The following is a 57,671-nucleotide window of genomic DNA, read 5'->3' as shown; positions in this document are numbered from 1 at the left end:
ATGTTTTCTATCGGAAAGTATTTACCAATGTCCCGATGCCTTCGATGGTGGATTCGATGACATCGCCTGGTTTCAGCCAGACTTGTTCGTCTTCGGGATAACCGAGGATGACCCCATCCGGTGTGCCGGTGAAGATGATGTCGCCGGGTTCCAACGCAAAGTGTTGGGAAATGTAGGAAACGATCGTCGCGATGTCGAAAATAAGGTGCTTTGTGTTGCTGTCCTGGCGAACCTCGCCGTTCAATTTAAGGGAAATGGTCAGATTTGTCGGATCCACTTCATCGGCAGTCACGTAGACCGGTCCGAGCGGGGCAAATTTATCCGGGGACTTTCCTAATAACCATTGCGGAGAGCCTTTTTGCCAGTCGCGTGCGGTTACGTCGTTGCCGATTGTGTAGCCTGCGACATGATCAAGAGCTTCTTCCGGGGAGACGCAATACGCTTTTTTGCCGATGACTGCCACCAGTTCGACTTCGTAATCGACCTTACTGGTGTTCACTGGAATCGGAATGCCTTCTTTGTGGGCAGCCAAAGCGCTCGTGAATTTGCTGAAAACAAGCGGTTTTTTCGGGGCTTCACTTTTTGTTTCTGCAACATGGGCGGCATAGTTCTTGCCAATGCAGAGGATCTTGCCGGGACGGGAGAGGACGGGCAGGAATGTGACCTCATCCATGGAAACGTAGCAGGCGAGATTCTCCAGCGTTTCCGCGTGGGCCAGAATGGCGTCCAGTTGGGCAGCCTGTTCTGGATCCTTCAAAACATCGTCTATATAGGAAGGAAAAGGCAGCGATAAAGCCGCAGCCGCTTTGGCGACATTCAGGAAACCGTGCTCCGTCTTGATGCCGATGCGGCTTTGGTCGTCTTCTGAAAAATGAATCAATTGCATTAAGAAAACCTCCTTGATATTGGATTAGAACTTGCTTATATCCAGTGTAGCAATTATTCTTAAAAAACGATAGATTTAATGCAATACCTGCAACAATTTTCGTGTTTCGGGAAAGTACACTGAAAAATATGATTAGAGAGCGGTTACTGTTTTCCGTTTCACCAAAAAAACAGTAGGTATTCCCTTTATGTGTGATAGAATAGGAACAGAAATTTTTTAATTGGATTTTCATATTGGTGTAAAATGGTATAATGGACTCAACAAAAAATTAGAGAAGCAGGGGCGAAAAAAGATGAGAGCAATCATGACCGTAACAGGTAAAGACCATACCGGAATCGTAGCGAGCGTATCGGTGGAATTGGCGCGTTTGGGCGTGAATATCTTGGATATCTCACAGACCATCATGGAGGAATACTTCACCATGATTTTGATGGTCGAATTGAATGAAGCAAATAATTCAGTCAAAGAAGTAAAAGAAGCGATGAAAAAAGTTGAAGAAGAACAAGGCTTGGTCATCCGTTTACAGGCAGAAGACACATTCCATGCAATGCATCGGATCTAGGGGGACATTTGAATGTTAAGAACTGACAATATCTTGGACACCATTCGCATGTTCGAAGAGGACAATCTGGATATCCGTACCATCACCATGGGGATTTCTTTATTGGACTGCATCGACAGCGATGGCGAAAAAGCTCGAGAAAGAATATACAAAAAAATCACCACCAAAGCGAAGAACCTGGTCAGCGTAGCGCAGGAAATCGAAGATACGTACGGCGTTCCGATCACGAACAAACGGATTTCGGTGACACCGATCGCCTTGATTGCCGGTGCAAGCGATGATACGGACTATGTGGCATACGCAAAAACGTTGGATGCTGCGGCGAAGGAAGTCGGTGTCGACTTCATCGGCGGATTCTCGGCTTTGGTCGAAAAAGGCTACAACAAGGGTGATAAAATCCTGATCGAATCCATTCCAGAAGCCTTGGCAGTTACGGACAAGGTCTGCAGTTCCGTCAACATCGGCTCCACAAAAGCCGGAATCAATATGGACGCTGTGAAATTGATGGGTGAAATCGTGCTTGCAACGGCTGAAAAAACAGCTGAACAACACGGATTCGGTTGTGCGAAATTAGTAGTATTCGCAAACTCAGTAGGCGACAATCCCTTTATGGCAGGCGCTTATCACGGAGTGGAAGAAGCTGATTGTGAAATCCACGTCGGAATCTCCGGTCCTGGTGTCGTCAAACGTGCTTTGGAAAAAGTAAAAGGCGAACCGATGGACATCGTTGCCGATACAATCAAGAAAGCAGCCTTCCAGATTACCCGCATGGGTCAATTGGTCGGGAACATCGCTTCCCAAAAATTGGGCGTGCCCTTCGGCATCGTCGACTTGGCTTTGGCTCCGACACCTGCAGTCGGCGATTCGGTCGGTGAAATCCTTGAAGAATTTGGTTTGGGTGTAGTTGGTACGCACGGAACAGTAGCTGCTCTAGCTGTACTGAATGATGCAGTCAAAAAGGGTGGCGTAATGGCATGCAGCCATGTCGGCGGACTTTCGGGTTCGTTCATTCCTGTATCGGAAGACCACCGCATGATAGATGCTGCGGCAGCAAACCAAATCAGTTTGGACATGTTGCTGGCGATGACTGCCATCTGTTCTGTTGGTTTGGACATGATCGCCATCCCTGGTGACACTCCTGCGACGACAATCGCGGCCATGATCGCTGATGAAGCCGCAATTGGTGTTCAAAACCACAAAACAACTGCTGTGCGCGTGATTCCGGCAATCGGCTGTGAAGTAGGCGACTTCGTTGAATTTGGGGGATTACTGGGACGCGCTCCTGTAATGCCGGTCCACAAAGAAAGCTCTGCTGACTTCATCAATCGTGGCGGACGCAGCCCGGCACCGATCCACTCATTCAAAAATTAATTATAATGCGAAGAGAGGCTGGGACAAAAGTCCCAGCCTCTCTTTGTTCTCGAAATGATTACCAACAGAATCTTTAGTCGGTCAATAAAACTCCGCGGGTCAATCCTGTCATTGCCAACCGGAACGCTTTTTGGTAGTTTTTCCGTCCTTCAAGAACCTGAAGGAGTGGCAAATAGGTCAGGTATATGCAATTTGCCGCTTGTGTGCGTTCTTCATCTGATCGGCTACTGCATTCCGGAATGCGTTCCATCAATTTTTTGAACATAAAAATGAAGCTATCCTTGATTACGGAGAGATTTGGGTAGTCTTCCGGACTCACTTGATAGAGTACCATGGCGTGATAATCCTCTTGTTCCCACAGTTCTAGGCAATAGTCCCATATGTGATCGAGAGTGAGCGCTTGTTCCTGATCAAAGCGGTTAAGATAGTCCCTTGCATGGGTGCAGAGTGGTGTGAACAATTCGTTGATGAGCGCTTCTTTATTTTCAAAATGATTGTATATCGTTTTTCGAGCAACATCTGCCTGCGATGAGATTTCCTCCAGACTGACACTAAGCGATCCTTTTGCGCTGATGAGTTCAGCCGCAACGGTGAGGATATCCTGGTGGGTCTTATCGCGCTTCTTCATTGTCCGTGATTTCGTAGGATTTTCCATCACAATCACCTTTCGTTATACTTGATTTTATTTCATTTTAGTTTACAATAAAAAATAGCAAAAAGAAAGTATACACAACTGTGTAATGATACACAAATTCGTGTTAGGAGCTGTTTTTATGAAAAATGATAAAGTGAATCCCATACTGCCCATATTTTTTACTGTTTTTATTGATCTTTTAGGTCTGGGCATCATCATCCCGATTTTGCCGGCGGTCATTCTCAACCCTATGGCGGGCTTACTGCCGATGGACTACGACTTTTCGCTGCGCACCATCATCTATGGCTTTTTGATTGCTTCTTATCCGCTCATGCAGTTTTTTGGCGCGCCGATGCTGGGTGCTTTCGCTGACCGGATGGGACGCAGAAAAATTCTCCTCGCTTCCTTGTTAGGGACGTTAGTGGGTTATCTATTGTTTGCAATCGGGATTCTGACTCAAAACATCTGGCTACTGTTCATCGGCCGTGCAATCGATGGCTTCACGGGCGGAAATATTTCCATTGCTCAGTCTGCTATTGCCGACATCAGCGATGCATCCAACAGAGCCAAAAATTTTGGCCTGGTCGGTATGGCGTTTGGCTTGGGATTTGTTATCGGACCCTATCTAGGCGGGAAATTATCTGACCCATCCATTTTGAGTTGGTTCGATTTTGCAACGCCGTTTTGGTTTGCCGCAGTGTTGACCGCAATCAATATCCTGATGGTCCTTAAACGGTTCCCTGAAACGTTGAAAAATAAAAAAACCGGCCGCATTGATCCGCTGGCAGGAATCAAGAACATCCGCAAAGCTTTTGAAATCAAAGAAATGCGAACCATATTCGCAGTCATCTTTTTGCTGACTGTTGGCTTCAATTTTTTCACGCAGTTTTTCCAGGTCTTTCTGGTAGGGAAATTCCAGTTCAATCAATCTCAAATCGGCGATTTATTCGCCTACATGGGTATTTGGATTGCAGTGGCACAGGGCGCCTTTTTACGGCCGCTTTCAAAAAGATTTTCACCGATGAAAATCCTGTCGGTTTCAAGTATCCTGTTGGCGGCTACCTTTCCCTTCCTGCTGCTTCCTGATCAAGCCGGCTGGATTTACGTGATCATCCCCTTCATTGCGATTTTCCAGGGATTGACGCAACCGAACAGTACGGCGATTGTATCCAGTATGTCCGACCGTTCATCGCAAGGCGAAATTCTCGGCATCAATCAGTCCATCGTCAGTATGGCGCAGGCGCTGCCTCCCATTTTGGCGGCCTTTTTAACCACCATCAACATCAATCTTCCGACCTTGTTTGCAGCCGGCTCGACGTTGGCTGCATGGATCGTTTTTGTGTTCGTATTTAAACGTTCGACGGTTGTTTCGGAGACGGCACAGCAGAGCGAATAGAGATTTGCATAGATAGGAAAAAATACCCCGGTTTATCAGAACTTCCTTCTGATAAACCGGGGTATTTTGATTAAGCTGTTATTTTTTTCTCGTAATATTTATAGCCGATGAAGCAAACCACGAAGCAGAACAGGATGAAAATCGGTACATAAGTCGGATTGGACACGATGCCGCCGATCAGAATGATGGCAGAGCCCATAATCGCGAATACCGGGGTGATCGAACCGAAGAAAGAACTGGTGATGATACCTTCTTTTTTCATGCTGATGACTTTCAGATAAAGGATGACATAAGTCATATAACTGAAGACAATCGCGATTTCGCTGACATCTCCGCCACCCAGAATCCCGGATTTTTGGCTCAAATAGTGCAATAACATCCACACAAGGGATACCGCAAAGGCAATTTGTGCGGCTGCCGGGGACAGTTGGCTCTTTGGATCAATCCGTTTTACCTTAGAGCTGTTCGGCAACATGTTTTTTTCTGCCAATGCTTGCGGCAAACGCAGGATACCCATGATTACACCATTAGTTACGCCCAAGATAGCGATCAATACAAAGGAAAGAATGATGCTGCCGCCACGTTCGCCCAGCAAGGAAATGCCGATTGTTGTGGTGGCCTCATCGCCCACCGCCAAGATGTACTCTGAGCCGGCGATGGAGACCAAGCCGCTGAAATAGGTCAAATAGATGGCCAACACTACCAAGGGTCCGATTGTCAAAGCTAAAGGCATAGTCCGTTTGGGGTTCTTTACTTCATGCGTGATGTTTGTTGCGATTGTCCAACCATCGTAGGAGAAGGCCATTGGCGCCAGTGCAGCCAGCCAGCCCCAGCCGACATTTGTGACCGGAACCGCCAATTCAGGAGGAACGATTGGAGCCGGTTCTTTCCAGAAAATGCCGACAATAGCGACAGCAATCAGCGGAATCAGTTTCATGATGGTGGCGAGATTCTGAAAATAGCCGCCCAATCTGAGCGAAAAATAATTCAACAAGAAGAAGAATGCCATGTAGCCCGTCCCGATAAGTGTTTGTGTTTCCAAGGTGTTCGGCAAGCCTAACAACATGCACGTGTAAATGCCGGATACCCAGCTCACGACGACTATGATTGTCGGTAAGTAAACGAATAACTGGAACCAGCCGAACGCGCTCGCTGCTTTATCGGAGATGAACTCCTCGAAATAAGCGACGACGCCGCCGGTTCTTTCGGTCCGGTTAGCTAATTGCGTCAATGTGATGCTTCCGAAAATGATACTGAATGCGCCGATGCAGAAAACCAAAATCCCTAATGCTACGTTTCCTCCGGTCGCTCCCAAAATGTCATCGGCTTTGAAAAAAATCCCTGATCCGACGCAGATGCCGACGATCATGGATACTGCGGTGAATAAGCCGTAATGTTTCTCTTCTTTCATAAATCCTCCCAATAAATGTATTTTTTTCCAAAAAAAAAGACGGACAGATCTTAATGACAGCTGCGTCCGCCAAAATAATCTGTATAAATCCGTCTGTTATTATACCATCAAAATGACGTCCGGCCTATAAAACTTGTAACATCAGTGCGTTAGAGGTTCTACGTGGACATCTGTTTCGAAAACATTGAATGCCGTGCGCATGCGCTCTTCTACCTCTTCAGTGATTTCGTGGCTCCGCAGCACTGTCAGCTCCGCATCCAGCAGAATAGTCACATCAACATAGACATTTGCCCCATAGCTGCGTGCGGCGATGGTCGTCACTTGTTCGACGTCAGGAATGTCGAGGATGGCCTGTCGGTATTCCGCCAAATGGTTCGTTTCGAAACCGTCGGATAGGGAGAAGGCACTCTCGCGGAAAATATCGATCGCGGTCTTGATGATGACGATGCCTACGACGACAGCCATGACACCGTCCAACCAGTACAGTCCGAAAATGGAGCCAAAAATGGCGATTGCTGCCGCAAAGCTGGTCAGGGCATCGCTCAGGTTGTCTTTGGCGGAAGCGGCCAAGCCAATACTGTTGATGCGGTTTGCGAGGCGGTTGTTGTATATGTAGACTCCTATCATGATGAACCCTGCAATCAGGGCGGTAATACCGGATAGCACATCAGGAGTGGTGAACTCTCCACCTGTCAGTTTCGAAAAACTTGAGAACAGTACCTGCAGACCGACCAGAAGCATGATGAAGGAAGTGGAGAGGCTCGCTATCGTTTCCGCTTTCCAGTGGCCATAAGGATGATCTTCGTCAGCTGGACGACGAGCAATCCGTAAGCCGATCATGACTGCAACGGTGGAAATGACGTCCGTGAAATTGTTCAATCCATCGGCACTCAAAGAAGCTGAACCGAAGGCATTTCCGATGAAGAGTTTTGCAAAAGAAAGTGTGACATAGGCAACCATGCTGAGTCGTGCACCCTGTTCCGCCAATTTTAAGTCCATATATCTTTCGTTCATCGTGTCCTGCTCCATTTCCTATGAATTCTCATCTAATCTGTCTGTTTTTGTACACTTTCCAAAATTGGTACAATAGAAGGATTCTACTATATTTCAGTTTGGTTGTCATTAAAAACGATTTAAAAGTAATGACGCCAGCCTGATGAATACTGACGGGATAAGGAATGGGAAGGCAAAGCCACCGGCCAGCCGTTGCCTTTTTGGGGCGGGGAACCTACAATGGAAGAAAATATGAAAATGAGAAGGAGGCTTTTTATGGATCGCCAGAAAGATGCCCTGTATTACACCGGACTTTTAAAAATGAAAAAGGTATCCTCTGAAGAATTGATTGAGGATGCTTTCAAAAAGATAGAGAAAGAAAATCCCCGCTACAATGCCGTCGTGCATACGCGGATGGAAAGAGCGCTGCATGAAGCCAGGACACGAGATTTCGGGAATACCTTATTTGGAGGCGTGCCAATCCTGATCAAAGATCTGGGCCAGGATCTTGCAGGGGAGCCATCGACATCAGGCTCGCGGTTGCTGAGGGATTATGTCGCTCCCCGAACTAGCCATTTTATCGAAGCGGTTGAGAGGGCCGGCTTCATCGTCATCGGCCAGACGAGTACACCCGAATTCGGGTTCAAGAACATCACGGATGCCGTCATCCATGGCCCGGCCAGAAACCCCTTCAATCGGGATCATTCTCCGGGAGGTTCCAGCGGAGGTGCGGCAGCGGCTGTCGCGGCGGATATGGTGGCCATCGCCACCGCCAGTGATGGGGGCGGCTCGATCCGGATCCCGGCCTCTTTCACAGGCTTGGTGGGACTGAAACCGACAAGAGGAAGAACGCCGGTGGGGCCGGGATCTTACCGCGGCTGGCAAGGCGCATCGATCAGCTTTGCCTTGACGAAGACGGTAAGGGATACGGCGATGATGCTGGATGCCTTGCAGACTGTCCAAGCGGCAGCTCCGTTCCAGACGCCTTTGTTTCCCGGGAGCCATTTTCAGGAACAGCAATCCGGTAAGCAGCGCAAATTCCGGATTGCCTATTCATTGGAATCGCCGGTGAAATCCATCGTCAGCGCGGACGCAAAGCGGGCAGTACTCCAAACGGTGGCAGCGCTGGAAAAGTTGGGCTACGAGGTGGAAGAAAAAACGCCCGACATCGATGGCATCCGTTTGATGGAGGCCTACTATGCGATGAATGGAGCCGAAACGGAGGCCATGCTGAGAGGCTTTTCCGCGAAACTGATGCGCCCATTGACAGCCGATGACATGGAATTGGTTTCGTGGTCCCTCTATCAGTACGGCCGGACGATCTCCGGAGGCGACTACTCCTTGGCGTTGGGCCTTTGGGATCAAGCTGCGGCCACAATGGATCAGTTCCATGGAAACTATGATCTACTGCTGCAGCCGACTACGGCAGCGAGCGCTCCTCGGATCGATTATTCTTTCCAAAGCGCAGAACTGAAGGAACGGATGCGCAGCGCGGATCGGCTGTCAGCAGCGGACCGGAAAGAGATTGTCTGGACCATGTTTGAAGAGAGCTTGGGTGTTACCCCATTCACGCAGCAAGCGAATTTAACCGGGCAGCCTGCCATCAGCCTGCCGGTGTACTGCACCGCTGACGGATTGCCTTTGGGTGTGCAGTTTACCGCCCCCAAAGGGAAAGAAGAGTGGTTGTTGGACATCGCGTCGGTACTTGAGATGGCAGGTATTTTCATGTGATTGGAGGCACTCATAAGCACTCCAATCCAATCCTTCAAAAGGTGCTTGACGGACTCTAAAAAAGGACTATAATTAGGTAGTTTTTAAAATAAAAAAGATATATAGGACATTGGAGGAAAAATAGATTGGAAATGCACAAAGAAAAGCATCCGCAGATTCCCCTGAGCATGGCAGCGGTTGTGGTGGCGCTGGGAGTCGTTTATGGGGATATCGGCACCTCGCCGCTCTATGTCATGAAAGCTGTTGTGGCCGGTAACGGTGGACTCGCATCATTGTCAGATTCATTTATTATCGGTGCGTTATCCTTGGTGATCTGGACGGTCACATTGCTGACATCAATCAAATATGTGCTTGTCGCGATGCAGGCCGACAACCATGGCGAAGGCGGTATTTTCTCACTTTATACACTTGTTCACAAACGTGCGAAATGGCTGATCATTCCGGCTATGGTAGGCGGGGCGGCCTTGTTGGCTGATGGTATTTTGACCCCGGCGGTTACGGTCACAACGGCCGTCGAAGGCTTGCGCAGCATCCCATTCTTCGAGGGCTTCCTAGGTGAGGGCCAAGGGAAAATACTGGCGATAACGATGACGATCATATCGGCATTATTCATGATCCAACGCCTCGGCACGAAAACGATAGGGAAAGCTTTTGGGCCCATTATGGCCTTTTGGTTTGCGTTTATCGGCGGATTGGGGCTATGGCAAGTACTCAGTAATCCAAGCGTGTTACTTGCATTCAATCCTATGCGCGGTATCGAACTGCTCCTGAGCGAGCAGAACAATGCCGGCTTTATGATTTTGGGCAGCATTTTCTTGGCTACGACCGGTGCGGAAGCATTGTACTCGGATATGGGGCATGTCGGCAAGAAGAATATCTATGGCAGTTGGCCTTTTGTCAAAGCGTCACTGTTGCTGAATTACTTCGGACAAGGGGCCTGGTTGATGCAGGAAAAATCAAATACAGCCCTTCAGCATATCGAAGACTTCAATCCATTTTTTGAAATGATACCGAGCGGATGGCGGCTTTTTGCGGTTTTATTGAGTACCCTCGCCGCAATCATCGCCTCGCAAGCGCTCATTACCGGGTCCTATACGCTTGTTTCAGAGGCAATCAGTCTGGGTCTGTTGCCGCATCTGAAGATCCAATACCCTTCCCAGACAAAAGGCCAAATGTACGTTCCTTTGGTGAACAATATCCTTTGGTTATCTTGTCTGGGGGTTGTCTTTTACTTCAAGACGTCGATCCGGATGGAAGCAGCTTATGGTTTGGCGATCACCATCACGATGCTGATGACTACGATACTGATGTTTGAGTTTTTGCGCATGAAGAATCTCAATGTCATCGTTTCTCTGCTCATGTTCGTGTTCTTCGGCACATTGGAGACGACCTTCTTTATCTCCAGCGCGACAAAATTCTTCCATGGCGGATATATCGCAATCCTTATGGGATTAATCCTTTTCGCCATCATGTTTGTCTGGCATAAAGGGAATAAAATCGAATCATTACAGCGATTGGAATACCCGATGACGGATTTCATCGGCCAGTTCAAAAAACTGAAGGAAGATAATTCCTTGCCGGTATATGCGAATAACCTTGTCTTCCTGACGAGCAATCAAAATACAGGCTCGGTTGATCGCGATATTCTTTATTCCATTTTGGACAAGCGGCCGAAGCGAGCCGATGTGTATTGGTTCATTAACGTGGCCGTCACCGACGAGCCGTATACCCAGGAATACAAGGTGGAGAATTACGGCACAGACTTCTGCTTCAAAGTACAGCTTCGTTTGGGTTTCAAGATTGAGCAACGGATCAATGTATACTTGCGTCAGATTATCCAGGAAATGATGGAGGAGGGACGAATCAAACCCCAAAAGCAGACGTACACAATCTATCACGAAAAAGAGATCGGCGACTTCTGTTTTGTTCTGGTCCGCAAGGCCATTTCCCCCGAAAGCGATCTTTCCATCTTCAGTCGCTTCATCTTGAGTTTGAAATATAATATCAAGGCATGGACAGGCTCACCCGCGAGGTGGTTTGGGTTGGAAAATACAAATCTGGTCATTGAACAGGTTCCACTGTTTTTGAAGACAAGGGAAGCAAGCCAGCTTACCCGAGTGGATTAGGTATTAGGGCAAGTGTTGCTTTTTGATAGGTATAACAGATATGCAGGCCGGGACTTATGTTCCGGCCTTTTTTCGTGGTCGTGGCTGTTCTTTCCTGTCCCCAGCGCTGCCGATCTATAGGCAGCGATTCAGCCGCATCATTCACATTTTTTTTTAATATTTTTTTCATTAAAGGTCTCTTTTTTAATTCCCATGCGAGGAAATTGGCCTATCAAGGGGAGATGAAATGCCTTTCAAATGTTATTCTGACAAGGGTTTATGTATATGTAAGAAAATGTTACATGCTATGTTAAGGTAGCGTTGACTTGTATGAGAATTTGGAGTATTCTTGTTGTATTAAATCACTCAATTAATTGTTAGGAAATACAATTAATTGCTGAAAAGAATTACCTTTTTCTCAACAGGCGTTAACTCCTGAAGAAGAAGGATACATCTGTGGTTCACTCAACTCAGAAGCTTCGATGGAGGGGTTGGTATGAAAGAAAAAGAGCTACGACGTTCGATGGCTGTTTTTACCATCGGAACAGTCATGCAGCTGACGGATCTGACAGCAAGACAGATTCGCTATTACGAAGAGCAAGACCTCGTTCATCCTAAGCGGACAGACACCAATCGCCGGATGTTTTCATTGAACGACGTCGATCGGTTGCTGGAAGTCAAAGACTATTTGGCTGAAGGGTTGAACATCACTGCAATCAAGCGGATGTACAGTACCGAAAGGCTGAAGAAGCAGCAAGAAGAGGAGCTTGAAAACAAGCACAAAAACTTGACAGACGAAGATGTCCGTCGCATCCTCTACAAAGAAATTCTTAACGCAAGTGGATTTAACCCTGGGGATTCAAGTAAACCTTGGGGAAGATTATAAAAAAACAAAAAAATACACAAAGCACAGTCAAGGAGAGGGAATACAAATGCCAAAATTTACTAGAGAAGAAATCATCGCATCAGCAAAGAATGATAACGTCCGTTACCTACGCTTAATGTTCACTGACATCTTAGGAACAATCAAAAACGTGGAAGTTCCTATCAGCCAGTTAGAAAAAGTATTAGACAACAAAATGATGTTCGACGGTTCTTCCATCGAAGGTTTCGTGCGTATCGAAGAAAGCGATATGTACTTGTACCCAGATTTTAATACATGGTTAGTATTCCCATGGGGCACTGAACAAGGCAAAGTAGCTCGTTTGATTTGTGATATCTACATGCCTGATGGCACACCATTTGCAGGAGATCCACGTAACAACTTGAAGCGTTCTCTTAAAGAAATGAAAGAATTAGGTTTCACTGAATTCAACTTAGGACCTGAACCTGAATTCTTCCTGTTCAAATTGGATGAAAAAGGTCAACCTACATTGAAATTGAACGATCAAGGTGGATACTTCGACTTGGCTCCTACTGACTTGGGCGAAAACTGCCGTCGTGATATCGTATTGGAATTGGAAGCTTTGGGCTTTGAAATTGAAGCAAGCCACCACGAAGTTGCACCAGGACAACACGAAATCGACTGGAAATACGCAAATGCTGTTGAAGCCTGCGACAACATCCAAACGTTCAAACTGATCGTTAAGACTGTAGCCCGCAAACATGGCTTGCATGCAACATTCATGCCTAAACCAGTGTTCGGAATCAACGGATCCGGAATGCACTTCAACATGTCTTTATTCAACGAAAACGGCAATGCCTTCTTTGACAAAAACGATGAACGTCAATTAAGCGAAACAGCTTACCAATTCATCGCTGGTCTGATCAAACATGCGCGCGGATACACAGCTGTCTGTAACCCGATCGTTAACTCATACAAACGTTTGGTACCTGGCTACGAAGCGCCAGTATACATCGCATGGAGCGGAAAAAACCGTTCACCGCTGATCCGTATCCCAGAATCACGCGGCATGTCCACTCGTGTTGAATTGCGTAGCGTTGACCCAGCTGCTAACCCATACTTGGCTTTAGCTACTTTATTGGCTGCCGGTCTTGATGGCGTGAAGAACAAATTGGAAGCTCCAGCTCCAATCAACCGCAACATCTACCAAATGTCAGCTGAAGACCGTTACGAAAACGGAATTTTGGATTTGCCTACATCGTTGCATGAAGCTCTTGGAGAGTTCTCTAAAGACCAATTGTTGGTTGACGCATTAGGCGACCATATCAGCAACAACTTCATCGAATCAAAAGAAATCGAAGTAATGTCTTACATCCAACAAGTAACAGAGTGGGAAAGAGAACAATACTTGAATATGTACTAAGAGCGAGATGAATCCCGCTCTAGAAATCGAGCACTAAGAGGACTAACACAAAGAGGACGCTTTTTGTCCTTGTGTGGTAGTCAGCTTAGGCACAGATTTCTGGGATTCAGAACGCGTTTACGAAGAGTGTGATGATTCACGCACTTCCCTAAAAGACCGAGACAAATTTGTCTCGGTCTTTTGTTTCGTTCGGGGAAGAAAAACGTGCTGTTGCTGTAAACTTCCGATGAGAAAACGTATAATGGATATATGTAAAGTTCTTAGAGGAGGGATTACGGTGGAAGCAATCGAAATGGAAGGTTTGACCAAACGATACCGCAAGAGCGTGGCATTAGACAATATCCACCTCACAGTGGAGCAAGGCGAACGGTTCGGGTTCATCGGGCCGAATGGGGCCGGGAAGTCGACAACCATCAAGTTGTTGCTTGATTTTATAAAGCCGAGCAAAGGAAATGCCAGAATTTTCGGATTGGATGCTCAGAAAGACTCTGAAAGTCTGAAACGCATCATCGGGTATGTCCCGAGTGATGTACACTACTACAGCAACCTGACTGTGGAAGAGATTTTGCTGATGACGGGAAAATTCCACCATATCCAGAACATAAAGGAAATGATGGCTTATTACGTGGAACGCTTTGCGTTGGAGCCAAAAAAGAAAATGAAGGACCTGTCGCTGGGGAATCGGAAAAAAGTCGCGATCGTGAACAGTCTGATTTTTAATCCGGAACTTTTGATACTTGACGAGCCTACGAATGGGCTGGATCCTTTGATGCAGCACCGTTTGTTTGAGGAGCTGAACTACCACAACAAGGAAGGGGCGACCATCTTCATTTCTACGCATAACCTTCCGGAAGTGGAAGCATTTTGTACGCGTACTGCCTTCATCCGTGAGGGGAAAATCATTTCCGTGGAGGATATGGCATCCGGTTATCAGCCAGGGAAAGTGGTGACGCTGACCGGTTCAGCTATCGGAGCGGAGGATTTCGAATCCAAAGGGTACCGTGTCCTTTCCAGGACAGACCGTGTCGTTTCGTTGTTGTACAAGGACAACGTGAAACAGATTTTGGCAGATATGGCACCTCTGGAATTAGAAGATATCGAAATCCGTAATCAGAATCTGGAGGAAAAATTCATGACCCTATACGGTGGAGGTGAATCCCATGAATAGCATCCGATTGGAGTGGAAACAAGAACGCGGCGGGTTATTCGTATGGCTTTTCTTTATGGTCCTGATTATGGGGATGATGATGGCTATGTTTCCCGTCATGGCGAATCAAGGGATGGAGGATATCTTGACGACTAAGCTCGATGCGATGCCGCCGGAGCTGCTGGAGGCCTTTTCACTCACGAATGGAGCGAGCTTATTGCAGGCTACTGGATTTTTTGCCTATATTTTTCAGTATCTCTTTTTAGCCGCCTGTATTTTTGCAACGATGAAAGGGGCGCAGGCGCTGATCAAGGAAGAGACGAACGGCACAATCGAGTATCTGTATGCCCAACCGATCAGCAGAAAAGCTATTGTCACAAGCAAGTACATCGCTAACTTGGTGTTGCTGATGATCTTTTGGATCGTCCTGTACGGTGCGGCTTTGTTGTTCATCTATCTGTTCAAGGAGGATGGAGCCGATTTTGTGGAAATCATAAAAGATATCACGCTGATTTTCGGCGCGGAGTCGTTGGTATTGTTGTTCTTTTATTCAATCGGCTTCCTTTTCTCGACGTTCATCGCGAGCAGCCGTTCAACAAGTGGAGTCGCGTTATTGCTAGTGTTCGGCACGTATATGATCGGCCTTGTCTCGATGATGGTTGAGGACTATGAATTCCTGCGTGTTTTGTCGCCTATCGAATACGCCCATCCAGCAGCTTTGCTGGAAGAAGGCATTTCCTGGGAGTACATGGTCATCTGCATCATCGGAAGCTTGTTAACATTAGGCTTGAGCTATCTGATCTACAACAAGAAAGATCTGCGGATCCAGGTGTAACATAAGATAATCGTTAAGGAAAAATAATAACTCTGACAAATAAAAAAGCCCGCGATGGGCTTTTTTATTTTGGGTTAACCGAACGTCATGAACATTACTGCGGCGACGATCAGGGCGTAGGATAATTTTTCCAAATTTTTCTTTGTGATCGGATTCAGACCTTTGTCATAGCGTGTCTGATACATGATCCAAACGTTGATTCCGATGCTGATGATACCTAGTATGCTTGCGGTAAGATATTTATTCACGTTTTTCCTCCTGTTGGTTTATGTTTTCTGTTTGGCTATTCTGCGTAGGGCTGATCATGTCGATGTGCGGTATATCATCCTCCAGGTAGATATCCGATACGGGCCGGAATCCGAAAGTCCAATAAAAATCCTGCAGATAGGCTTGCGCCTGTGCATGCACAGGAAGTCCCGGGAAATGCGTCTTTGCATACTCCAGCACGACCTGCATCAATTCTTGGCCGTAGCCATGGGTGCGTTCGCCTTGTGGAACCAGAACGCGTCCGATACGCACGCCCTCCGCTTCCGGGATCAGCCGGGCATAGGCTAATAGTCTATCTTCCGCCTGCTTCCAGAAGTGGATGCTGACCAGGTCGGTGTCATCCACCTCTTGATAGGGGCAATTCTGCTCCACAACGAAAACAGAGACCCGCTCTTTGTAGATAAGGTGCAGTTCCCTCGCCGTCAGTTCTTCAAAAGGTTTGATGACCCACATATACGTTTTCCTCCTCATCAATTGGTGGAGAGCCACCATCATAGTCCTTATTATAGCAAAGCACAGGCAAACAAAAAACCGGGAATACTCCAGTATCAAAACCATCGGACGAATGATACGGTTAGCGTTTTACAACAATCAGTTCACAAGAAAAACTGAACTGATTCGTTCAATCACGTTCTTCTGACTCATGCGTTAAGCTATGAATAGCTTCCTTTGATTTCTCCAAATTTTCAATCGTTGTATCGTAATACTTGGTTGCAAAATCGTAAAATAATAAATCAACAGCATACATTTGTGCTAATAACGAGACAGTGGCGCCACTTCGCAAAGGGGCTTCAGGGCTGTTGGCTGTTTTTAACGAAAGATCTGACAGTTGGCTTAATGGATTGGTCGTGTCTTTGGTTAGTGAAATAGTTTTTATCCCGAGTTTTTTAGCAGTTTTCATTAAGGCGATAACTTCTTGTTTTTCACCGCTATTGGAAACGCCAAAAAAAACTGCATTTTCTTCCATTACCGACATTGATGTCACAAGTAGATGTTGGTCTTGCGAGCAGATAATCGATTTTCCGATCCGGCTGAATTTTTGCTGCAAATCCAAGGCTACTAAATGGGAAGCTCCGACCCCGTAAGCAAAGATTACTTTGCTTTCATGAAACCATTGAGTGACTCGTGCGACACAATCGTTTGTCAAGGTTTGGTTAGTTTCTTCAAAAACATGATAGGTTTGCATTAAAAACTTCTTTTTGATTTGCTCGAGTTTTTCATCCGGTTGAATTTCACTGTACAGTTTTTCTTGGATTCCTTGAGTATCCGCTGATAAGTTTAACTTTAATTGGGTAAATCCTTTTAGACCAATTGAATGACAAAAACGTATGACTGCGGCAGGACTGGAACCGGCTTGCAAAGCTAAACTTGTCGCATTCATTTGGATTACGGCTGTTGGATCAGCTAAGATCGTAGCCGCAATTTTTTTTTCTGATTGGGGTAAATCCACCATTTTTTCTTTGATCCTAAATAAAAGATTGCTCTGCATAAGACCTCTCCTCCCATTTCAGTAAAAAGAAGGACCTCTAAATCAACAGACTTAGAGGTCCTTTTTATTCTTCGACTATTTTATCTTACAACACTTGATTCTTCCAGGTCAACCATCTCAGGATTTGCTGGTTCACTTGAAGGCAATTCTGAAGGTTCCATTGCTTCTTCAGGAACCCCGAATAAAAAGGTTGCTACAAATCCTCCCGCATAAGCTGCTACTAAGCCTAATGCATATCCCCACCACAGGTTGTTCGAAATCAACGGCAATAAAGCTACACCTGACGGACCGATCGCTGTTGCTCCAACTCCGCCAATTGCACCAATCACTGCGCCGCCAATACCGCCACCAATGCAAGCGGTGATGAACGGACGGCCTAAAGGCAACGTTACTGCGTAAATTAGTGGTTCTCCAATTCCTAAAATTCCAACAGGTAATGCCCCTTTGATCATATTCGTCAGCTGTTTATTTTTACGGCACTTTACCCAAAGGGCCAATGCCGCTCCAACCTGACCGGCACCTGCCATTGCCAGGATTGGCAAGAGTAAGGTCATACCTTGCGTCGAAATCATTTCGATATGAATCGGCGTTAATATTTGATGGAGTCCGAACATCACCATTGGCAAGAACGTAGCGCCCAGAACGAATCCTGCAAAAGCGCCGCCCACATTTAAGACCCAAGTGATTGCTCCGACCAAGCTAGAAGAAATAACACCTGCAATCGGCATAATCAAGAAAATCGTCAATATTCCGATTAGCAGCAAAGAGATTGTTGGTGTCACAATGACGTCGATGGAATCAGGAATGAATTTGCGCAACCATTTTTCAACAATGGATAAAAGAAAGACCGCAAAGATAACGCCAATAATTCCGCCTTGTCCTGCAACTAAATTGCCGCCTGTAAATACATTTGGCAAAGGCAGTTCCGGATTCATCCCGGTTAGATAGATGATTCCGGCTACAACCCCGCCGAGTCCTTCTGTCGCGCCAAATACTTTTGCAGCATTGATCCCAACGTAGATGTTTAAATAGGCAAAGAGGCCGCTTTTAATAATATTCAACACAACGACAAGGGTTACCCATGATTCGCCGCTCAAAGAGCCAGCGGTCAGCATATTCTGCATGACAGACGCTATTCCGCCAATAATACCGGCTCCAACGAATGCTGGGATTAATGGAACAAAAATATTAGCGATGGACTTTAATGCTCGTTTAAAAGGAGTGTTGTTCTTGTTTTTCTGATTGGCTTTCGTGATCGCAGCTTTCCTTTCAGCTTCTTCGCGGCCAGACAAAGCCGCGTTGGTTGATGGTTGCATCGGGATGATTTCTCCTAACCGCACACCCGCCATGCCGACCATTTCATTTGCTACTTTATTTACAATTCCAGGGCCTAAGACAACTTGCAAGGTGTCATCTTCAACGATCCCCAGCACACCATCGATTTTTTTTAATCCGTCTAAATTAACGCTTGCGTTGTCTTTGATGTCCATCCGTACCCGTGTCATGCAGTGAATCACTTTATTGACATTTCCCATACCGCCAACTTGCGCATAGATTTCTCTAGCTAAACGTTGTTCTTTTGTTTCAGCCATTTTTGTACCCTCCTAGGTTAATGTTCTTTTACACGATTGTATTACGAATGAACCCTTTTGCAGCAGTTAATTTTTCGCGGGCTTCTGCTTGCGAAGAGTCGGTTAAAATCATGACGATTGCAAGTTTTACTTGATGATCTGCAGCTTCAAACATTCCACTTGCGACTTCATATGAACATTCCGTTGCATCCATGATAATTCGCTTAGCGCGTTCTTCTAGTTTTTTGTTAGACGGCTTTACATCTACCATTAAATTCTGGTAAACTTTTCCGATTCCGACCATGGCGGCTGTCGATAGCATATTTAATACTAATTTCTGGGCTGTTCCTGATTTCAAGCGTGTTGAACCGGTCAAAATCTCTGGTCCGACCTCAACTTCAATAGGAAGTTGAGCAAACGCACTAATTTCAGCCGCCTTATTGCATGAAATCGTAGCCGTCATTGCTCCAACTTTTCCGGCGTATTCCAGTCCGCCAATGACATAAGGTGTCCTTCCGCTAGCCGCAATTCCGATAACAATATCTTTTTTGGTCAGTTCGATCGCTGCCAAATCTTGTGCGCCCAATTCTTTTGAATCTTCAGCGCCTTCTACAGCCAAGGTCATTGCTTTCATTCCGCCAGCAATCAATCCTTGTACCATACTTGGATCGACACTGAAAGTAGGTACACATTCAGCTGCATCCAATACTCCCAATCGTCCGCTCGTTCCAGCGCCCATATAAATTAAACGTCCTTCTTGATTAAAAGATTGTATGATTGCATCGGCTACTTTAGTGATTTGTGGAATCTCAAGTGATACGGCGTTTGCAACAGTTTGATCCTCTTGGTTCATAAGCCGTAATAATTCTTCCGTGGATAATGTATCCAATACCATTGTTTGTTCGTTTCTTGTTTCTGTTGCTAATTTACCTAAATCCATTCTCATAAACCCCTCTTTTTAAGCCTTTATTCAATTGAATCTCGAATTGTTGACCAGCGGCAAACCAATCCAATAATGGAATGTCCTCTGGAATAATCTGAGCAACGACGTTTACTTTCTTATCGGCTGGCAAATGATGAAGCGTTATTTGAATTTCTCCCGCATAGCGTCCATAAAGCTGATTGTCCAAAGTAACGCTTCCCTTTGGACGGGGCTTCTGGCCTTCAGGTTGAACTATTCCAATCTGATTAAAGCGAGCAGCGGCACTGCGCAGCACATCGCGCGCTGGATCCCAACGGTTCTGATGGTTTCCCAAAACGATCTGTGTATAAGCAGATCGTTTTTCGGGTGTCGCGAACAACAGTAGGCGATCTTCATTGAAATAAGCCTCAAATTGAAGTTGGGTTTTATAGTCTATTTCCGGATCACCAATATAAACATCATCCACCAAGCAGTCTTCAAGCAATTCAATCGTTGCTGCCAATGGATGCATATGGCGATGTTTTTCGAGAGTCGGCAAACTTTCAAATAAAGGGCCTCTCAGTGATGCGTTCCCGGGAACAAAAGCCATTACACGAAACTCTAATTGTTTCAACCACCTATTTTTAGCAATCAGAACCGTTTTAGACATCCCTGTTTCTGGTCTAGGATAATAATTATGCCACGCTTCCAAGTTTTGGAAATCAGCCCCAGCAATCCTTAATTCTGAAACATCTGTATTGGTGATCGTGCTGGCATTCAGAGAAATCTTCATTGAATGCGACAAATCAGCGATAACTTGATTTGAAATGCCGTAATCTATTCGTAAACCAGTTATGCCGGTTGAAATTATTGCTGAAGGATCATCAAAAGACAACCCAATTTTGTTTAAAGCTGAGCCTGAAATATCGACCATCAACTCCATCCCTAAATTCTTTGACCAACTCCCCAATGTGGTCAAGCGTTCAAGATACTTTGTGCTGTTGTCTTCCGGAATGTGTAGCGAAGAAAAAATACCCTTAAAACCACTATCTTTCATTGAACGTAGGTAGCTTGTTGTCTCCTTTGCTAAATCCTCTCCAAGAAATACCGAAACGCCTAACATAGAACCACCCCTTTGAAAACGCTTTTCCAACAAATTTATTGTAGCATAATGAAATAATATTTCAAGTCTTGGCTAACAAATGAATGTTACTAAATTTTTATGCGAACGTTTATTAAGGCTCGTAAAGGTTGTTTTTACAAGATTTTTGAGTACTTTTTCTTGGGAAAAATTTTTAAAAAATGTTCCTTATTTTTTTGTTTTTCATAAATATATGATTTTACATAATTTTAATATGTTTTAGTGAAATTAAATTTCAATTCGTTGGGTGAGCGTGTGGACGGTTACTAGTGGTTTGAAAAAAAAGTAGCCACAAACCTCAGCCGTGGTTTGTGGCTACTTTTTATATTTATTATTTATTTTGTCTTTGTTATTCGGTTTAATAATATTTCAGGGCTGCAGGACCTGAATCGCTGTTGCTGATACGGAAGGCATCGGCAACCGGGGAAACGAAGACTTTACCGTCACCGACATGACCCGTGTATAAAGCGCGACGGGCAGCACGGATGACTTCTTCGACAGGCACTTCGCTGATGATCGTTTCGATGCGGACTTTCGGTAAAAGATTGCCCTCAGCCTTCGCACCACGATAGAAGGTTTGTTGGCCTTTTTGGAGCCCGTAACCATGCACGGATGTGACCGTCATGCCGGTTACGCCGATAGCGTTCAATTCCGCTTTCAGACGCTCCAGTTTATCCGGATTGGCAATGATTTCCACTTTGTTCATCGTGAAGCCTGAATCAGCCAATTTGAAGGATCCAATTTTGCTGAGATCTACTTCTTGGACAGCAGGAACTGCAGCAGGTTTGCTGTTGTCCGTCACGTAATCTTCGAATGCGGTCGTTGCGACAAAGTCATGGTAGCTTGAAGTCAAGCCATGCTCAGCGACGTCCATACCGACGATTTCTTCTTCAGCAGTAACGCGGAGACCCATTGTCTTTTGGATGACCTTGAAGACTACGTACATGGAACCGGCTGTGTAGGCTGCTACAGAAGCGACACCCAAAGCTTGGACCCCTAGCATGTTGAACCCGCCGCCGTACAATAATCCGCCATCAGTTGCGAAGACACCGACTAAGAGTGTTCCTAGGGCACCATTCACGCCATGTACACTGAAAGCACCGACAGGATCATCGAACTTTAACTTTTGATCGACGAATTCAACAGCAAGCACAATGGCAAATCCGGCGATGAATCCGATGGCGATAGCGCCGAAAGGAGATACGACGGCACAGCCTGCAGTAATCGCTACGAGACCTGCCAATGAACCGTTCAGCGTCATCGACACATCGGGCTTACCATATTTTTTCCAAGTGAACAAGAGAGTGACCAGAGTAGCTGTGACTGCGGATAAGTTTGTATTCAAGAAGATAGTACCGATCAAGGCAAGGGTTTCGTCACCGGTTGCTGCAACGGTTGAAGCCCCGTTGAATCCGAACCATGCGAACCATAGGATGAATACGCCAAGGGCACCGATCGTTAAATTGTGACCAGGAATGACTTGTGCTTTACCATCTTTATATTTTCCGATACGCGGTCCGACGATAGCAGCACCGACGATAGCAGCGATGCCTCCGACCATATGCACGGCTGTGGATCCAGCGAAGTCTATGAAGCCCATTTGAGCTAACCATCCGCCGCCCCAGATCCAGTGACCTGAGATCGGATAGATAATTAAGGAGATGATGAAAGAGTACACGAGATAAGAGCTGAATTTTGTTCGTTCCGCAACAGCTCCGGATACGATTGTCGCTGCAGTTGCCGCGAATACGTTTTGGAACATGAAGTGTACGGTTCCGGGAATGGTGGAATCAAGTCCATCCATAAATAGGGCAGGCGTTCCGATGATGCCGGCAATATCGTCCCCGAACATGATACTGTATCCGATGAGGAAGAATCCCAACGATCCGAGCACAAAGTCCATAAGATTTTTCATAATGATGTTCGCTGCGTTCTTGGCGCGAGTGAATCCCGTCTCAACCATAGCGAAACCGGCTTGCATAAAGAATACCAATACCGTTCCCACTAAGGTCCATAATGTGTCTACTGATGAAAACATAATAATTCCTCCTCCTGTCGTAGTATAGTCTTAGTGTATAGAAATAATTTTATTGATGCTATATCCTGCTTACGTTCCGTGTTAGAACATATAACAAAGCTATTAAACCAGCGTTCGAAAGCGTTTAAATGTAAATTTGATGAGATTGTTAATCTGTATTCTCATCAAATTGCAGTAATGTTGGATGGTTTTGTATTTCTTTGGTCAATATGATTAAAATAAATCTAACATGGGAGAGTAGGGAATATGACGGATGTCAGAATCACTGACAAGAGCGGAGTCACATCAGCAGGGATATCTGGCGCAAAGTAAAATTCTACAGCAAAAAGCCGTAAGGAAACATGATCCACATGCGTCCCTTACGGCTTTTGGTATTTTTGGTATCTTCTAAAAGTTGATGATCCAGTCCATTTCCGATAATTCAATCAATGGCAGCTCAATCGCTTCCTCTTTTAATGCCTTCTCGAACCCTTCTATGGAAAAAGGGCCTTTTACAGATTCAATTCTTCTATCAATAATAAAATATTCGAATGCTTCATTATGTTCTTTTTCAAGAATGATAAATTCATCGGTCCAATTCAATCGTGTAATATAGCCCTGGATGCTTCCAGTCGGGTAGCGATAAGATGAAGGCAGATGGAAAAGGTTTTGCCAAGAAGCGCACTGTCTCAAAAATAGGCCTTCTCCGACCGGTATTCTAAATTTAGCAATTTTGGATATTTCAGGCAACATTCTATTTTTCCACACTAGCATTTCCCCTCCTTTTATCTGCTCATTCTTTTGACATCCCTACGGCATAAGAACCGAAAAATGGATCCGAAAAAAAGAATGAATCGCTTACATTTGTGACAAGTCATAGTATAACTGCTTTTTTTTACAAAGTACAGTAAATTCTATTGATTTTATGTACTTTATATGTTTTTTAACATTTTTTTTAATATTTAATATCAGGAGCATTGTTCGGGAATCGAAACAGATAATTTGGGTTTATTGGGCTATTGTTTCCGTTCAGCCTATGTATGTGGGAGTCTGCGAAGGAAATAGCAAACAATTCATTTTAGGGGCATTTTCTTATTGACCAAAAGGGAAAAATGTGTCTGCTGGTTCTAGGTGTATTTCAGTTTGAAACACTATATATTGTGGTGGAATTTTTTGTGTGGATGATATATAGTATATAAAGAGAATCGAAGCAGAGTCTACTTTAAGTGGAGGTAACCAACTTGAGAAGCGCGTCCCGCAAGGAAAGCTTGCTCATTTTGTAACGACCTCTTACTTTTTATTAGCTTTTTTTGCGTGTTCGGTTAATTTTTAACTAAGGAGTGGGAAAAAATATGGCTTCATTACCAACGGATTTCTTGAATGAAAGCACGAATCTTCAAGTCGATGACGCAGAGGTGAATATCCAAGTGTTGAAGGCGGATGGACGGGTTGTTCCTTTTCATGCCAAGAAAATATACAAAGCGATCAAGAAAGCGGAGCGTTTCTTGTCTGAACAGAACGAAGCGGCTGCAGATTACGATGTGGATGCTGTCGTGGCATTGGTCGTAGACAAACTGATCGCGTCAGAAACGGAAAGTGTTTCGACCGATGATATCCATGATCAAGTTGAAGCGACGCTTGCCGAAATGGGAAATCTGCCGTTAGCGGAAGCCTACAATACCTACAAATTGACGAAAAAAGTTAAAAAGCTGCAACAACAGGACATCGAATTGCGCATCCAAAGCCTGATGAATGCCGATCAGAGCATCGTCAACGAGAATGCCAACAAGGATAGCCGTGTCTTCAATACGATCCGTGACTTGACGGCAGGGGTTGCCGCGAAAGCGATCGGCTTGAGAATGTTGCCGAAACACGTTTCCAACGCCCACATGAAAGGCGATATCCATTACCACGACTTGGATTACCAGCCGTATTCGCCGATGACGAACTGTGTCCTGATCGATTTCCAGAATATGCTCCGTGAAGGTTTCAAAATCGGCAACGCTGAAGTGGACAGCCCGCGTTCAGTCAACACGGCGACTGCTCAAATGGCGCAGATTTTTGCGAATGTCGCCTCCAGTCAATACGGCGGTTGCAGCGCGGATCGGGTCGACGAAGTGCTGGCACCTTATGCCCGCCTGAACTATGAGAAGCATCTGGCGACGGCTAAGGATTGGGTAGAAGGCGAAGCGAAACAAATCGCTTATGCCGAAGAAAAAACCCGCAAAGACATCTATGATGCTATGCAAAGCCTAGAGTACGAAATCAATACACTCTACACTTCAAACGGACAAACACCATTCACCACACTCGGATTCGGGTTGGGGACGGATTGGTTTGCGCGTGAGATCCAAAAAGCCGTCCTGCAAGTGCGCATCAAAGGCTTGGGCAAAGAAAGACGGACAGCAATCTTCCCGAAACTGATCTTCGCTTTGAAAAAAGGCACGAACTTGGAGTCGCAGGATCCCAACTATGACATCAAGCAACTGGCCATCACTTGCGCCACGAAACGGATGTATCCGGATGTGCTGATGTACGATAAAATCGTTGAATTGACAGGCAGTTTCAAGACACCGATGGGCTGCCGTTCCTTCCTACAAGGATGGAAAGACGAAAACGGAAACGAAGTCAATTCCGGCCGGATGAATCTTGGGGTCGTGACGTTGAACATCCCGAGAATCGCCTTGGAATCGGAGGGGAATCCGGAAGCTTTCTGGAATATCTTCGAAGAACGCTTGGCCATCTGTAAGGATGCACTTGTCTATCGTGTCGAGCGCACCAAAGAAGCGACGCCTACGAACGCACCGATCCTGTATCAGCATGGAGCCTTCGGGAAACGTCTGGGCGAAACAGATAAGGTCGATGAATTATTCAAAAACAAACGTGCGACCGTCTCCTTGGGCTACATCGGATTGTATGAAACGGCGACCGTCTTTTACGGACCGGATTGGGAAACGAATCCGGAAGCAAAAGCCTTCACTTTGGACATCGTCAAGAAGATGAAGGAAAAAACGGATGCTTGGGGCAACCAATACGGTTATCATTTCAGCGTCTACTCGACTCCGAGCGAGAGTTTGACCGATCGCTTCTGCAGCATGGACACAGAGAAATTTGGCATCATCGCTGATATCACGGATAAAGAATATTATACAAACAGTTTCCACTATGATGTCCGCAAGAACCCGAATCCTTTCGAAAAGATTGCCTTTGAAATGGAATATCCGCAATATTGCTCAGGCGGCTTTATCCATTATTGCGAATACCCGAACCTGCAGCAAAATCCGAAAGCACTGGAAACAGTCTGGGATTTCGCCTACGAAAAGGTCGGCTATTTGGGAACGAACACACCGATCGACCATTGTTTGGAGTGCGGTTTTGAAGGGGACTTCAATCCGACCGATCGCGGTTTCCAATGCCCGGAATGCGGCAATACCGATCCGCAGACATGCGATGTCGTAAAACGTACATGCGGGTATCTCGGCAACCCGCAGATCCGTCCGATGGTGCGCGGTCGCCACAAAGAAATTTCGGCACGCGTCAAACATCTGCATGCGGATTGCAAGTCAGAACAGTAATTAAAACAGTTAGGTGATGTGAAGTGAAAAATCCGCAACCGCAAGAATGGTTGGCAGAAACATACAGCAAGGACAAGGTGGCGGACTACAAACCGTTCAACTTTGTCGACGGCGAAGGCGTGCGCTGCAGCATCTATCTGAGCGGCTGCCTGTTCGCCTGCGAAGGCTGCTACAACAAAATTGTCCAAAACTTCGACTATGGGATTGCCTATACTGACGAGTTAGAGGAACAGATCATGGCCGATCTGCGTCAGCCTTATGTGCAAGGCTTGACGCTTTTGGGCGGCGAACCTTTCCTCAACACGAAGGTCGCGCTGCGGCTTGCGCAGCGGATACGGGCAGAGTTCGGCCGAACCAAGGACATCTGGGGCTGGACCGGCTACTACTGGGACGAACTGGCTTCAGAATCCGAGGATAAGCAGGAATTGCTGCGCTTGATGGATGTGCTCGTCGATGGACGCTTCGATCTGTCAAAACGGGATCTGACATTGAAATTTCGCGGCAGCTCCAACCAGACCATCATTGATGTGCAAAAATCGCTTGAAGCCGGAGAAAAGATTCTCTGGGCCAACGGCTACTCATAAATATAAAACAGATAGGGCTGCCTCGAGGCAGCCTTATCTGTTTTTGGTGCGTGCGGGGCTTGAAAAGATGGATATGATTGCGTTATTCATGTTTTTGGTGCGTGCGGGGCTTGAAAAGATGGATATGATCGCGTTATTCATGTTTTTGGTGCGCATGGTGCCTGAAAAGATGGATAACATTCATTTATTCATCTTTTCAGGCCGGTGCGCTTCAGTTCACGTAAAGCTATCAAAAATGCTATACTGATTTTATTGAAACGTTTTCAAAAAAATCGAAATGAAAGCTGGTATGACAATTGAAAAAAATAAACATCGGCAATGCAGGCCTTTTTGCATCAGAAATTTCGCTCGGCATCATGCGCATGAACGCTTTGACGCATGAAGAGGCTACTGCGGTCATCCGCACGGCAGTGGAAAACGGCATCGATTACTTCGATCATGCGGATATTTACGGGAGAGGGACTTCGGAGGAGATTTTCGGAAAAGCCTTCAAGGAACTCGGCATCGCGAGGGACAGCGTGATGCTGCAGACGAAATGCGGGATTGTTCCAGGAGTCATGTTCGATTTCTCCAAAGAACACATCATTTCGTCAGTGGAAGACAGCCTGAAACGCCTGCAGACTGATTATGTGGATGCATTACTGTTGCACCGTCCGGATACGTTGATGGAACCTGAGGAAGTCGCGGAAGCCTTTGATGCGCTGCACAAATCAGGGAAAGTGCGCCACTTCGGCGTCAGTAACCAAAATCCGATGCAAGTGGAATTATTGAAGAAAGTTGTCGTACAACCATTACTGATCAACCAATTGCAGCTCAGCCTGACGCATGCGCCGATGATCGATGCCGGCTTCAACGTGAATATGATGAACAGTCCATCGCTTGTGCATGACGGTTCCGTTCTGGAGTATAGCCGCATCACTGACATGACGATCCAACCTTGGTCGCCATTCCAAGCCGGAAACGGGAAAAAAGGGCTGTTCTTCGACCATCCTGATTATGTGGAGCTGAATGAAAAAATCGAAGCGATGGCGGAAGACAAAGGCGTGTCCCGTGAAGCGATCGCGATCGCTTGGCTGTTGCGTCATCCGGCCAAAATGCAGCCGATCATCGGCAGCATGAATCCTGAGCGCATTGCCGCAATCTGCAAAGCTTCCGATGTGGCGTTGAGCCGCACTGAGTGGTATGCACTCTACATGGCTGCAGGCAAAAAGCTGCCTTAAACAAAGTCAGCATCAGTTAAAGAGAACGAAAAAAAGAACAAGACTCCATTTGGAATCTTGTTCTTTTTCTATTTTATGGTTCGTAAATAATCCTATCAAAGTAGAGACTGCCCGTTTCCTTGTTGGTTCCGAATGAAGTGGTTATTTCTCCGCTGTACAGCATTTCACCAGTCCCGATATCGAATGCTGCAAGCTGTGCAGCCCGATCAGGCTCAATATAAGTCTGTGTCAACACAGCATTATTGCCTGCAATGAGGATTTTCCAATCTGCAGCGGACGTGAATTCCCAATCGTCGGCGTTTTCGAGGACGATTGTTTCCAATACCTTATCCTGCATAAGGTCAAGGGATTGGATGGTCCAGTCGCCACCCGACTGATTCAACTGATAGAAGATGCCGTCCTCGATTGTATACGGCAAGTCCTCTTTTGAAAAATCCTGGGTGTTGGCGAGATCGGTCCATTGCTTCGTATCCCAGTCGTAGCGCTTGAACGCTATTGAGATAACAGGTGGCACATAATCGGTCGCTTCCAAATCGTTTTCTTCGGTCCGGACCATCACGAAGAGGGCTTTTTGATCATCCTGTGTCAAAATCTCTGCCGAAATGCTCTGATGGCCAGCGACACCTTCAGGCATCTCGAAGACAAAGTGCTCTTCCAATGAGCCGCTGGTCGGGTCGTAGATTGCGATATCGCTGCCGAGATAATCGGAGTAGTTACCATAACGACTGTATTCGATAATCACTTTACCGTCCAGCAAAAAAGTGCGGCTGACGGAATAATAAGTCTTTTGCTTTTTTTCCGGATAGGCAAGCAGGTTTTCCGAAACGATTCCGTTCGCTTTATCCAATATCTCCAACGAAAACCCGTCATTTTCTTCCACTACATAATACAACTGGCCTTCCGTCTCTGCATAATTTCCTGAGTAGGAACTCTTGCCGCGCATAAAGGAGCGGTAGTCGGCGCGCCATGCCAGTACAGCGCTGTCTGCGTAATCCTGGAAGAACACATCCTGCCGTTGTGTTTCGGAAGGGTGCAACCCTGAACGGTCCAAACTGAATGTTGTCGCCTCCCACTGAGTGCTGGCTGTTCCGTAATAGGTCAAACCTTCCAATAATGCATCGTCACCGGAAATCGTCCGGATGTCCATTTTCAGCGGCTCATCCTTTGCAAAAAGCGGTTGGGCATAAAACCCCCCCAGAACGACAAGCAGGAGGAAGCTCAGCAATAAAATCGTTTGTTTTCTCATTTTGTCCTCCTTCTATACGCTGATGCGTTTTTCAAGCAACCGATAATTGGCCCATGTCCCGGACAGGAAGAGAACCAAGCTCACGGAAATCATCACCCAATATTTTTCTTCCGCATACAGGCTCGTTGTGATGCCCGTACGCAAGAAGAGAACTATCGCGGCAATAAGGCCGACCGCAAGAATGCCCGCGAAGAGAACGCCTTTCCACCGTCCGCTCAAGTGCATCAGGATGAACGTGTATCCTAAAGTGAGCGCTGTATAGCCAATAGTATAGTAGAGCAGATAATTGGAAAATAGACTTGGTAAAGCCAATGATAATGGAGAAGCGCTAGTCGATGCCATCTGCAAAGGAATATCCAGATAGATATCCGCCGGAATAAGTCCGGAAAAGACTAGCTCCTCCAGATACAAAAGCCCGATTTGCCAAACTTGCAGTCCCGTAATCAGGAGCCAAATGGTCGCGAATTTTGCGGCATACACAGCGAAACGGTTGCCCGGCAGGCTGAGCAAGCGTAAAGAGAAGCGATTTTTTCCAGTCCAATCCTGATACCAGATGAATACGGAATAGAAGAGCAGCGCAAAGACGGCCGTCATGATCGAAAAAACAAAGAATGAATTGCTTGTCACGGCTGCGGTTGTGACGTTCCCAAAGTCCTGCAAATATTGTTCGGACATTACAGCGTAGCCCTGTTGCCTATAGTTTTCATACCCATCCTTCCAGAAATGGTATTCATGGAAGACCGCATAAGCCTGTAAAACCGTCACAAAGGCCAAGAGGAAGCCATAGAATCGTTTCGCCCGATTCCATTCGAATATCCATAGTTCCATAAATTTTTTCATGGCTGATACACCTCCCGCATCACATCAATGATCGCTTTTCCTTCGGTTTGTCGGAGGTCTTCTGCATAAAAGTCTTTGACGACGCGACCGTTACGCAGCATGACGATCCGATCCAGCAGCATTTCGACCTCATCCATATGGTGTGTGGCGATGAGGACGCCCTTGTTCTTCACAAATTTGCTGGTGAAGACCTCCAGAATATCCTCCCGGGCAAAGACATCTATACCGGAAAATGGCTCATCCATCAAATAGTACTCTGCGTCCAAGGAAAGCCCCAGCAAGAAATTCACCTTTGCGCTATTCCCTTTAGATAGATTTTTCAGCTGCATATCCGGTTCCAAACGGAAGAACGAGAGCAATTCATCCGCTTTGGCGGCATTCCAATTCGTGTAGTAGGTATTCATAAACTGCATCGATTCCGCAATCGTCATCCAACGGGGCATCGTCAGCGAGTCAGGGATATAAGAGATTCTCTCGTACAGTTGTTGTTGGATGTCCTCCCCGTCGATCGTGATCGAACCGTTATTGCGCGGAACCAGGCCCATGACGCAATTCATGAGAGTTGTTTTTCCGGTACCGTTCATTCCCGTCAGGCAAGTCACCTCGTTTTTTTTGATGGTAAAACTGACATCTTCCAAAATTGCTCGTTTTCCATATTTTTTTTCCAAATTATTGATTTCAATCATTGGGGTTCACCTCCTTCAAGCGCGTTTTGATCAAGTTCAGGACCGCCTCATCTTCCAGTCCGATTGTCCGTACCGTTTCGATGAACGCCTGCAAGGCATCTTCCAGTGTCTCTTGCCTTAATGTCTGGATCTTCGATTGACTGTCCGTTATTTTGCTGAGAGAATTTCCATCTGTATAGATCAAACCAAGCCCCTCCATTTCCTTATAGGCACGCTGTACGGTATTCGGATTCACTTTCAATTGTGTAGCCAGTTCCCTCCGCGATGGTATTTCTTGTCCCGGTTGGAAATCGCCGCTGACGATTTTCTGTTTATGCATTTCGATAATCTGTTCATAGACCGGACTTCTTTTGTCAAAAATCACTTTTCCCACCTGCCTTTTCCGATCGAGTGTATTAATCGATTAATACACTTGGGGTAAAAAATATATGTATAAGTGTATTATATGGATAGTACACAAGTAAGTCAACCGGCAACCTGAAGATAGGATGTTGGTTGACTTACTGATGGGATTTTTTGTCAAAATGAGGAATCTGCCGTCTCAGCGACACTCTCCGCTGAATCGAAATCAGGCACGGACTTCAATTTTTGCGCTTGATTGTAAAGGTCGAACTCGCCGGTCAGTTCCGTCGTGGCGGTCGTCTTCTGATCCGGATGAATGGCTGTGGAGCGGTAATGGAAATCGGTCAGGTAGAAGCTTTTGGCATCCAAATGGATAGCGATCTCGTAATCGGTATCTTCCGTTGGCAGGGTCTGGAACAGGTAGTTGATCTCTTTGTTCATTGCATCATCGCTGCCGGAAAATTTCAGCAAGTACTCATCCCCATCCAGTTCAAGGGTGCCGTATTCTTCAATGATTTGGCTCAGTTCGATAAACGTCTCCAGCGGATAAACCTGCAGACTGGCCAATGGGACATCGGGGGTGGCATAGGAGGTCCAGTCGGCATCATCGGTCCGGATGTAACCCACTTCAGGCGTCACATAGAACTCGGATTTTGTTGCGGGATAGTTGCTGTTTTTGTCTATCCGCTTTCCGTAACCGGATTTCTCTTCCGGGAACAGCGTCGCGTCGGCGGTTGTGTACTGCTCGTTCACCGCTGTAGCTCCATTCAGGTCCTCTTTAGCGGTCGTTGTGGTCAACGCGACGAACTGGTGGTAGCTATCGAGGTCGGCGGAACGGTTGATCAAGTTCTGCATGACTTCTTCCCCCGGCAGAGCGGTCCCGCAGGCGGAAAGCAGGAAAAGCGGAAGGAGCAGCAGCGTGGAGAATATTGTCTTTTTCAAGGGTGGTGCCTCCAAATCTATAGTAAAAGTATGGGATTATCTAGGTTGTTGGGGACTTGCCACGATGCAGGCAATCTTTTCTCATTGTACAAGAGAATCTGTGATTGCGAAAGGGCGGAATTTCATGTGGGAAGCTAGCTGCGGATAAAAACGCGGGTTTGCTATAGCAACGAGACCATTCTATAATGAGAGCAACAGCTTTAAGTGGAATAAGACCGAGGTGATAAAAATGGATGAGGATTTTTTTAAAGAAGAAATTTACTATAGAGACCTTTATTACACAACCAAAGGAAAAGAGGAGTGTGCTCCCAATCATAGTTTCGGACCAACTGTCCGGGAATATTTTTTGATCCATATCATTATGAAGGGTAAGGGCTACTTCGAGATTGGCAATAGCCGGTTCAACCTGAAAGAAGGCCAATTCTTCATCATCTATCCGAACGTGATGACCTATTACCAAGCTGATGAAGAGGATCCTTGGGAATATTACTGGATAGGCATGCAAGGCGAGCAGTTGGAGGCCTTGCTGGAGGCCATCGGATTCCGGGTTTCGCATCCTGTGGGGAATGTGAAAAATTTCGGCCAAGTAAAAGAGATGATGCAGGAAATCATGGCGGCCAATCCATTCGATATCTTGTCGCGGCTGCGGTTGCAAGGGCAGTTGTACCTTCTGTTAAGCCTGTTGGGGCACGATCTGAACGGCACCGAAATCAAACAGATCGAGAAAATCAACAAAGGCGTCGAATATACAAAAAGGGCGCTTGAAATCATTAAAGACAGGTATCGGGATATAGATTTTCAGATCGGTGATATCAGTCGGGAACTGTCTTTGAACGATTCCTACTTGACTTCGGTTTTCCATAAAACGACAAACCGGACGCCTCATGAATATTTGATCGAGTTCCGTGTTTTCAAAAGCCGTGAATATCTGGAAACGACGGATCTCAGCATTGCCGAAATCGCCGAGAAGGTCGGCTACAAAAATCCTTTGAGCTTCACGCGCATCTTCAAAAGCAAGATGGAGATGTCTCCGAGGGCTTATGTAAAGAAAGTCAAAACGAAATAGTATAGCAAGGTAAGGCTGATAACAAAGGTCGGGCCGCTTGGCACCGCTGTAAATCCGGTTCCGGGCAGGTCCGGCCTTTTTGCTTTAATAGCATGATCTTGGGGCCATATACGCTGATGAATTTAAAATCAACAAAAATGCATGTTTTTGTATGGTTGAATATCTATCAGAGGCCTCTTATATTTGGTATTATAAGGACATCAAAACAAGTAAACGTTTACAAGGTGGTTGTTTTTGAATAGCTCATGCGCAATTTTTCTAGGGTCTAAAAGTTCCTTTGTTTTCAACTATACAATTTTATAGATTAAAGAAAAGGTGGAGAAGAGATGTTAAAGAATTGGAAGAAAGTATCATTAGCTGCAGTGTTATTATCAGGACTTGTTTTAGGGGCGTGCGGAAACGGTTCCGACGGCGGAAAAGATTCGGGTGATGTGACCATCACTTACGGCATTTGGGACAAAATCCAACAACCGGGCATGGAAGCGATAGCGGAAGCTTTCGAAGCGGAAAACCCGGGTATAGATGTAAAGGTTGAAGTAACACCTTGGGATCAATATTGGACGAAATTGGAAGCGGGCGCAAAAGGCGAAAGCATGCCGGATGTATTCTGGATGCACTCCAACGAAATCGCGAAATACGCGACTGGCGGCGTTTTGATGGATTTGTCTGAAACCTACGCAAACAGTGAAGTGACTTCTTTGGATCATTTCCCGAAAGAATTGGTCGAATTGTATTCTGCTGACGATGCGCTTTACGGTATCCCGAAAGATTACGACACAATCGCACTATGGTACAACAAAACGCTGTTCGATGCTGCGGGCGTTGCTTATCCGGATGAAACTTGGACATGGGACACGATGTTGGCGGCCGCTCAAACGTTGACCGACCCTGACAACGGCGTATACGGCATCCTGGCTCCCTTGAACAGACAGGAAGGCTACCATAACTTCATCTTCCAGAACGGCGGTTACGTATTGTCCGATGACAAGACCCAATCCGGTTTCCGTCTGGACGAAACGATCGATGCTGTGCAATGGTATGCGGATCTGAGCGTAAAATATGGCGTGTCACCGACACAAAGTCAATTTGCTGAGAACACAAACTTATCCTTCTTCCAATCAGGACGCGGCGCAATGGGCTTCTTCGGCTCATGGATGACTGGGGAAATGGCCAACAATGACTATACGGCTGCCAATGCCGATGTAGCGCCATTACCAAAAGGTAAACAAGCAGCAACAATATTCAATGGCTTGGCGAACTCTGTTGCAGCTTCAACCGACAATGAAGAAGCGGCTCTGAAATTCGTTGAATTCCTGGGAACAGAGGAAGCGATGCGTCTGCAAGGCGAGAACGGCGCGGCAATTCCGGCGTATGAAGGAACTGAAGAGACATTCGTAAATGCCTACAGCCAATTCAATATGCAAGTCTATGTGGATCAAATGGAAAATGCCTACATCAAGCCTTACTCAGCAGAAACAGCTCGTTGGGAAGATGTTGAAAACAATGCTTTGATGCCAGTATTTGACGGTAAAGCTACTGTTAAAGAAGTCGCTGCAGATATCGTCGCGGGTGTTGAAAAAGTTTTAGCGAACGAAAAATAAAAAATAGAAGGCCACTTATGGGGACTATCCCTATAAGTGGCTTTCAAATATATAGAGGTGAATGTGATGAAATCGGATGTAACAATCCCTAAAGAAAAAACGGTAAGAACAGTGACACCTAAGGAACGCAAAAGGAAAATGGCGATGTGGGGCTGGTTTTTTATCGCTCCAACATTAATCGGGCTTTTGATCCTGAACGTCATCCCATTGTTCCAGTCGCTGTATATGAGCTTCCAGAGCGTGAGTACGTTCGGCACCTCAACCTTTGTCGGGCTGGACAACTACCTGCAGATGCTGAAAGATCCTGAATTTTGGCAATCATTGAAAAATACCTTCTTCTACGCCGCCATCCAAGTACCCATCACAATGATCCTGTCGCTGTTCTTTGCGGTACTGATGAACACGAAGATAAAAGCGGTCGGACTGTACAGAACAATCTTCTTCTTGCCGATGATCGCCGCCCCGGCTGCCGTGGCCATGGTTTGGCGCTGGCTGTTCAATTCGGAATACGGCTTGCTGAATGCGGTGCTGGATAAACTCGGTTATTCCGGAAACATCTTATGGATCACCGATCCTGAAGTGGCAATCTGGTCGATCATCATCGTCGGAATCTGGACAAATGTCGGCTACAACATGATTCTACTGTTGGCAGGTTTGAAGGAAATACCGAAAGAATATTATGAAGCGGCTGTCGTTGATGGCGCCGGACCGCTGAAGCAATTCTTCTCAATCACACTGCCTTTGCTTTCGCCACAACTTTTCTTTGTTTCCGTAACGAGCGTCATCAGTGCCTTGCAGGTATTCGACGTCATCTTCATGATGTTCGACCGCACGAATCTGGCGCTGAAGAGTACGCAGTCGCTCGTGTACATGTTCTTCAATGAATCATTTGTACTCAATGATAAAGGCTACGGCTCGGCTGTTGCCATCTCATTGGTTCTTATCATCATGGCGATCACCGGCATTCAGCTGTTGGCGCAGAAAAAATGGGTCACCTACGATTAGGAGTGAATAAATATGAAGATAAAAATGAATAAAACGACCGCATTGATCCACATCGTGCTGATCATCGGCTCCTTGCTGATGGTCGTGCCGTTCTTGTGGATGGTCCTGACCTCAGGCAAAACAATCAGCGAATCCACACAAATACCGCCGCAAATTTTCCCGGAAGTGTTTCAAATCGAGAACTATCGGGCGGTATGGGATTCCTTGCCATTCGTCAGTTTCTATATCAATACAGGGTTGATGATCGCCCTCAGGGTATTGACATCGACGCTCTTCAGCGCCATGGCGGCCTTTGCAGTTGCGAAACTGTCCTTCCCAGGAAAGAACCTGTTTTTCGCCATCGTGCTGACACAGATGATGATCCCTTCGCAGATCTATCTGACACCGCAATATTTGTTGGTCCAAAATCTGGGACTTTTGAACACAATCTCCGCTTTGGTCATCCCAGGCATCGTCTCCGCTTTCGGAACTTTCCTGTTGCGCCAATTTTTCATAAAATTGCCTAATGAACTGATGGAAGCCGCAACGATTGATGGTGCGACGACCTGGCAAGTATTCTACCGCATCTATATGCCGTTGGCGCGTTCCGGCTTGGTGGCTTTGGGTATCTTCACATCACTGTTCGCTTTCAAGGATTTGATGTGGCCGCTCGTCGTCAACATGTCCCAGGACAAAATGACGCTGTCGGCTGGATTGGCCAGCCTACAAGGGCAATTCACAACCAATTATCCGCAACTGATGGCCGGATCGGTCATCGCGATCATCCCGATGATCATCCTTTACATCATATTCCAAAAACAATTCATCGAAGGCATCGCCACAACCGGTGGAAAATAAACAGAAAAGCAGAACGTAACTTAACGATATTTGAGAATGAGGTAACTGATAATGAAGATAAAAAATGAAGCGATGCTGATCACCTATCCGGACAGTCTGGGCAATAACCTGAAAGATCTGGAGCATGTGCTGGACACCCATCTGAAAGGGGTAGTCGGCGGCGTGCACATCCTGCCGTTCTTCCCATCATCCGGCGACCGCGGCTTTTCGCCGATGGACTACACGAAAGTGGATGAGCGGTTCGGCGGCTGGGATGACATCAAACGCATCAGCGAAAAATTCTACATGATGTATGAGTTCATGCTGAACCACATTTCCGCGCAATCTCCCTATTATTTGGATTTCCTGGAGAAAAAAGAGGCGTCCCCTTACAAGGACTACTTCATCCGCTACAACGACTATTGGCCGGAGAACCGGCCGACTGATGCGGACATCGACCTGATCTATAAACGCAAACCCAAAGCGCCTTACGTGGATGCTCATTTCAAGGACGGCACGACGGAGAAAGTCTGGTGCACGTTCTCGGAAGAACAGATCGATTTGAACGTGAAGACCGAAGCAACGCGCCAGTTCATCAAGGATACCTTGAGTTTCCTGGCGGACAAAGGGGCTTCGATCATCCGCTTGGACGCGTTCGCTTACGCCATCAAGGAATTGGATACGAACTGCTTCTTCGTGGAACCAGAAATCTGGGAGATGCTGGAATACGCAGTGGAAATCCTGAAGCCTTATGATGTGACGGTCCTTCCCGAAATCCATGAGCACTACACAATCCAGCAGAAAATCGCGGAAAAAGGCTTTCCGGTCTATGATTTTGCTCTGCCGATGCTCGTGCTGCATGCCCTTTACAGCGGCAAAGCCGATAAGCTGCTGCATTGGCTGGACATCTGCCCGCGCGACCAGTTCACGACCTTGGACACGCATGATGGCATCGGTGTCGTCGATGTGAAGGATCTGATGACCCAAGCAGAAGTGGACTTCACAGTGGAATCCCTCTATGAAAAAGGTGCCAACCTGAAACGGATTTACAGCTCGGAAGCCTACAACAATCTGGATATCTACCAGATCAACTGCACGTACTATTCGGCTTTGGGAAACAACGATGCCGCCTATCTGTTGGCGCGGGCAATCCAGTGCTTCACTCCTGGGATTCCCCAGATTTATTACGTAGGCTTGCTTGCTGGCGAAAACGATCTGGAGTTGCTGGAGAACAGCAAGGAAGGCCGCAACATCAATAGGCACTACTATGGACTAGATGAAATCGCGCAAGAAATCGAGCGTCCGGTCGTAAAAGACCTCTTCCGCTTGCTGGCTTTCCGCAACACGGCTAAAGCTTTCGATGGAGATTTGGAGATAACCAATATTAACGAAGGTGCCTTCACCTTGACGTGGTCCACTGCCGAAGAGGCAGCTAGCTTGACGGTTGACTTGCCAACAAACACATTCTCCATCCTTCACCGGACTGAAGCAGGGGAAAAACAAATATTTTAGAAAAATGAGTGGATTTAAGGAGTGATGACTGTGACGATAACATTTGATGAAACAAAAAAATATTTTCATTTGCAGAACGAATCAGTGAGTTATGTGATTGCATTAGAAGAAGAGAAATATGTGTCCCATCAGTATTGGGGGAAACGGATCAACAGTTTTTCGCAAGTGGCTGATTACCCGCGCCAAGACAATGCTTTTGCGCCCAATCCGTTCGAGGTGCCTGGCCGTGAGTTTTCGCTGGCGACCTTGCCGCAGGAATTTCCGGGCAACGGCAGCGGCGATTTCCGCGAATCGGCATTCGAATGCCTGTATCCCGATCAAACAACCGTCAGCCTGTTGACCTATAAGAGCCATGAAATCGTGACAGGCAAACAGCCGTTGCAAGGGTTACCACAGACTTACGAAACAAAGGAAGAACCAGCGGAAACATTGCTGCTGACCTTAGAAGATAACGTCACAAAAGTGGAGGTCGTTTTGAGCTATACGTTGTTCCGGGACTATCCAGTGCTGACACGCTCGGCCAGCTTCCACAACAATGGTTCCGAAGCTATCCACCTGAACAAAGCGTTGAGCATGTCCATCGATTTCCCGGATGCTGATTTTGATATGATCCAGTTGCCGGGTGCTTGGGGAAGGGAACGCCAAATCGTGCGTACACCGCTTGTTCGCGGCATCCATACCCTGGACAGCAAGCGTGGCACTACCAGTCACGCCTATCAACCATTTGTAGCGTTGGCGGAAAAAACGGCGACGGAAGATCAAGGCGCCGTCTATGGTTTCCATTTTGTCTATAGCGGCGAATTCAGAGCTAATATCGAAGTGGATACCTATGCACAAACCCGCATTCAGATGGGCATCAATCCTACCCACTTCCAATGGCATTTGCCTGTCGGAGAGGCGTTCCAGACACCGGAAGTCGTATTGGTATACAGCGAAAACGGCCTGAATGGCTTGTCGCAGACGCTGCATCCTTTCTACCAGAAGCATCTGATCCGCGGCCAGCACCAATTTGCGGAGCGTCCGGTCCTGATCAACAACTGGGAAGGCACCTACTTCGATTTCACGGCCGAAAAGATTGAGGCGATGGCCGATGAAGCATCCACTTTGGGGATCGAACTGTTCGTGCTGGACGATGGTTGGTTCGGCAAACGTGACGATGATTACTCTTCGCTGGGTGATTGGCATGTCCACACCGCGAAATTGCCGTCCGGCTTGAAGCAGCTCGCGGAGAACATCAAGGCGAAAGGTATGCTGTTCGGGCTTTGGTTCGAACCGGAAATGATCTCCGAGGACAGCGATCTCTATCGTGCCCATCCAGATTGGTGCATCCATACGCCCGGAAGAGAAAAGTCACTTAGCCGTAGCCAGTATGTGATTGATTTCAGTCGCAAAGAAGTACGAGACAATATCTTGGCGCAGATGATGGAAATTTTGGATGAAGTACCAATCGACTACATCAAATGGGACTACAACCGCAACATGACCGAAATCGGTACGGCGGCTCCAGGCGCATTGCCGGGGGAAGTGCTGCACAAGTACATGCTGGGCCTTTATGAAGTGATGGAGGCGCTAGTGACGAAATATCCGCATATCCTCTTCGAAAGCTGCTCAGGCGGCGGCGGGCGCTTCGACCCGGGTATCCTCTACTATATGCCGCAGACTTGGACCAGTGACAACACCGATGCGGTGGCGAGACTGGAAATCCAATACGGCACTAGCCTCGTCATGCCGATTTCGAGCATGGGTTCGCACGTCTCAGCTATCCCGAATCATCAGACGCATCGGATGGCTTCGATGAAGATGCGCGGTGATGTGGCGATGGCCGGTAACTTGGGCTACGAACTGGACGTGACGACGCTGTCCGAAGCCGAGAAACAGGAGATGAAGGAGCAGATCAGCTTCTACAAGGAGCACCGCGGACTCGTCCAATACGGTGTCTTCCACCGCATCCTCAGTCCCTTCGAAACGCAGAACGAGGCCGCTTGGATCTTCGTGAGTCCGGAACAGGACGAGGCACTCTATTTCTACTACCGGGTTCTCGACCGGGCCAACCTGAAGAAGAAAAAAGTGATGTTCAAAGGCTTGAATGCCGCTAAATTCTACACTGTCAGCGGGTATGAAGGGGTAATCGGCGGAGATGAGCTGATGAACCGTGGACTCTACCTGAAGGATGCCCTGCAAGGGGATTACCAAAGTGTCTGTTTGGTGCTGAAGGAAACACAATCTGTTTAAAATGCAAAAAAGTAGGGGGCTATCTCGTTTTCGAGACAGCCCCCTGCTTTTTTGTCAGTCCAAGTATTCTTTTTCAAACACCTTCGTGCTGCGCACGGTGTCGAATTGGCGGACTAAGCCTTCGATCTCTTCGCGGGAATCCCGGAATTTAGGCGGCAAGGCCAAACGTTCACCCAATGTTTCGTAAGGCTCTTCATCATCGATGAACCCCGGGCCGTCCGTCGCAAACTCCAAGAGGATGCCTTGAGCAATACTGGCGTAAAGCGATTCGAAGTAGAAGCGGTCGACATAGCCGGAGATCGGGAAACGGTACGAACCCATATGCTCGATCCATTCTTCCAATTCTTTGCGGTCCTTCACGCGGAAGGCCATGTGGTGGACGCTGCCGAACCCTTGCTGTGCTTGACCCAGCGAAGCGTTATGCTCCACAATCATGCGGCCACCATTGCCGCCTTCACCTACTTCAAAGAGATGCACATCGCCTTCGGAAGAGACCGCTCGGAATCCCAATACGGACTCCAATACTTGCTTATAGAAATTGAAATCAGCAATCCGGACGAAAATCGGGCCCAAACCGCGGATGCCGTACTCATTCGGAACAGGGCCTTTTTGCCACGGGATTCCGGGAGCCACGCCGGTATCCGACTCATCGGAAACCAACTGATAAAGCTGCTCGTCAAAATCCTGGAAGTCGATCACGCGGCGGCCGAACTGTTCATAGATGCCGGAATGCGTGATGGTATATTTGTCGAAGCGTTTCACCCAGTATGCCAATGCTTCATCCGAAGGGACACGCAGACCGGTTTTGAAGATTTCATTTGTCCCTCTGACGGCTTTCGGGATGCCCGGGAAATCGAAGAAAGTGATATCCGTACCGGCGCTGCCGCGGTCATCGGCGAAGAAAAGGTGATAGGTCTGGATGTCATCCTGATTGACGGTTTTTTTGACCAAGCGCATACCGAGGATGTTGGTGAAGAAGTCATAGTTCTTTTCGGCGCTGCTGGTGATGGCGGTGACGTGGTGGATTCCTCTTAATGTGTTCATGGATCGGTTCCTCATTTCGTTATGTATTCTATTTCGTATATTCCTAATTCGAGATATATAGCCAAAAAAAGAAATCAGCAGTTCAGCTAACTTAATGTCAGTATACCGGGGTCCGATTCAAGATGCAAGCATTTTGCCCCGCCAAGAAGAAAGCGGAGCTCGGGAGGCGTCCCAAAAGGTAAATGTAAGAGAAGCGTGTATAATGAGAAGAGCGAAAAGTATTTTGTAGACTACAACAAATCTAGAATGGATGAGAGGCAGTGGTCGAATGGCAGAGAACGGATTGATGATGCAATATTTTGAATGGTATCTGGACGATGATGGCCAATTATGGAATCGCCTGAAAGAGGATGCAAAGCATCTGAAGGAACTGGGCGTTACGGCTGTCTGGACTCCCCCGGCCTACAAAGCGACAGGGACGAATGACGTCGGTTATGGCGTCTATGACCTCTATGACTTGGGTGAATTCGACCAAAAAGGGGCCGTCCGTACAAAATACGGAACCAAAGAAGAGTATTTGGCTGCAATCGAAGCGCTGCATGCGGAAGGGATCGCAGTCTATGCTGACGTTGTCCTGAACCACAAAGCCGGCGCGGACGAAACGGAACGCTTCCTTGCCTATGAAGTGGATCCGGATAATCGTCAAGAGAAGCAGACAAAAGCATATGACATCGAAGGCTGGACGAAATTCACGTTCCCCGGCCGCGGCGATAAATATTCTGACTTCAAATGGAGCTGGGAACATTTCACCGGAACGGACTTCAATAATGAGAACGGCAAAAAAGCTATTTACATGTTCAAAGGTCTCGATAAAGGTTGGGCGGAAGACGAAAGTGTGGATAGTGAGCATGGGAATTATGATTATTTGATGTATACGGATATCGACTACAGCCATCCAGCGGTAGTGGAGGAAATCAAGAAATGGGCGGACTGGTACATCAAGGAAACCGGCGTTGACGGCTTCCGTTTGGATGCCATCAAGCACATCAATGACCACTTCGTGCAGGATTTCGTGCAGACGATCCGCGCACAGCACGGCGATGATTTTTATGTGGTCGGGGAGTATTGGAAGTATAAATACGGGGCGATCAAGGAATACTTGGAAGCAACAGATTTCACCTTTGATCTTTTCGATGTCGCACTGCATCAGAACTTCCATGTCGCTTCCCAGCAGGGCAAGGACTATGATTTGCGGAACCTTTTCAATCAGACGCTGGTCGCCAAAAACCCTACCCATGCGGTTACGTTCGTCGATAACCACGATTCGCAACCAAATCAAGCCTTGCAGTCCTATGTCGAGCCTTGGTTCACACCGTTGGCATACGGCATAACGCTTTTGCGTGAACAAGGTTTCCCTTGCTTGTTCTACGGGGACTACTACGGCATTAAAGGGCCGAATCCGGTTGACGGCCAACAAGCCTCCTTGGATAAACTGCTCTATCTCCGCTCCAACCACGCCTACGGTGAACAACGTGATTACTTCGATCACGGCAATTGCGTCGGCTGGACGCGTCTGGGCAATGAAGAGCATCCGTATGGTTTGGCTACGGTCATTTCCAACAGCGATGAAGGGTTCAAGGATATGTATGTCGGCGAACAGTATGCCGGACAGACTTTCGCGGATTATACGGGCAACCGTGAGGAAAAAGTTGAAATCGGCAAGGACGGCAATGGCCGTTTCCCGGTCAATGCCGGTTCGATTTCGGTCTGGGTCAAGGATGCCATCACTCCGGAGCAAGCCTTCGATAAGTCCGTGGTGGAAGGGTAGAGTCTTTCAGAACAACAGCAACATCTCATAAAAAGTGGCTGCATGGAATTGAATTTATGCTGAAATAACCCGTCAAACGCGGTTCGGCGGGGAAAAACAGTTCAAATCACAGTCATAAAACCCGCCAAAACTCCCTTGGCGGGGAAAAACGCCCGCGGACAAGACGATATTCCCCGCCAAAACTGTTTTGACGGGGAAATCCACACGAACGCGAACCCGGATCAGACAAACATACCACCAAAATCCATAAGAAAAAGGCTGTCCTCAAAAATGAGCGACAGCCTTTTTCTATGGGGGAGGGTAGAACTGGTAAGTGTATTTCAGGTGATGCCGCCATCCTCTGGTTAAGGGATGGTGATCACATCTTGGGATTGCTTGTCGAAGAAGTGGGACTTGTTCATGTTGAAGGCCAAATCAATGACCTCACCTGGCGAATGGAAATCGCGCGCGTCCACACGGGAAATGAATTCTGTTGCGCCGACTTTACTGTAAAGCATGGTTTCAGCACCCAATAATTCGGATACGACCACTTCCGCTTTGACAGCCCAAGTCGGGTTGGTATCAAGAACAATCTGCTCGCTTTGGATATCTTCCGGACGAATACCGAAAATCAATTCTTTGCCGTTGTAGCCTTTTTCTTCCAAGACTCTGCGTTTTCCGGCCGGCAAGGTCAATTTAAGCCCTTCGCCGTTCGTGATGATGCCATCCTGCAAAGTTACGTTGAAGAAGTTCATGGCAGGCGATCCGATGAATCCAGCTACGAAAACGTTAACTGGTGTATCGTAAACTTCTTTCGGGCTGCCGATCTGTTGCACAAAGCCATCTTTCATGATGACGATACGATCCGCCATGGTCATCGCTTCGGTTTGGTCATGGGTTACGTAGATGGTCGTCGTGTTCAGGCGACGGTGTAATTTTGCGATTTCAGCACGCATGGCCACACGTAATTTTGCGTCCAAGTTGGATAACGGCTCATCCATCAGGAAGACTTTTGCGTCACGCACGATTGCGCGGCCCAAGGCGACACGCTGTCTTTGCCCACCGGATAGAGCTGCCGGTTTGCGGTCTAAATATTCCGTCAAGCCCAGGATGTCGGCTGCATTATCAACACGCTTCTTGATTTCGTCTTTGCTGTACTTTCTCAGTTTCAGACCGAAAGCCATATTGTCGAATACGGTCATATGCGGATAGAGTGCATAGTTCTGGAAAACCATCGCGATATCGCGGTCTTTCGGTGCCACATCGTTCATTACGGTATCGCCGATGATCAATTCGCCTTCCGAAATATCTTCCAGGCCTGCAATCATACGCAACGTTGTTGACTTTCCGCAACCGGAAGGACCGACAAAGACGATGAATTCGCGATCTTGGATATGCAAGTTGAAATCTGTTACGGAATAATTTGGGGAATTGTCATATTTTTTATGGATGCTGTTTAATTGGATCTCTACCATTTATTTGTACCTGCCTTTTGAATTTTTTTGGTTTTCTTTTATGTCCTTATCTTATTTGAAAGCGGATTCCATAACCACGGGAAACTGCCCAAAAAAGGTGCTGGTTTTTTGGGCATTATGCCGAAGGCGCTTTCTTAGCGCGGAAAGCTTTTAGAAAAATCTCAGGAATTGGTCATGAAAAAGTCTCAATTCATTGCTATAGTGTATATAGCGCTCGCCCCGATGGCAGTAGGAAAAGGCAAGCACACAACTAAACCGTGAAAAACAGCGGTTGTTTTGGTAAAATGGTTCTTTGATGCAGGAGAGATCGATACAGCGATACTAGAGAGAAAAGGGAGTTTTGATCCATGAATAAAAGAGGGTTTGAAGTCATCAACAGTTATACCGATAAAAACATCCAATTGCCCAAGCGTGCAACGAAACACGCAGCGGGATACGATTTTGAAGCAGCCGAAGAAATCGTCTTGCCGGCGATCTGGAAGACGGTCGTGCAAAGCGCAGGATCGCATCTTACGGAAATTTTCAACAGCGACAAAGATGAGGCACTCGAAAAAAAAGAACAGCTTTTGCGGCCGCTTTTGGTGCCTACCGGGATCAAAGCCTACATGCAGGAAGACGAATACTTGCAATTGACGAACCGTTCCAGCAATCCGCTGAAAAATTTCATCGTGCTACCGAACGGTGTGGGCATTGTGGATGCGGATTATTACAATAACGAGGGCAACGAAGGGCATATCTACTTCCAGTTCCTGAATTTCGGCTTGCGCGACAAAGTCATCCGCAAGGGCGACCGCATCGGCCAAGGTATCTTCCTGCAGTTCCTGAAAGCCGACCAAGATGAAGCAGAAGGATCGGAACGCACAGGCGGTTTCGGCTCGTCAGGACAGGCCTAAAAAGAAAAGCCAAATCGGCGTGTATTTGCGGATTGTTATACGTAGAGTAGGCTTTTTGTGATAAAATAAGATAAGTTGGTTCATACTTGAAGGAGAGATTCATTTGGCAAAAAAAAATGCAGTGAAATACGTTTGTCAGGCTTGCGGATACGAGTCGCCAAAATGGCTGGGACGCTGCCCGAACTGCGACACTTGGAACCAAATGGAGGAAGAACGGGAAGCGACGAAAGCAGTGAAGCAACAGCAGCGTTCCAATTTCAGCGGGAACGTACCTGAAGCGATTGCCATCCAGGACATCAAGACCGAGAATCTGCCGCGCGTCAAGACGCAGATGGAAGAAGTTAACCACGTGCTGGGCGGCGGCATCGTACCCGGTTCGCTGATTCTCATCGGCGGCGATCCCGGCATCGGCAAGTCCACTTTACTGCTGCAGGTTTCGGCGCAGATCAACCAAGGTGGTCACCGCGTTCTGTACATCTCTGGAGAAGAAAGTGCGAGTCAAATCAAATTGCGGGCGGAACGGCTAGGGGTGAAGGGCACCGACTTCTACATCTACCCGGAAACGGATATCGACGCAATCCGCACCACAATCGAGCGGATCAAGCCGGAATTCGTCATCGTGGACTCGATCCAGACGATGATCCATCCGGACATCACGAGCACGGCCGGCAGCGTAACGCAAGTGCGCGAATGCACCGCCGAATTCATGCGGATTGCAAAGAGCAACGACATCGCGATCTTCATCGTCGGACACGTGACAAAGGAAGGCGCCATCGCCGGACCGCGGATGCTGGAGCATATGGTGGATACGGTGCTGTATTTCGAAGGCGATCGTCATCATGCTTTCCGGATCCTGCGCGCCGTCAAAAACCGTTTCGGATCGACCGACGAGATCGGCGTTTTCGAAATGATCGAAGGCGGTCTGCGCGAGGTGCGGAATCCTTCCGAGCTGTTCCTTGAAGAGCGGCTTGCCGGAGCTTCCGGATCGGCAGTCGTTGCCTCACTTGAGGGCACGCGCCCGATTTTGGCCGAGATCCAATGTCTGATTACGCCGACTGTCTTCGGGAATGCCCGCCGGACTGCGAGCGGCTTGGACTACAACCGGGTTTCGCTGATCATGGCCGTGCTGGAAAAACGGGCGGGCTTGCTGCTGCAGAACCAGGATGCCTACTTCAAATCGACAGGCGGCGTGAAGCTGGATGAGCCGGCCATCGACTTGGCTGTGGCGGTCAGCATCGCTTCAAGCTACTGGGACAGCGAAACTTCCGCGACAGAGTGCTTTATCGGAGAAATCGGCCTGACCGGTGAAATCCGCCGGGTGAGCCGGATCGAGCAACGCGTCAATGAAGCCCAAAAGTTGGGCTTCACAAAAGTGTATCTGCCTAAGAATAATATGGCTGGCTGGAAGCATCCAGACGGGATCCAGATCATTCCTGTCGCAACGCTTCAAGAAACGCTGCGCAAAGTATTTCCGAATAAAAATTGATGACAGAAGGAAAGAGAGGAAAGCCTTTGAAACGGAAAATCATTACGGCCGTCTTCCTGATGGTGGGCGGTAGCGCTGGCATTACAGCACTGCCTTACCTGTGGGAATTAGCGGGCATACAAAATAATCTCTTCAATAATGTTTTTGTTAATTTTGGGGTTGGAGCACTTATATTTTATTTATTGTCATTTTTATTGATGAAATTGATTTTGGACGTCATGCAAAAGATAGAGAATTATTTCAGCACCTTATCGGTGAGCTACATGCTGTTCGGTTCGATCGGAACAATCATCGGGCTAGTGTTGGCTTGGCTAATCGGCATCCCATTGACATCACTGAGGATTCCGGTCATCAACGATGTGCTGCCGGCTATCCTGTCCTTGATCCTGGCCTATCTGGGCTTCCGCGTGGGGACTACCCGGATCGAAGAATTCCGTAAACTGTTCGCAGCGAAACCGAAAAAGCAGGAAGAAACACAGATGCTTGACCGCAAAGCGGATGATACTTTCCGCAAATACAAAATTTTGGATACGAGCGTCATCATCGACGGGCGCATCTACGACATCGCCAAAACCGGTTTTCTGGAAGGCGTCATCGTCATCCCGAACTTCGTGTTGCGCGAACTGCAGTATATTGCGGATTCCTCGGACAGCCTGAAACGTGTCAGGGGCAGACGGGGATTGGATATCCTGAACAAACTCCAAAAAGAAGAGGATATCGTCGTGGAAAGCTACGAAGGTGAATTCGAAGAGATTCCTGAAGTTGACAGCAAGCTGATCCGTTTGGCGAAACTAATCGACGGCATTGTCATCACGAACGACTATAACTTGAACAAAGTCTGCGAGTTCCAGAATGTTCCGGTATTGAACATCAATGCCTTGGCTAATGCCGTGAAGCCGGTCGTCATACCCGGTGAATATATGGTCGTCACCGTCATCAAAGTCGGGACGGAACGCAATCAAGGGGTGGCCTATCTGGATGACGGCACGATGATCGTCGTCGAAGAGGGACAGCATTACATGAATGAGACAATCGAAGTCGTCGTCACAAGCGCCTTACAGACAGCTGCCGGCCGCATGATCTTCGCGAAGCCTGCGCACTCACAAAAAGGCATCAAATAGAAAATCCAGCACGATACAACCAGCTCCACAGAAAAGGGGATACTTCATATGACAAAGAAAATCCGCGTACGTTATGCACCAAGCCCAACCGGTAACCTGCATATCGGAAACGCCCGTACCGCATTGTTCAACTATCTGTTTGCCCGCCATAACGACGGTGAATTCATCATCCGTACTGAAGATACGGACCAAAAACGCAACCTTGAACACGGCGAAGAAAGCCAACTGCAAAACTTGGCATGGTTAGGGATGGATTGGGATGAAGGCCCGGACAAACCAGGCAAATTCGGACCGTACCGTCAATCCGAAAGACAGCATATCTACGATCCATTGGTCGATCAACTGCTTCTTTCCAACCGCGCCTACAAGTGCTACTGCAACGAGGAAGAATTGGAAACGGAACGCGAACAACAAAGAGCACGCGGCGAAATGCCTCATTACGGCGGCAAATGCGCAAATTTGACGCCTTCCCAACAAGCTGAAAAAGAAGCACAAGGCATCACGCCGGTCATCCGGTTCCGTGTGCCGATCGAAAACACCTACACATTTGACGACATCGTCAAAGGACCGATCACATTCGAAGCCAGCAGCGTCGGCGGAGACTACATCATCCGCAAACGTGACGGTTTCCCGACCTATAATTTTGCGGTTGCCGTGGACGATCACATGATGGCGATCACCCATGTCCTGCGCGGGGATGACCACATCGCCAATACACCGAAACAAATGATGATCTATGAAGCCTTCGATTGGAAAATACCTACTTTCGGACACATGACGTTGATCATTAACAGTGAAACCGGCAAAAAATTGAGCAAACGCGATGAAACGATCCTTCAGTTCATCGAACAATACAAAGACTTGGGCTACCTGCCGGAAGCGATGTTCAACTTCATCACGCTGTTGGGCTGGTCACCGGTCGGAGAAGACGAAATCTTCTCGAAAGACGATCTGATCAAGATGTTCGATCCGGAACGTCTGAGCAAATCGCCTGCCGCCTTCGACCAAAAGAAACTGGAATGGATCAACAACCAGTACATGAAGAGCGCCGACTTGGATGAAGTCGTGGCTTTGGCCGCGCCCCACTTGGTGGCTGCCGGCAAATTGCCGAAAAACCCTACTGAAGCCGACAGCGAATATGCGAAAAAGCTGATCAGTCTGTACCATGAGCAAATGAGCTATGCCGCTGAGATTGTTGCCCTATCGGAAATGTTCTTCGCGGATGAACTCAATCTGGACGCAGAAGCGCAAGAAATTCTGGCTGCTGAAACGGCGCCGACTGTACTTGCCGCATTCAAAGAACAATTGGTTGCCATCGAACCGTTCGAAGAAGCCGAAATTCTGGGTGCTATCAAAGCAGTCCAAAAGGAAACCAAAATCAAAGGCAAGAACCTTTACATGGCCATCCGTGTCGCCGTCAGCGGCCAAATGCACGGGCCTGAAATCGGCAAGACCATCGAAGTGCTGGGCAGAGAGAAGAGCTTGGCTCACTTGAACAGCGTATTGGATAAAATGTAGGACCGATAAAAAAGTCTAGCAAAAATGAGCTTATTCTATATAATAGATGGATAATCCAAAAAGGGGCCTGGAATGACTTGAATAGATTACGCGAAACGATTCAAACCATAAAAGATCATGACCCGGCTGCAAGGAGTACGTTGGAAGTCGTTCTGACGTACCCGGGGTTACACGCCATCCTTGTATATGATATCGCTCATTTTTTTTATAAGCAGAAATGGTACACCTTCAGTCGGGTGATTTCGCATCTCGGGCGTTTCTTGACCGGAATCGAGATCCATCCGGGAGCGACGATCGGTCGCCGTCTGTTCATCGACCACGGCATGGGGATCGTCATTGGGGAAACAGCCGAAGTCGGCGATGATGTTATGATCTACCATGGCGTGACGTTGGGCGGCACCGGGAAAGACACCGGCAAGCGCCATCCCACCATCGGGAATAACGTGCTGTTATCCGCCCATGTGCAAGTATTGGGGCCAATCAAAATCGGCGACAATGCCAAAATCGGGGCATCAGCTGTCGTCGTCAGCGAAATTCCGCCTGATGTCACAGCAGTCGGTATACCGGCAAAAATCGTCCGTTACCATAAGCATAAAGAAGACAAAACAATTGAATGATTAGCAAACGAAAAAGGGCGTCAGCCCTTTTTTCGAAGCTGGAAAGGAGTGCGCAATGTTAAAAATCTACAATACCTTGACGCGCGAAAAAGAAGAGTTCCAACCGATCCAAAAGAATAAGGTGGGCATGTATGTCTGCGGTCCGACCGTCTACAACTACATCCACATCGGCAACGCGCGCAGCACCGTGGCCTTCGATACCGTCCGCCGCTACTTGGAATACCGCGGCTATGACGTGAATTTCGTCTCCAACTTCACCGACGTGGATGACAAAATCATCCGCGCCGCAAAAGAGCTGGGCATTTCCGCAAAAGAAGTCGCCGAAAAGTTCATCGCAGCCTTCTATGAAGACACCGCGGCGCTGCATGTTGAAAAAGCGACGCTGAATCCGCGCGTGATGGAAAACATTCCGGAAATCATTGCCTTCATCGGCGAACTGATTGAAAAAGACTATGCCTATGCGGCTGACGGGGACGTCTATTACCGCACCGGCAAGTTCAAGGATTACGGCAAACTGAGCGATCAATCGATCAAGGACCTGATCGTCGGCGCCAGCGAACGCTTGGACGCGGAAGAGAACATCAAGAAAGAAGATCAACTCGATTTTGCGCTTTGGAAAGAAGCGAAGCCGGATGAAGTCTCCTGGGAATCGCCGTGGGGTCCGGGACGCCCGGGCTGGCACATCGAATGCTCCGTGATGGCGACCAAATATTTGGGCGACACCATCGATATTCATGGCGGCGGCCATGACCTGACTTTCCCGCATCACGAGAACGAAATCGCGCAGAGCGAGGCCAAAACCGGCAAAACTTTCGCGAACTACTGGATGCACAACGGCTTCGTCACAATTGGCGAAGACGCTGAAAAGATGAGCAAGTCGCTCGGAAACTTCGTGACGGTGCATGATATCCTGAAGGAAGTCGATCCGCAGGTGTTGCGTTTCTTCCTCGGAACAGCGCATTACCGCCGTCCTGTCAAGTACAGCGACAAAGCCATCGAAGAAGCCAAAATCAACCTGGATAAGGTCAAAATCGCCTATCAGAACGCCCACTATCGCCTGCAGGATGCCGTTGCGGCACTGCCGGACGATGCAGAAAAACAGGCTTTGTTCCAGAATCTGCAGGAACAGTTCGTTACCGAAATGGATGACGATTTCCAGGCGGACAACGCCATGACAATTGTTTACCAGTTCGCGAAGGAATTGAACATCTACGCAGAAGGCGAAGCTGTTTCCGAAGCGGTCATCACTAAAGCACTTGCTTTGTACAAAGCGATGGTCGGCGTCTTCGGCGTCGTGCTGGAGGAAGAAGCGTTGTTGGATGATGACATCCAAACGCTGATCGATGAACGGACACAAGCCCGAATAGACAAAAATTTCGCCCGCAGTGATGAAATCCGCGATTACCTGAAAGATCAGGGCATCATCCTGGATGACACTTCGCAGGGCACCAGATGGAGAAGAGCATAGTGACAGAACACAATTGGAGCTTATTGAACGGTCTTGCCTTGGCATATGTCGGCGATGCCGCTTATGAGACCTATATCAGAACACATTTATTAGAAAAAGGGCACACCAAACCCAACCAACTCCACCGTCGTGCGACTTTTTTCGTTTCGGCTAAAGCCCAAGCGAAGCTGATGCACGCGATGCTTGCCAAAGATGGCTTCCTGAGTGTGGAAGAAATGGACATGTATCGTCGCGGCCGCAACAGCAAGAGCCATACGATTGCCAAAAATGCGGACGTAACAACCTACCGCATCGCGACCGGTTTCGAGTCGTTGATGGGCTATCTGCATCTTTCCGGGCAAGAGGCACGGCTTGAAGAGTTGATCCGTTGGTGTATCCAAGAAGTCGAGGGAAATAATTATGAAAAATAAACCGAACCGCGCGTTCAAAGACACCCGCAATGCACCGAAAAAGGGCAGACCGGAACCAAAACGACGCGATGAAGCAGAAAAAGAAATACCCGAAAACGAAGACTTCGTGATGGGACGCCACCCGGTACTGGAATTGCTGCGCTCCGATCGCGACGTCAACAAACTGTTCATCCAGGATGGACTGGGCGGAGAAAAATTGGGCGACATCATCAAGTTGGCGAAGGACCGCAAGATCCAGATCCAAGCGGTGCCGAAGTCCAAACTGGACATGTTGTCCGACAATGCCGTCCATCAGGGCATCATCGCCGCTACGGCCGCTTTCCAGTATGCCGTGCTCGATGATTTGTTCGAAGCGGCTGCCGCCAAGAACGAAGATCCGTTCTTCATCATCCTCGATGGTGTCGAGGATCCACATAACCTGGGTTCTGTGCTGCGTACCGCGGATGCCTGCGGCGCACACGGAGTCATCATTCCGAAGCGCCGCGCAGTCGGCTTGACGGCGACCGTCGCCAAAGCATCGACAGGCGCAATCGAGCATGTGCCTGTCGTGCGCGTCACGAATCTGCATCGCACTGTTGAAGAACTGAAGGAACGCGGTGTCTGGATCTACGCTACCGATATGTCCGGTCAGGATTACCGCCAGTGGGACACGACTTTGCCGTTGGCGATGATCATCGGCAACGAAGGCAAAGGCATTTCCCGCCTGTTGAAGGAATCCGCAGACGGCCTGCTGACCATCCCGATGGTCGGCCATGTCCAAAGCCTAAACGCCGGCGTCGCAGCCGGACTGATGATGTACGAAGTTTTCCGTAAACGCCACATTTGATCTGCAGCGTCTGCGTACGAGAAGAAGCGAGGTGAAGGCCATGTTGAAGAAAGAAATTTTGATAGTGGACGGCTACAACATGATCGGCGCCTGGCCGGAACTGGTGAAGCTGAAGAACCAGGACCTCATCGAAGAGGCCAGGGATCAACTGCTGCAGGCGCTGTCCGATTATCAAAGCTATGAAGGGAATGAAGTCTGGTGCGTCTTCGACGCCCAGTTCGTTCCCGGCATCACGAAAGAATACTCCAAATACCGAGTGAAGGTCATCTTCACCGCACAGGGTGAGACCGCCGACACCTACATCGAAGGCGTCGTCAAAAAACTGCGCAATGTGCTGACGGAAGTCTACGTCGCCACTAGCGATTTGGCCGAACAGCAGCTCGTCTTCTCGAAAGGCGCCCAGCGCATCTCCGCCAACGAACTCTACAAGGACATCAAGCGCTCCAAAAAAGCCTTGGAGGGCGAAAGCCGCCGCTTCCGCGACCAACGCCAGCGCGGCACCTGGACGGATGAACAGCTGGCGACATTGAAGGATATTTACAAGGATATGCTGGATTAGTTTATAAATGAAAAATACAGCCCCAAAAGATTTCGGCTCTCTGTACAGAAATCTTTTGGGGCTGTATTTTCTTTGTTTTGGAAAATTGAACATATATTTGCTTTTGACTTGCTGTGGAAGATGAAGCTGTTGTTTCCTCTCAAGATGAATTAGTTGAGTGGTTAGCCGGGCAGTAGAAAATGATCTACCGTCACGACATTCATTTGTAAAACATAAAAAAATTTCTGTCACAGCTTGTTTTCATTTATCCAAAAAGAAAAAGAGGTGAGATTTCTCGCCTCTTTTTACTGAGTTTGTACACTTCATTCAAATTAATAGGATTTTCCGATATAACCTGCTAAGTTTTCAATTGTTTGCGCAGCATGGTGGTCAGCGTAAACGGTTGTATCTGTGTTGATTGCAGCAATTTTTGCCATATCCTCTGCGTTCAGTTCGAAATCAAAAATGTCGAAGTTTTGGCGCACATGTGCTGGATTTGCAGATTTGGAAAGTGAAACGACACCACTTTGCAATTGCCACCGCAGCATGACTTGTGCAGTTGTTTTAGCGTATTTTTTGCCGAAATATTCATCCCTTCAGGAACCAAGTCTTCTGAATTGCCTGATAGTCCGGATCATGGATTCATCCTGAAAAAGTACATGGTCAATTTCTCTCGAAATTAAAAAGCGTTGATAAATTCGTACTTAAAAGCACTTGATAAAGCTCTACAACTCGTGTGGAATAATAATTATTTATGTAATAATTTGGCATAATATCGTGTTGCCTTAACAGCACTATGCCAACCATGTAATCGTTCTTGGCGTTCTTTAATAATCATATTAGGTTTAAATTGTTCGTTAGCAGATACTAAAACAGCAAGTTCGTTTTGATTACGCCAATAATCAACTGCTAAACCAGCAAGATAAGCGGCCCCTAGTCCAGTGGTCTCTAATCGTTCGATACGCTCAACTGTTTTTCTGATAATATCTGCTTGAAATTGTATTAATAGATTATTTTGTGCAGCTCCGCCATCAACGTAAAGGATGTCTATTACAATACCAGTATCTGATTCCATTAATTCAATAATATCATAGACTTGATAGGCAAGGGATTCCAAAGTTGCTCGAATCAATTCTCGTCGGCTTGTGGATTCATTGATTCCCAGAATAGATCCTCGTGCGCTTGAATCCCAATATGGAGCACCTATTCCTCGAAAGGAAGGGACAACGTAAACTCCGGAATTAGTTTCAGCTTCAAGTGCAAAAATTTCTGAATCCTCTATTGATTCAAATAAATTTAATCCCTCTTTCAACCATTCAATTGCACTACCTGAAATAAGAGCAGATCCTTCAAGTGCATAAGTTATTTGATTGTCAATCGAATATCCAATTGTGGTGAGTAACCTGTGTTTAGACATTTTCGGTTCAGAGCCGGTATTCATGACAATAAAAGTTCCTTGACCATAAGTGCTTTTTACTTGGCCAGGATGAAAGGCTAATTGACCGAATAACGCTGCTTGCTGATTTCCCGCAACGCCAGCAATTGGAATGTTCACTCCATCAAAAATATCTGAATCGGTCAGTCCATAAACATAAGAGCTTGGATAAGTTTCCGGCAACATATTTTTTGGAATATTAAATAGATTTAGTAAGTAATCATCCCATTCCAAGGTGTGAATATTAAATAACATCGTCCGTGATGCATTTGTGTGATCGGTGCAGTGTAATTTACCATTTGTCAGTTTCCAAATAAGCCAACTATCCACTGTTCCAAAAGCTAACTCCCCACGTTCTGCTCTCTCTTGTAAGCCTGGTTTATGATTGAGGATCCAGCGAATTTTACTAGCAGAGAAATAGGGACTAAATACTAATCCAGTTTTCTCATGTATGTAATCTTCAACGTCATCTTTTTTTAATTCGTTAATAATAGCTAGTGATTGATTGGAACTCCAGACAATTGCATTGTAAATTGGTTGCCCGGTCTGCCGATCCCATACAATAGATGTTTCGCGTTGATTTGTAATTCCAAGCGCTTTAATTTGATGGAATGATATACAAGACCCCTCCATAACTTTATGAATCACATTACAGACTGATTGCCAAATCACATTCGGATCTTGTTCCACCCAGCCAGATTGTGGAACAAGTTGTTCAAATTTTTGAGATGCAGTGCCAATATAATTTCCTTGGCGATCAACAATAATTGCACGAGTTGTTGTTGTTCCTTGATCAATCGCTAAGATATATTCTTGCATAAACAATCACTTCCTTCTAATCAGTGTATAGTCAATATTTTTTTATTTATGTTGTAAGTTAGATACATAATAACAAAGCAATTTAAGGCTGAATTCTATAGCCAATCACTTGAATAAGCAATTTGTAATATTTTTCGCTATTCAGCTCGCAGCCTCCGAGAACCCAGCGATATAGCATTTCTGACAATCCATAAGCATAAAAGTCAGTTGTTGTCACAATAATAGCTGGGTTGTTATTAGAAATAACGTGTATTCGAAAATAGTCATTCACGACTTTTTGAACAATTTGCCTAATATAATATGCAAAATAATCCTTAAATGAATCGAACTTCATGTTTGAAAAAACCTTCTTATAATAATTACTGTTTTCTTCAAGATAATTCAATAGATAGAGTAATCCTTCTTGCCACTTTTCCCAAACCGTAAGTGATTGAATTAATTTAGAGGTTTCATATGAAAAAATCCAAGTAATTAAATCGTACTTGTCATCAAAATGATCATAAAAAGTCTGACGGCGGAAATCTGTCTGGTCCATTATATCTGTAATTGATATTTTATCAATATCCTTTTCACGTGCGAGATATTTGAAGGAATAAGCAATGATTTCTTTCGTTGCGTTTTGTTGGTTCATGCTGTGTGACCCCTTCGAAAACGTATTAACTATCATATTTTATTATTTTTCATTATACATCATCCTTAAAACAATTGAATCGGACAAAGGACGTTGTTTGTCTGTTGAGTGGATAACGCTTACTTGGTAAACTGAGCGTAGTTTCAAGGAAGGGAATTATCTGAATAATGTAAGGGGTTACTTTGGCAGATAATTCAATGAGTTATTGTATTTCGAAAAAAATAAAAAAATTAGGAGGAATAAAAATGAGAAAAGCGTTTATTTGTCCAACTAAATATGTCCAAGGTGAAAATGAATTATTGAATTTAGGCTATTTTGTCCAAACATTTGGGAAAAAGGCATTGCTAATTGCCAATAAAGACGATGTGGATCGCGTACGTGAAAAACTTGATAAAACGGCAGAAAAATTTGGTATCGAATTTGTGGAAACTAACTTTCACGGTGAGGCTTCCCGTGTGGAGGCTTCTCGTTTGCAAGAGCTAGCTAAACAAGAGTCTTGTGACTGTATTATTGGTCTTGGTGGTGGCAAAGCTATCGACACTTCTAAGGTAGTCGCTGAAGGAAAAAACTTGATTATTGTTCCTACAATTGTTGCCACTGATGCTCCAACCAGCCACTCTGCTGTATTATACACTGAAGATGGCGAGTTTGATGACTACGCATATTTTATGCAAAGCCCATCCGTTGTATTAATCGATACAACTGTAATTGCCAATGCACCCACTCGGTTTTTGGTTTCGGGTATGGGAGATGCATTATCGACTTATTTTGAAGCTCGGGCAACAACTCGTGCTTTTGCTAATGTCAATGCTGGATTACCTTGTGGAGCTCGTGAAGGATTGTGTCCACCAGCTAAAAGTACTAAGACTGCTTTAGCAATGGCAAAACTCTGTTATGAAACACTCTTAGAAGATGGGGTCAAAGCGAAAGAGTCCAGCGATCAAAATGTTGTAACTCCAGCTTTGGAAAATATTATTGAAGCAAACATCTTATTGTCAGGACTCGGTTTTGAAAGTGGTGGCTTGGCAGCAATCCATGCGATTCATGATGGCTTAACTATTTTACATGACGCCCATGGTGCTACTCATGGTGAAAAGGTTGCTTTTGGTGTAATCTGCCAATTGATTCTTGAAAACGCTCCCTCGGAAGAGTTGTACGAAGTACTAGACTTCTCTTTATCGATTGGATTACCAGTTTGTCTAGAGGATATCGGCGTTAAGAGCATCACTGATGAGCAATTAACTGAAGTAGC

The 57,671-nt window shown here is 46.8% G+C and carries 51 protein-coding genes and 1 pseudogene; 29 read left to right on the top strand and 23 right to left on the bottom strand.

The features are described from left to right. Positions 1-7: 7 nt before the first annotated feature. Positions 8-886, bottom strand: coding sequence for a fumarylacetoacetate hydrolase family protein (locus tag WBM30_RS06495; RefSeq protein ID WP_424899930.1), 879 nt, complete (start codon positions 884-886; stop codon positions 8-10). Positions 887-1,178: 292 nt separating this feature from the next. On the opposite strand from WBM30_RS06495, the gene WBM30_RS06490 reads away from it, so the two are divergent. Both WBM30_RS06490 and WBM30_RS06485 read left to right on the top strand, forming a co-directional pair. Next, positions 1,179-1,448, top strand: a complete 270-nt coding sequence (locus WBM30_RS06490) for an ACT domain-containing protein (protein ID WP_086986587.1) — start codon at positions 1,179-1,181, stop codon at positions 1,446-1,448. Between the two features lie 12 nt (positions 1,449-1,460). Beyond that, positions 1,461-2,819 (top strand): PFL family protein, encoded by a 1,359-nt coding sequence (locus WBM30_RS06485; protein ID WP_424899929.1) that lies wholly within the window; start codon positions 1,461-1,463, stop codon positions 2,817-2,819. A 73-nt stretch (positions 2,820-2,892) separates the two neighbouring features. Here the strand turns inward: WBM30_RS06485 and WBM30_RS06480 are convergent, their stop codons facing one another. After that, positions 2,893-3,474 carry a TetR/AcrR family transcriptional regulator gene (locus tag WBM30_RS06480; protein ID WP_424899928.1) on the bottom strand — a complete coding sequence of 194 codons (582 nt, stop codon included), beginning with the start codon at positions 3,472-3,474 and terminating at the stop codon, positions 2,893-2,895. A 118-nt stretch (positions 3,475-3,592) separates the two neighbouring features. Between WBM30_RS06480 and WBM30_RS06475 the strand changes: the two genes are divergently transcribed. Beyond that, complete coding sequence (locus WBM30_RS06475) at positions 3,593-4,849, top strand: MFS transporter (RefSeq protein WP_424899927.1); 1,257 nt, start codon at positions 3,593-3,595, stop codon at positions 4,847-4,849. A gap of 70 nt (positions 4,850-4,919) precedes the next feature. On the opposite strand, the gene WBM30_RS06470 is transcribed toward WBM30_RS06475, so the two are convergent. Together WBM30_RS06470 and WBM30_RS06465 are read right to left on the bottom strand one after the other, a co-directional pair. Next, positions 4,920-6,260 (bottom strand): APC family permease, encoded by a 1,341-nt coding sequence (locus tag WBM30_RS06470; protein ID WP_424899926.1) that lies wholly within the window; start codon positions 6,258-6,260, stop codon positions 4,920-4,922. Positions 6,261-6,401: 141 nt separating this feature from the next. After that, positions 6,402-7,274 (bottom strand): cation diffusion facilitator family transporter, encoded by an 873-nt coding sequence (locus WBM30_RS06465; RefSeq protein ID WP_424899925.1) that lies wholly within the window; start codon positions 7,272-7,274, stop codon positions 6,402-6,404. 255 nt (positions 7,275-7,529) lie between these two features. Here WBM30_RS06465 and WBM30_RS06460 point away from each other — a divergent pair, with 255 nt between their 5' ends. Continuing rightward, entirely contained in the window at positions 7,530-8,984 is a 1,455-nt protein-coding gene (locus tag WBM30_RS06460; RefSeq protein ID WP_424899924.1) for an amidase, read from the top strand. Between the two features lie 131 nt (positions 8,985-9,115). Next, complete coding sequence (locus WBM30_RS06455) at positions 9,116-11,110, top strand: KUP/HAK/KT family potassium transporter (RefSeq protein WP_424899936.1); 1,995 nt, start codon at positions 9,116-9,118, stop codon at positions 11,108-11,110. On the opposite strand, the gene WBM30_RS06450 is transcribed toward WBM30_RS06455, so the two are convergent. Next, positions 11,094-11,279, bottom strand: a complete 186-nt coding sequence (locus WBM30_RS06450; protein ID WP_424899923.1) for a hypothetical protein — start codon at positions 11,277-11,279, stop codon at positions 11,094-11,096. The genes WBM30_RS06455 and WBM30_RS06450 overlap by 17 nt on opposite strands. Before the next feature lie 306 nt (positions 11,280-11,585). Here WBM30_RS06450 and WBM30_RS06445 point away from each other — a divergent pair, with 306 nt between their 5' ends. The 4 genes from WBM30_RS06445 to WBM30_RS06430 all read left to right on the top strand — a co-directional run bounded on the left by WBM30_RS06445 (position 11,586) and on the right by WBM30_RS06430 (position 15,338). Beyond that, positions 11,586-11,975, top strand: coding sequence for a MerR family transcriptional regulator (locus tag WBM30_RS06445; protein WP_086628750.1), 390 nt, complete (start codon positions 11,586-11,588; stop codon positions 11,973-11,975). 46 nt (positions 11,976-12,021) lie between these two features. Then, entirely contained in the window at positions 12,022-13,356 is a 1,335-nt protein-coding gene (glnA, locus tag WBM30_RS06440; RefSeq protein WP_424899922.1) for a type I glutamate--ammonia ligase, read from the top strand. A 277-nt stretch (positions 13,357-13,633) separates the two neighbouring features. Next, positions 13,634-14,524, top strand: coding sequence for an ABC transporter ATP-binding protein (locus tag WBM30_RS06435; protein ID WP_424899921.1), 891 nt, complete (start codon positions 13,634-13,636; stop codon positions 14,522-14,524). Then, positions 14,517-15,338, top strand: a complete 822-nt coding sequence (locus WBM30_RS06430) for an ABC transporter permease subunit (RefSeq protein WP_424899920.1) — start codon at positions 14,517-14,519, stop codon at positions 15,336-15,338. Before WBM30_RS06435 ends, WBM30_RS06430 begins: the two co-directional genes overlap by 8 nt. A gap of 74 nt (positions 15,339-15,412) precedes the next feature. On the opposite strand, the gene WBM30_RS06425 is transcribed toward WBM30_RS06430, so the two are convergent. The 8 genes from WBM30_RS06425 to WBM30_RS06390 form a co-directional block, all read right to left on the bottom strand. Next, positions 15,413-15,586 carry a hypothetical protein gene (locus tag WBM30_RS06425; protein ID WP_157080403.1) on the bottom strand — a complete coding sequence of 58 codons (174 nt, stop codon included), beginning with the start codon at positions 15,584-15,586 and terminating at the stop codon, positions 15,413-15,415. Further along, the gene (locus tag WBM30_RS06420; protein WP_424899918.1) at positions 15,579-16,058 is read right to left on the bottom strand and encodes a GNAT family N-acetyltransferase; all 480 of its coding nucleotides are present in this window, start codon (positions 16,056-16,058) and stop codon (positions 15,579-15,581) included. The genes WBM30_RS06425 and WBM30_RS06420 overlap by 8 nt, the downstream gene beginning before the upstream one ends. Before the next feature lie 169 nt (positions 16,059-16,227). Further along, positions 16,228-17,094 (bottom strand): MurR/RpiR family transcriptional regulator, encoded by an 867-nt coding sequence (locus WBM30_RS06415; protein ID WP_424899917.1) that lies wholly within the window; start codon positions 17,092-17,094, stop codon positions 16,228-16,230. 80 nt (positions 17,095-17,174) lie between these two features. After that, positions 17,175-18,686: a PTS transporter subunit EIIC gene (locus WBM30_RS06410; protein WP_424899916.1), complete on the bottom strand. Its 1,512-nt coding sequence runs from the start codon at positions 18,684-18,686 to the stop codon at positions 17,175-17,177. A gap of 28 nt (positions 18,687-18,714) precedes the next feature. Continuing rightward, on the bottom strand, positions 18,715-19,605 hold the full coding sequence (gene murQ, locus WBM30_RS06405; RefSeq protein WP_424899915.1) for an N-acetylmuramic acid 6-phosphate etherase: 891 nt from the start codon (positions 19,603-19,605) through the stop codon (positions 18,715-18,717). Then, positions 19,592-20,689, bottom strand: coding sequence for a DUF871 domain-containing protein (locus WBM30_RS06400; protein WP_424899914.1), 1,098 nt, complete (start codon positions 20,687-20,689; stop codon positions 19,592-19,594). Before WBM30_RS06400 ends, murQ begins: the two co-directional genes overlap by 14 nt. Positions 20,690-21,065: 376 nt before the next feature. After that, positions 21,066-22,745, bottom strand: coding sequence for an ammonium transporter (locus WBM30_RS06395; RefSeq protein ID WP_424899913.1), 1,680 nt, complete (start codon positions 22,743-22,745; stop codon positions 21,066-21,068). Positions 22,746-23,132: 387 nt separating this feature from the next. Then, positions 23,133-23,492 (bottom strand): hypothetical protein, encoded by a 360-nt coding sequence (locus WBM30_RS06390; protein ID WP_086986603.1) that lies wholly within the window; start codon positions 23,490-23,492, stop codon positions 23,133-23,135. A 584-nt stretch (positions 23,493-24,076) separates the two neighbouring features. Here WBM30_RS06390 and nrdD point away from each other — a divergent pair. The 3 genes from nrdD (at position 24,077) to WBM30_RS06375 (ending at position 28,103) form a co-directional block, all read left to right on the top strand. Further along, on the top strand, positions 24,077-26,299 hold the full coding sequence (nrdD, locus tag WBM30_RS06385) for an anaerobic ribonucleoside-triphosphate reductase (RefSeq protein ID WP_424899912.1): 2,223 nt from the start codon (positions 24,077-24,079) through the stop codon (positions 26,297-26,299). Positions 26,300-26,322: 23 nt separating this feature from the next. Beyond that, positions 26,323-26,883 carry an anaerobic ribonucleoside-triphosphate reductase activating protein gene (gene nrdG / locus WBM30_RS06380; RefSeq protein WP_424899911.1) on the top strand — a complete coding sequence of 187 codons (561 nt, stop codon included), beginning with the start codon at positions 26,323-26,325 and terminating at the stop codon, positions 26,881-26,883. Between the two features lie 296 nt (positions 26,884-27,179). After that, positions 27,180-28,103, top strand: a complete 924-nt coding sequence (locus WBM30_RS06375; protein WP_424899910.1) for an aldo/keto reductase — start codon at positions 27,180-27,182, stop codon at positions 28,101-28,103. 73 nt (positions 28,104-28,176) lie between these two features. Here WBM30_RS06375 and WBM30_RS06370 read toward each other — a convergent pair whose 3' ends face one another. From WBM30_RS06370 to WBM30_RS06350, 5 genes are all read right to left on the bottom strand, one after another. Next, positions 28,177-29,349, bottom strand: coding sequence for a hypothetical protein (locus WBM30_RS06370; protein ID WP_424899909.1), 1,173 nt, complete (start codon positions 29,347-29,349; stop codon positions 28,177-28,179). Between the two features lie 12 nt (positions 29,350-29,361). Continuing rightward, a complete protein-coding gene (locus tag WBM30_RS06365) occupies positions 29,362-30,189 on the bottom strand; it encodes a hypothetical protein (RefSeq protein WP_424899908.1) in 828 nt (275 codons plus the stop codon). Then, positions 30,186-30,875, bottom strand: a complete 690-nt coding sequence (locus WBM30_RS06360; RefSeq protein WP_424899907.1) for an ATP-binding cassette domain-containing protein — start codon at positions 30,873-30,875, stop codon at positions 30,186-30,188. Before WBM30_RS06360 ends, WBM30_RS06365 begins: the two co-directional genes overlap by 4 nt. Further along, a complete protein-coding gene (locus WBM30_RS06355) occupies positions 30,868-31,239 on the bottom strand; it encodes a GntR family transcriptional regulator (protein ID WP_424899906.1) in 372 nt (123 codons plus the stop codon). Before WBM30_RS06355 ends, WBM30_RS06360 begins: the two co-directional genes overlap by 8 nt. Before the next feature lie 155 nt (positions 31,240-31,394). After that, the gene (locus WBM30_RS06350) at positions 31,395-32,159 is read right to left on the bottom strand and encodes a DUF6612 family protein (protein WP_424899905.1); all 765 of its coding nucleotides are present in this window, start codon (positions 32,157-32,159) and stop codon (positions 31,395-31,397) included. Positions 32,160-32,388: 229 nt separating this feature from the next. Between WBM30_RS06350 and WBM30_RS06345 the strand changes: the two genes are divergently transcribed. From WBM30_RS06345 to WBM30_RS06320, 6 genes are all read left to right on the top strand, one after another. Next, positions 32,389-33,225 carry an AraC family transcriptional regulator gene (locus tag WBM30_RS06345; protein ID WP_424899904.1) on the top strand — a complete coding sequence of 279 codons (837 nt, stop codon included), beginning with the start codon at positions 32,389-32,391 and terminating at the stop codon, positions 33,223-33,225. Between the two features lie 326 nt (positions 33,226-33,551). After that, complete coding sequence (locus WBM30_RS06340) at positions 33,552-34,826, top strand: ABC transporter substrate-binding protein (protein WP_424899903.1); 1,275 nt, start codon at positions 33,552-33,554, stop codon at positions 34,824-34,826. Positions 34,827-34,964: 138 nt separating this feature from the next. Next, on the top strand, positions 34,965-35,831 hold the full coding sequence (locus tag WBM30_RS06335; RefSeq protein ID WP_424899935.1) for a carbohydrate ABC transporter permease: 867 nt from the start codon (positions 34,965-34,967) through the stop codon (positions 35,829-35,831). 12 nt (positions 35,832-35,843) lie between these two features. Further along, the gene (locus WBM30_RS06330) at positions 35,844-36,668 is read left to right on the top strand and encodes a carbohydrate ABC transporter permease (RefSeq protein ID WP_424899902.1); all 825 of its coding nucleotides are present in this window, start codon (positions 35,844-35,846) and stop codon (positions 36,666-36,668) included. A 51-nt stretch (positions 36,669-36,719) separates the two neighbouring features. Then, positions 36,720-38,159, top strand: coding sequence for a sucrose phosphorylase (gene gtfA, locus WBM30_RS06325; protein ID WP_424899901.1), 1,440 nt, complete (start codon positions 36,720-36,722; stop codon positions 38,157-38,159). A gap of 30 nt (positions 38,160-38,189) precedes the next feature. After that, on the top strand, positions 38,190-40,391 hold the full coding sequence (locus WBM30_RS06320; RefSeq protein WP_424899900.1) for an alpha-galactosidase: 2,202 nt from the start codon (positions 38,190-38,192) through the stop codon (positions 40,389-40,391). A gap of 54 nt (positions 40,392-40,445) precedes the next feature. Here the strand turns inward: WBM30_RS06320 and WBM30_RS06315 are convergent, their stop codons facing one another. Beyond that, positions 40,446-41,435: a VOC family protein gene (locus WBM30_RS06315; RefSeq protein ID WP_424899898.1), complete on the bottom strand. Its 990-nt coding sequence runs from the start codon at positions 41,433-41,435 to the stop codon at positions 40,446-40,448. Positions 41,436-41,703: 268 nt separating this feature from the next. On the opposite strand from WBM30_RS06315, the gene WBM30_RS06310 reads away from it, so the two are divergent. Next, a complete protein-coding gene (locus WBM30_RS06310) occupies positions 41,704-43,203 on the top strand; it encodes an alpha-amylase (protein ID WP_424899897.1) in 1,500 nt (499 codons plus the stop codon). A 344-nt stretch (positions 43,204-43,547) separates the two neighbouring features. On the opposite strand, the gene WBM30_RS06305 is transcribed toward WBM30_RS06310, so the two are convergent. Beyond that, positions 43,548-44,657 carry an ABC transporter ATP-binding protein gene (locus WBM30_RS06305; RefSeq protein WP_424899896.1) on the bottom strand — a complete coding sequence of 370 codons (1,110 nt, stop codon included), beginning with the start codon at positions 44,655-44,657 and terminating at the stop codon, positions 43,548-43,550. Between the two features lie 347 nt (positions 44,658-45,004). Here WBM30_RS06305 and WBM30_RS06300 point away from each other — a divergent pair, with 347 nt between their 5' ends. The 9 genes from WBM30_RS06300 to WBM30_RS06260 all read left to right on the top strand — a co-directional run bounded on the left by WBM30_RS06300 (position 45,005) and on the right by WBM30_RS06260 (position 53,555). Further along, positions 45,005-45,550, top strand: coding sequence for a dUTP diphosphatase (locus WBM30_RS06300; RefSeq protein WP_424899895.1), 546 nt, complete (start codon positions 45,005-45,007; stop codon positions 45,548-45,550). Between the two features lie 103 nt (positions 45,551-45,653). After that, positions 45,654-47,036, top strand: a complete 1,383-nt coding sequence (gene radA / locus WBM30_RS06295) for a DNA repair protein RadA (protein ID WP_424899894.1) — start codon at positions 45,654-45,656, stop codon at positions 47,034-47,036. A 26-nt stretch (positions 47,037-47,062) separates the two neighbouring features. Then, positions 47,063-48,157 carry a PIN/TRAM domain-containing protein gene (locus WBM30_RS06290; protein ID WP_424899893.1) on the top strand — a complete coding sequence of 365 codons (1,095 nt, stop codon included), beginning with the start codon at positions 47,063-47,065 and terminating at the stop codon, positions 48,155-48,157. A 48-nt stretch (positions 48,158-48,205) separates the two neighbouring features. After that, positions 48,206-49,675, top strand: a complete 1,470-nt coding sequence (gene gltX / locus WBM30_RS06285; protein WP_424899892.1) for a glutamate--tRNA ligase — start codon at positions 48,206-48,208, stop codon at positions 49,673-49,675. Between the two features lie 77 nt (positions 49,676-49,752). Further along, positions 49,753-50,292, top strand: coding sequence for a serine O-acetyltransferase EpsC (epsC, locus tag WBM30_RS06280; protein ID WP_424899891.1), 540 nt, complete (start codon positions 49,753-49,755; stop codon positions 50,290-50,292). Positions 50,293-50,347: 55 nt separating this feature from the next. Beyond that, positions 50,348-51,760, top strand: coding sequence for a cysteine--tRNA ligase (cysS, locus tag WBM30_RS06275; protein ID WP_424899890.1), 1,413 nt, complete (start codon positions 50,348-50,350; stop codon positions 51,758-51,760). Then, entirely contained in the window at positions 51,745-52,170 is a 426-nt protein-coding gene (locus tag WBM30_RS06270; protein WP_424899889.1) for a Mini-ribonuclease 3, read from the top strand. Before cysS ends, WBM30_RS06270 begins: the two co-directional genes overlap by 16 nt. 109 nt (positions 52,171-52,279) lie before the next feature. Beyond that, positions 52,280-52,996 carry a 23S rRNA (guanosine(2251)-2'-O)-methyltransferase RlmB gene (gene rlmB, locus WBM30_RS06265; protein WP_424899934.1) on the top strand — a complete coding sequence of 239 codons (717 nt, stop codon included), beginning with the start codon at positions 52,280-52,282 and terminating at the stop codon, positions 52,994-52,996. Positions 52,997-53,039: 43 nt separating this feature from the next. After that, positions 53,040-53,555 carry an NYN domain-containing protein gene (locus WBM30_RS06260; RefSeq protein ID WP_424899933.1) on the top strand — a complete coding sequence of 172 codons (516 nt, stop codon included), beginning with the start codon at positions 53,040-53,042 and terminating at the stop codon, positions 53,553-53,555. 311 nt (positions 53,556-53,866) lie between these two features. On the opposite strand, the pseudogene WBM30_RS06255 reads toward WBM30_RS06260, so the two are convergent. The 3 genes and pseudogenes from WBM30_RS06255 to WBM30_RS06245 all read right to left on the bottom strand — a co-directional run. Continuing rightward, positions 53,867-54,103 (bottom strand): annotated as a pseudogene (locus tag WBM30_RS06255) (aldo/keto reductase); the annotation flags it as partial. A 179-nt stretch (positions 54,104-54,282) separates the two neighbouring features. Then, complete coding sequence (gene glpK / locus WBM30_RS06250) at positions 54,283-55,788, bottom strand: glycerol kinase GlpK (RefSeq protein WP_424899888.1); 1,506 nt, start codon at positions 55,786-55,788, stop codon at positions 54,283-54,285. Between the two features lie 82 nt (positions 55,789-55,870). Further along, positions 55,871-56,419 (bottom strand): TetR/AcrR family transcriptional regulator C-terminal domain-containing protein, encoded by a 549-nt coding sequence (locus WBM30_RS06245; protein WP_424899887.1) that lies wholly within the window; start codon positions 56,417-56,419, stop codon positions 55,871-55,873. A gap of 245 nt (positions 56,420-56,664) precedes the next feature. Between WBM30_RS06245 and WBM30_RS06240 the strand changes: the two genes are divergently transcribed. Next, a partial coding sequence (locus WBM30_RS06240) for a glycerol dehydrogenase (protein ID WP_424899932.1) occupies positions 56,665-57,671 on the top strand: 1,007 nt, incomplete at its 3' end.

The sequence above is a fragment of the Trichococcus sp. genome (genome assembly GCF_049684335.1).
In the GTDB taxonomy this organism is placed as follows: Bacteria; Bacillota; Bacilli; order Lactobacillales; family Aerococcaceae; genus Trichococcus.
Note: the sequence above shows the minus strand (reverse complement) of the source record. Positions and strands in the feature narration are given on the sequence as shown.

Bases quoted from the DNA above. Each gene is read 5' to 3' on its own strand.
- WBM30_RS06395 (WP_424899913.1), bottom strand. From the start codon at position 22,745: ATGTTTTCATCAGTAGACACATTATGGACCTTAGTGGGAACGGTATTG.
- WBM30_RS06470 (WP_424899926.1), bottom strand. From the start codon at position 6,260: ATGAAAGAAGAGAAACATTACGGCTTATTCACCGCAGTATCCATGATC.
- murQ (WP_424899915.1), bottom strand. From the start codon at position 19,605: ATGGATTTAGGTAAATTAGCAACAGAAACAAGAAACGAACAAACAATG.
- cysS (WP_424899890.1), top strand. From the start codon at position 50,348: ATGTTAAAAATCTACAATACCTTGACGCGCGAAAAAGAAGAGTTCCAA.
- WBM30_RS06495 (WP_424899930.1), bottom strand. From the start codon at position 886: ATGCAATTGATTCATTTTTCAGAAGACGACCAAAGCCGCATCGGCATC.
- WBM30_RS06460 (WP_424899924.1), top strand. From the start codon at position 7,530: ATGGATCGCCAGAAAGATGCCCTGTATTACACCGGACTTTTAAAAATG.
- gtfA (WP_424899901.1), top strand. From the start codon at position 36,720: ATGAAGATAAAAAATGAAGCGATGCTGATCACCTATCCGGACAGTCTG.
- WBM30_RS06490 (WP_086986587.1), top strand. From the start codon at position 1,179: ATGAGAGCAATCATGACCGTAACAGGTAAAGACCATACCGGAATCGTA.
- WBM30_RS06475 (WP_424899927.1), top strand. From the start codon at position 3,593: ATGAAAAATGATAAAGTGAATCCCATACTGCCCATATTTTTTACTGTT.
- WBM30_RS06420 (WP_424899918.1), bottom strand. From the start codon at position 16,058: ATGTGGGTCATCAAACCTTTTGAAGAACTGACGGCGAGGGAACTGCAC.
- WBM30_RS06245 (WP_424899887.1), bottom strand. From the start codon at position 56,419: ATGAACCAACAAAACGCAACGAAAGAAATCATTGCTTATTCCTTCAAA.
- WBM30_RS06455 (WP_424899936.1), top strand. From the start codon at position 9,116: ATGCACAAAGAAAAGCATCCGCAGATTCCCCTGAGCATGGCAGCGGTT.
- WBM30_RS06430 (WP_424899920.1), top strand. From the start codon at position 14,517: ATGAATAGCATCCGATTGGAGTGGAAACAAGAACGCGGCGGGTTATTC.
- WBM30_RS06270 (WP_424899889.1), top strand. From the start codon at position 51,745: ATGGAGAAGAGCATAGTGACAGAACACAATTGGAGCTTATTGAACGGT.
- WBM30_RS06305 (WP_424899896.1), bottom strand. From the start codon at position 44,657: ATGGTAGAGATCCAATTAAACAGCATCCATAAAAAATATGACAATTCC.
- WBM30_RS06465 (WP_424899925.1), bottom strand. From the start codon at position 7,274: ATGAACGAAAGATATATGGACTTAAAATTGGCGGAACAGGGTGCACGA.
- WBM30_RS06400 (WP_424899914.1), bottom strand. From the start codon at position 20,689: ATGTTAGGCGTTTCGGTATTTCTTGGAGAGGATTTAGCAAAGGAGACA.
- WBM30_RS06480 (WP_424899928.1), bottom strand. From the start codon at position 3,474: ATGGAAAATCCTACGAAATCACGGACAATGAAGAAGCGCGATAAGACC.
- WBM30_RS06345 (WP_424899904.1), top strand. From the start codon at position 32,389: ATGGATGAGGATTTTTTTAAAGAAGAAATTTACTATAGAGACCTTTAT.
- glnA (WP_424899922.1), top strand. From the start codon at position 12,022: ATGCCAAAATTTACTAGAGAAGAAATCATCGCATCAGCAAAGAATGAT.
- WBM30_RS06365 (WP_424899908.1), bottom strand. From the start codon at position 30,189: ATGAAAAAATTTATGGAACTATGGATATTCGAATGGAATCGGGCGAAA.
- WBM30_RS06445 (WP_086628750.1), top strand. From the start codon at position 11,586: ATGAAAGAAAAAGAGCTACGACGTTCGATGGCTGTTTTTACCATCGGA.
- gltX (WP_424899892.1), top strand. From the start codon at position 48,206: ATGACAAAGAAAATCCGCGTACGTTATGCACCAAGCCCAACCGGTAAC.
- WBM30_RS06335 (WP_424899935.1), top strand. From the start codon at position 34,965: ATGGCGATGTGGGGCTGGTTTTTTATCGCTCCAACATTAATCGGGCTT.
- rlmB (WP_424899934.1), top strand. From the start codon at position 52,280: ATGGGACGCCACCCGGTACTGGAATTGCTGCGCTCCGATCGCGACGTC.
- WBM30_RS06300 (WP_424899895.1), top strand. From the start codon at position 45,005: ATGAATAAAAGAGGGTTTGAAGTCATCAACAGTTATACCGATAAAAAC.
- WBM30_RS06315 (WP_424899898.1), bottom strand. From the start codon at position 41,435: ATGAACACATTAAGAGGAATCCACCACGTCACCGCCATCACCAGCAGC.
- WBM30_RS06415 (WP_424899917.1), bottom strand. From the start codon at position 17,094: ATGCAGAGCAATCTTTTATTTAGGATCAAAGAAAAAATGGTGGATTTA.
- WBM30_RS06340 (WP_424899903.1), top strand. From the start codon at position 33,552: ATGTTAAAGAATTGGAAGAAAGTATCATTAGCTGCAGTGTTATTATCA.
- WBM30_RS06310 (WP_424899897.1), top strand. From the start codon at position 41,704: ATGGCAGAGAACGGATTGATGATGCAATATTTTGAATGGTATCTGGAC.
- WBM30_RS06370 (WP_424899909.1), bottom strand. From the start codon at position 29,349: ATGAGAAAACAAACGATTTTATTGCTGAGCTTCCTCCTGCTTGTCGTT.
- WBM30_RS06485 (WP_424899929.1), top strand. From the start codon at position 1,461: ATGTTAAGAACTGACAATATCTTGGACACCATTCGCATGTTCGAAGAG.
- glpK (WP_424899888.1), bottom strand. From the start codon at position 55,788: ATGCAAGAATATATCTTAGCGATTGATCAAGGAACAACAACAACTCGT.
- WBM30_RS06360 (WP_424899907.1), bottom strand. From the start codon at position 30,875: ATGATTGAAATCAATAATTTGGAAAAAAAATATGGAAAACGAGCAATT.
- WBM30_RS06410 (WP_424899916.1), bottom strand. From the start codon at position 18,686: ATGGCTGAAACAAAAGAACAACGTTTAGCTAGAGAAATCTATGCGCAA.
- WBM30_RS06450 (WP_424899923.1), bottom strand. From the start codon at position 11,279: ATGAAAAAAATATTAAAAAAAAATGTGAATGATGCGGCTGAATCGCTG.
- nrdD (WP_424899912.1), top strand. From the start codon at position 24,077: ATGGCTTCATTACCAACGGATTTCTTGAATGAAAGCACGAATCTTCAA.
- WBM30_RS06330 (WP_424899902.1), top strand. From the start codon at position 35,844: ATGAAGATAAAAATGAATAAAACGACCGCATTGATCCACATCGTGCTG.